The sequence below is a fragment of the Enterobacter sp. HMSC16D10 genome (assembly GCF_001807145.1).
Classification (GTDB): Bacteria; Pseudomonadota; Gammaproteobacteria; order Enterobacterales; family Enterobacteriaceae; genus Enterobacter; species Enterobacter roggenkampii.
The window spans coordinates 1-56,274 of the sequence record NZ_KV787817.1 but is presented as its reverse complement, the minus strand read 5'-3'; the positions used below and the strand labels follow the sequence as shown (position 1 = coordinate 56,274).

The window sequence follows — 56,274 nt, the reverse complement described above, 5'->3', positions numbered from 1 at the left end:
TGTCCAGAATGGATTTCACCGGCTCGGCGTACTGCTGAGCGGTCACGAAGGCCGCCAGCCGCTCACGCGCGTAGGGGAACAAAACATCATGGACAAAACGAATATCGCTGGTGGTCCCTTCAATATCCGTCACAATCGCGCGAATCATACTCTCTCCAGTTGTCGTAAACGCATTTCGCATTCAAATAAGAACTCTAATCCTTCCAGATGACGCCGGGCTTCGGCCACGTCGCGTCCCCAGCAGGTTAAGCCATGACCGCGCAGAAGAAAACCATAATTAAGCGGCCGTTCCTGGGCGTAATGAGCGATGCGTGAGGCGAGGGCGTCGATATCCTGGTCGTTATCAAAGACCGGGATTGCCACCGTATCCAGATGCGTGGTTTGTCCGGTGAGGGATTTTTGCATCTCAAAGCCGCTGATGTTGAGCTCGGCCTCTTTGACCAGACGCGACAGCACCGTGGCGTTAACCGTGTGAACGTGCAGCACGGCGTTGGCTTCCGGGAACAGGCGATAAATCAGCGTGTGCAGACCGGTCTCCGCCGACGGTTTACGACCGGACGGCGCGCGGTTGGTGGCGATCTCCACCTGCAGAAAGTCATCGGTTGTGAGGCTACCTTTGTCTTTGCCGGATTCGCTGAGCCAGCAGAGATGTTCGTCCTGACGCACCGACATGTTACCGCCGGTAGCGGGCGCCCAGCCTTTGGCACCGATCCAGCGGCAGGCGTCGACCAGATGCGTGAGTTGCAGGTTGTCTGTCATTTTCCTTTTACCCTCTCGGCCAGGAATATTCATATGGTTTATACCCGTCATACTTCAAGTTGCAGGTGCGTTGGCTGCACTCACTCACCCCAGTCACGTACTTATGTACGCTCCCGGGGATTCGTTCCCTTGCCGCCTTCCTGCAACTCGAATTATTTAGGGTATAGACGTCTAAGCGTCTTGATTGCCAAAGACTAACATCGTGTTATAGTGGCAGCAACATAAGTATTACAAGCAGGCACAACACAATGAGCATTAACGCCTTGATTCCGCAAAGTAAACTTCCCAACCTCGGTACCACCATCTTTACGCAGATGAGCGCCCTGGCGCAGCAGCACAACGCCATTAACCTTTCTCAGGGGTTCCCGGATTTCGACGGCCCGGCTTATCTGCAGGCGCGTCTGGCGTATCACGTGGCGCAGGGGGCGAATCAGTATGCGCCGATGACGGGCGTGCAGGCGCTGCGGGAAGCGATTGCCGACAAAACGGCGGAGCTGTATGGCCATAAGCCCGATGCGAACAGTGATATCACGGTGACGGCAGGGGCGACCGAAGCGCTGTACGCGGCCATCACCGCACTGGTGCGCGCGGGGGATGAAGTCATCTGCTTTGATCCGAGCTACGACAGCTATGCGCCTGCGGTTGAACTCTCCGGCGGCGTGGTGAAACGCGTGGCGCTCCAGCCGCCGCATTTTCGCCCTGACTGGCAGGCGTTTGCTGCGCTGCTGAGTGACAAAACCCGTCTGGTGATCCTGAATACGCCGCATAATCCGTCGGCGACGGTGTGGCAAAAAGCCGATTTTGCCGCGCTGTGGCAGGCTATCGCCGAACGGGAAATTTACGTCCTGAGCGATGAAGTCTACGAGCACATCTGCTTTGCTGAGGAAGGGCATGCCAGCGTGCTGGCCCATCCGCAGCTTCGCGAGCGTGCTATCGCCGTCTCTTCGTTTGGTAAGACCTACCATATGACCGGCTGGAAGGTAGGGTACTGCGTGGCCCCGGCGGCCATCAGCGCTGAGCTGCGCAAAGTGCATCAGTACCTGACGTTTGCCGTGAACACGCCGGCTCAGCTGGCGCTGGCGGATATGCTGCGCGCGGAACCCGCGCATTACCGCGAGCTGCCGCACTTCTATCGTGAACGTCGGGATCTGTTTGTGGCGGCGCTGAGCCAAAGCCGCCTGGAAATTTTGCCGTCTGAAGGAACCTATTTCCTGCTCGCCGACTACAGCGCGATTTCCGAACTGGACGACGTTAGCTTTTGCCAGTGGCTAACGAAAGAGGTCGGCGTGGCCGCCATTCCATTGTCGGTGTTCTGCGCCGATCCCTTCCCGCACAGGCTGATCCGCCTGTGCTTTGCGAAGCAGGAATCGACGCTGCTGGCGGCGGCGGAGCGTTTGAACACGCTCTGATTATTTCACCGTCCACGCTTCTGAGTAACGGCGGTCTGCAAACAGCTCCAGCAGACCGTTGATTTGCTTGAGGCGCAGCACCTCATCGCTGTCCATGCCCAGCTCTTTGCCTATTCGCTCATCATTCCAGCCGAGCTGTGCCAGTTCGCGCACGATATCTGACATGGCGTTGATTTGATGCCGACCCCGCGCCCGATTGTGGCGAATCGTGGCGGCCATACGGTCATGTTTATCCTTCCGGTGCTGGCGCAGGCAGGTGACGGGGAGATATCCCCTGAGCTGACGCTTCAACGCCGCCCGATTTTTGCCGATTTCGTGGCGATGAAAGCCATCCACAATTTCGTAGTGATGGGTTTCACTTTCCGTCACAACAATAGGTTGGGTGAATCCATCAAGTTCGAGCGACTTGCTGAGCAGCCGTTTTTCCGGAGGGGCAACGTTATTGGGGTTGTAGTCGTTAGCGATAATCGCGTCCTGTTTGATCCAGAGAACGCAGTCTATCGGTTGCTCGCGAAAAGGGCTGTTTTTATGGATCGCTTCACGAAAGGCATTGATGGCAGTAATCCGATCCTCCTCGCAAAGTGACTGAAGGTACGTTTCGATCTCGGTAATTATTCTTTGTCGCATAAAATGCCCCACTCCTTGCGCTTCGCCTTCACTCGTTCGCTGTAGCGCTGATAATGTTTAGGTTTATTCGGGCTGAACGACAGCGCCCTGCACCAGTAGTCATTATTAAGTAATACCTTACAAATACGGCGCCATGAGGGGATGTCCTTGGCGCCGATATCGCCGTCCTGCGTCTCGGGGATATCCGGCATGCCTCTCTTCTGATACCAGTGCAGATAGATCGCGATTTTATTGCGGTAATGCTCAGCCGTGTTTTGCGGCATGCTGTTCAGCAGGAGCATGGCGTAGTCGCGCCAGCCGAGGTGATCGGGTTTGAGGATTTTCCGGTGGCCATAAAAGTGGTTGTCCTGCCCGGCGTAGAAGCCGCCGCTGCGCACGCCGCTGACGCGCTCGCACATGGCGGCCCAGCGCTCGGGCTCGAGAACGTGATAGAGCCAGAGTCCCTGGCGCTGTTCCGGGCCGAAGGGTTCGCAGATGCGCATATAGCGCGGCGGGACGACCGCCTGAAACATGAGGTTGTAGAGCGGGTTATAGCTGCTTCCGGATTTTGCAAACCATGTCCAGATGTCTGCGGTTTTCCAGTCGTAAAGAGGATAGACGTACCACGCGTGCCCGCCGGGCGCGGTGGTTGTCCAGGGCTTATCGTCCGCGAAGCGATGCTTGCGGTTGTTGGCGATGGTCAAAAATCGGTTATAGGATTCATCGGCGCGAATGCCCACCAGCATGGCTGCCGGACGGTGCAGGGCAAACCAGTCGGAAAACGAGCGGACAAAGGCTTCAAAGGTCATTCCCGTCTGGTAAAAATCAAAATAATCCGCAGCGGTGATGGCGCCTTCCGGTGGCTGGCGCACCCAGCGCACGTCCGGCGCCCAGCATTGCCATTCAGGCTGATACTGTGAGAGGGAATTTTGCGTGGTCAGCGGAAGCGCCACCCAGTAAAAGTGCTCGATGACGTCCCGGTAGCCTTCGCGCAGCGCATTAACGTGCTCAATGGTGCAGGAGAACTGTGCTTCCCAGTCAATAAACAGCACGCTGATTTTTCGTTTTTGCGCCCGGGCCATTTGCGCGGTGAGATGCAGCATGACGGTGGAGTCTTTGCCGCCGGAGAAGGAGACGCAGATGCGGGAAAAGGTGGCGAACGTCCAGCCGATGCGCTCCTGCGCGGCCTCCAGCACGTTAAGCTGCAGGGGATATTTATACAGTGACATGTTCAATCTCTTCCTGAGTATGACTGTCGGGGGCTTTTATTTACGCTGATTAACCATGAATAGTAAAGATATTAAGGAGAAACCGGAATAATAAGATCTTCCATTATCGAATTTGTTGCCAAAATGTAATTAAAAAGCCCTCAGGAAATATCGAAAATTATTCTGCTTCGATTTTTTCAATGAACTGCGAAAACACGCTGCTGTTTAGCGCTGAGCGATTGTAAAGCATATAAACATCTAATTGCGGAGTCTCAAAAGGCAAGGAAATGCTCTTCAGGTTGAGATGGTCTTTATATCGTTCAAACAATATTGTTGGTACAAAGCCTATTAAATCACTCACGCCAATAATATTCATAATCGAAAGCAGTGAGTCACTGCGGAAACAGACATTGCGTTCCGGAAGGAGAATGTTTGACTGCAGCTGGAACTCTTTTATGCCATTCTCCTGACTGCGCATCAGCGTGAATTTTTCCTGGCTGAGTTCCTCGAGCGTTGCGCTATCGCCGAGGCGGGGGTGATCTTTGCTGCACGCCACCTGTATTGAAAACTTCATAAAGCGGGTACAGACGATAGAGCGACTGTTAACCGGAGCAAAGCTAAACACCAGATCGGCCTTGCGGTAGGCGAGCAAATCCTCGGCTGACTCAGGGGATAAGACCACATCATTATGTTCTATGTCGTAATTCCCTTCGGCAAGCAGAGAGCTTAGCAGGCCGCCGAAGCGCCCATGGGCCACAATCTGCGGGCAGTAGATGACAAAGCTCTTTTTGATCTGCGCGTTATTCAGGATATTAATGGTTTGCTCAATGCTATTAAGGTTTTCTTCCAGATGGTGATGCAAATTGATCCCCACTGTCGTCGGGGTAATGCCTTTACCCGAACGAATAAAAAGCGGGTCATTCAGTTGCGCGCGCAGGCGTTGCAGGGACTGGCTCACTGCTGAGGGCGTGATGTAGAGTGTTTCCGCTGCCTTGCTAATGCTAAGGTGCTGATAAATGCACTCAAAAATGACTAACAGATTAAGATCGAATTTTTTAAGGTCGTAAAGATTTGCCATAAATCATCCTGAGTGTGTTGTTGTCATCACATTACTGATAACTATAGTTCGAAGTTAATCATTTACAATCCTTGTGATTAACCTACTTAATTTGTTTTAAATACGAGCTTAATATATCACGAGGCTGGATTATTGAAATAGAACTTCAGCCGTTATTAAGATATTTTTATCTTTAAAACTTGCGGCGTTGTTCTCAAATAACCATTATTGGTTATACATTCGCTGTGACTCATTATTGTCACTTTCGTTCTGGCCACCAGGCAGACCACTTATTGCAACTCATTCTCATTATTAAGCCTCTCGTTGAGTCAGGCAGACGCGGAGGCTATTCGGTAAAACCTATCACAGCCATAGGGCGGAATGCCGGCGTGACGCATTGCCCAAACTGAAAACCGGTGCTGTAATCAAACCGCTGTTACGGCCTGAAATAAGGTATGTAGAGCGCAACGCAACGCCAGCCCAGGCTGGCACTGAAAGTTCCTGTGGAAAGTTCAGGTATCAGGGCCGCCCACCAGGGCGGCCTTTTTACGTTCAGGCTTTCCGTTAGTTCCGTTCACAAGGTTGTCTTGTTGGCGTTGTAAGGTTTGGCTGATTGATTTGATAAAGCATACGCATTAGCCCCGATGGATAAAGTTGGTTACCTTACATCTCAACGAAAACACGGAGGAAGTACAGATGTCTTTGATTAACACTAAAATTAAACCTTTCAAAAACCAGGCGTTCAAAAACGGTGAGTTCATCGAAGTAACCGAGAAAGATACCGAAGGTCGCTGGAGCGTCTTCTTCTTCTATCCGGCTGACTTCACCTTCGTTTGCCCGACCGAACTGGGCGACGTGGCTGACCATTACGACGAACTGCAGAAGCTGGGCGTAGACGTTTACTCTGTGTCTACCGATACCCACTTCACCCACAAAGCATGGCACAGCAGCTCTGAAACCATCGCCAAAATCAAATACGCGATGATCGGTGACCCGACTGGCGCCCTGACCCGTAACTTCGACAACATGCGTGAAGATGAAGGCCTGGCTGACCGTGCGACCTTCGTTGTTGACCCGCAGGGCATTATCCAGGCTATCGAAGTTACCGCTGAAGGTATCGGCCGTGATGCGTCTGACCTGCTGCGTAAAGTAAAAGCAGCGCAGTATGTCGCTTCTCACCCAGGCGAAGTGTGCCCGGCTAAATGGAAAGAAGGCGAAGCAACGCTGGCGCCATCTTTGGACCTGGTCGGCAAGATCTAAGTCTGTAAAGCCTGGCGGCGCTGCGCTTGCACAGGCCTACAGTATCGTAGGCCGGGTAAACGACGAGCCACCCGGCAATCAATGGGCGCACCCGCGCCCATTTCATTCCAGCACCATGATGCAAGTTGCATTCAGGCCGCCCGTAAAAGGCAGCTTGCATGATGACGTTTTAAGAGAGGGAAGAACCATGCTCGACACCACGATGAAAACCCAGCTCAAGGCCTACCTTGAGAAACTGACCAAACCCGTTGAGCTGATTGCCACGCTGGACGACAGCGCGAAATCGGCAGAGATCAAGGAACTGCTGGCAGAGATCGCTGAACTGTCACCAAAAGTGACCTTCAAAGAGGATAACTCGCTTAACGTCCGTAAGCCGTCTTTCCTGATCACTAATCCAGGCTCTGGGCTGGGGCCGCGTTTTGCCGGCTCACCGCTGGGGCATGAATTTACCTCGCTGGTGCTGGCGCTGCTGTGGACCGGCGGTCATCCGTCGAAAGAGGCGCAGGCGCTGCTGGAGCAGATCCGCGACATTGACGGTGATTTTGAGTTTGAAACCTATTACTCGCTCTCCTGCCACAACTGTCCTGACGTGGTGCAGGCGCTGAACCTGATGTCGGTCCTCAACCCGCGCATCAAACACACGGCAATTGATGGCGGTACCTTCCAGAATGAAATCACCGATCGCAACGTGATGGGCGTTCCGGCGGTGTATCTGAACGGTCAGGAATTCGGCCAGGGCCGTATGACGCTGACGGAAATCGTCGCCAAAGTGGATACCGGTGCCGAAAAACGTGCCGCAGAAGCGCTGAACAAACGCGATGCTTACGACGTGCTGATTGTCGGTTCCGGCCCTGCGGGTGCGGCGGCGGCAGTCTACTCCGCACGTAAAGGGATCCGTACCGGTCTGATGGGCGAACGTTTTGGTGGCCAGGTACTGGATACCGTGGACATTGAAAACTATATCTCCGTGCCGAAAACCGAAGGCCAGAAGCTGGCCGGCGCGCTGAAGGCGCACGTCAGCGATTACGACGTGGATGTGATCGACAGCCAGAGCGCCAGCAGGCTGGTACCTGCTGCGGTTGAGGGTGGTTTACACCAGATTGAAACCGCCTCCGGCGCGGTGCTGAAAGCGCGCAGCATCATCATTGCCACCGGCGCGAAATGGCGCAACATGAACGTGCCGGGCGAAGATCAGTACCGTACCAAAGGCGTGACCTACTGCCCGCACTGCGACGGCCCGCTGTTTAAAGGTAAGCGCGTGGCGGTGATCGGCGGCGGAAACTCCGGCGTGGAAGCGGCGATCGATCTGGCGGGGATTGTTGAACATGTAACCCTGCTGGAGTTCGCGCCAGACATGAAGGCCGACCAGGTTCTGCAGGATAAAGTGCGCAGCCTGAAAAACGTCGACATCGTGCTGAACGCGCAGACCACGGAAGTGAAGGGCGACGGCAGCAAGGTCACCGGTCTGGAATACCGCGACCGCGTGAGCGGCGACGTGCACAGCGTGCAGCTTTCAGGGATCTTCGTGCAGATTGGTCTGCTGCCAAACACCACCTGGCTGGAAGGGGCGATTGAGCGCAACCGCATGGGCGAAATCATCATCGATGCCAAGTGTGAAACCAGCGTGAAAGGCGTATTTGCCGCGGGCGACTGTACCACCGTACCGTACAAACAGATTATCATCGCCACCGGCGAAGGGGCGAAGGCGTCTCTGAGCGCGTTTGACTACCTGATTCGCACCAAAACCGCATAAGAAAAGAAAGTAAGGCTACACCTGCAATAGCGAGAGGCCACCGAAAGGTGGCCTCTTTTTTTTATCTGACGACCATCACCGGTATATGGGTGTGGCGGATGACGCTGGAGGCGTTAGAGCCCAGCAGATGTGTGGTAATGGACGGGTTACGCGAACCGATAACCACCACGTCTGCCTTCAGTTCGGTCGCCAGTTCATTTACCGCATCGCGTACGCTGCCGAATCTGACGTGCGTTTTGATCCGTGAAGGGTCGATGCTGAAGTGGCTGACCATGGTTTGCAGGCGATTTTCCGCCTCGTGCTGCAAATGTTCCTCGAAGCGACGCACATCGGCGGCAAAGCGGTGCAGGCTCAGGCTGGCGGAGCCTGGCAGCACGTGTAGCAGATGGATGACACCGTCCTGCTGCGCCAGAAACTCCGCGTGGCGTACGGCCTTGTCGCTCAGCTCCATTTCAAAAACATCAACCGGCATAATGATTCTCTGATACATACCCGTTTCTCCTTGTTTATAAACGCTGTACTCATTCAACCACAAAATAGTCATGGTTTCTGTAAGCGCTCCGTCAGTTTTCTTATCTTGCCAGGATAAATCTCAAAAGACCCGTATTCACAGGCAGACCTTCAGGGGTAGCTACCCTTATACACTTCCCCGGAACCTTTCGGAGGTCGCATGAAAGCACTTACGTATCACGGTCCACACCATGTTCGCGTCGAGAATGTCCCCGACCCCATCATCGAACAGCCCGACGATATTATTCTGCGCGTCACGGCCACGGCTATCTGCGGCTCCGATTTGCATCTCTACCGCGGAAAGATCCCGAAGGTGCAGCACGGCGATATTTTTGGCCATGAGTTTATGGGGGAAATCGTCGAGTGCGGCGCAGAGGTGAAGAATTTGCAAAAGGGCGATCGCGTGGTGATCCCCTTTGTTATCGCCTGCGGGGACTGTTTCTTCTGTCGCCTCCAGCAGTATGCGGCCTGTGAGAATACCAACGCCGGGCAGGGTGCCGCACTGAACAAAAAGCAAATTCCCGCGCCTGCGGCGCTGTTTGGCTATAGCCACCTCTACGGCGGCGTGCCGGGCGGGCAGGCGGAATACGTTCGCGTGCCGAAGGGTAACGTCGGGCCGTTTAAAGTCCCGCAGCTTCTTTCTGATGATAAAGCGCTGTTCCTGTCCGACATTTTGCCCACGGCCTGGCAGGCGGCAAAAAATGCGCAGATTGAAAAAGGCTCAAGCGTAGCCGTTTTTGGCGCCGGGCCGGTGGGGCTACTGACCATTGCCTGTGCGCGGCTGCTGGGGGCTGAGCAGATTTTTGTTATCGATCACCATCCCTACCGGTTGCGATTTGCCGAGGCGCGCTATGGCGCTATCCCCATCAACTTTGATGATGACAACGACGCGGCGGAAAAAATCATCGAGCAGACCGCGGGCCAGCGCGGCGTTGACGCCGTGATTGATGCGGTCGGGTTTGAAGCGAAAGGCAGCACCACGGAAACGATCCTCAGCAATCTTAAAATCGAAGGCAGCAGCGGCAAAGCGTTGCGTCAGTGCATTGCTGCCGTGCGTCGCGGCGGGGTGGTCAGCGTACCCGGCGTATACGCAGGGTTTATCCATGGCTTCCTGTTTGGCGATGCCTTTGATAAGGGGCTGACGTTTAAGATGGGCCAGACGCACGTCCATGCCTGGCTGGGTGAACTGTTACCGCTGATCGAAAAAGGGCTGCTTACGCCGGAAGAGATCGTGACCCATTATCTCCCCCTTGCGGATGCGGAACGCGCCTATAAGATTTTCGAAAAACGGGAGGAGGAGTGCCGGAAGGTGATTCTGGTCCCGGGCGCAGAGACCCCCGAAGCCGCAGAGCAGACCGTTAAAGGGCTGGTGAATGCCTTCCCGGGCGGGGTTGCCTGAGAATGTTCGCTTACCAGTGGCGTTCAAGATAGAGCACGGCCGTGACGATAATCGCCACAAAAATCAGAAAGATAAGTGTGATCACGCCTATCTCACTCATGACCGTCCCCGCGGCACCAAAACAGGTTAAGCGTGGATTAAGGCCATTTTGCGCGGTATAGGAAAATTGGGTGAATTTGCGGAAAGAGGATGCGGCTGCATCCTCTGTGCAAAGCGGGTAGGCGCTTATTCAGAAGAGATTAACGCAGGTAATCGCCCGCGGCTTCTGGCTGGTAGAGCAGCTCCAGCACTTCCAGATGGGTTGACGCCCCACCCGGTAATTCCCAGTGGATCGTATCCCCCGTACGCAGCCCCAGCAGTGCGGCACCTACAGGGGCCAGAACAGAAAGCTGTGTGCTGCTGTCGGTCATCTGAGCCGGGTAAACCAGCGTACGGGTCAACTCTTCACCGGTGGTCAGGTTGCGGAATTTCACCTGGCTATTCATGGTGACCACGTCATGTGGCATTGTCTCAGGCGTGCACATCTGTGCCCGGTCGAGCTCCTCATTCAGGGCGTCGGCCACGGGGAGCGAGGCGAACTCCGCTTTTTCCAGCAGCCTGTCGATACGTTCTGCGTCGAGCTCATTGATGATAATGGTAGGTCTGGACATTTTTTACTCCATGTCGTTAATGCTGCGTCTTACGCAGAAACTGATCCAAAAGAAAACCCTCGCCGTCTGGCAGCGAGGGTTTAACTCTCCCGATGATACTGGCTGAGCGCGCAAGTTTGAAGTGATGAAAGTCACATTCATGGGCCATATGAATTTTCGCTGAAATTTATTCAGTCTTCATTCCTGACGGAATACGTTACGCTGAGTGTCCTGAACCCGGGCGTTGCCCACCAACGAGAGAGAATTATGTACTTCTATCAACCGTCTCAGGGGCACGGCCTGCCGCATGACCCGCTGAACGCCATTATTGGTCCACGTCCGATAGGCTGGATCTCCTCTTGCGACAAGGCCGGTCAGCTGAACCTTGCACCGTACAGTTTCTTCAACTGCTTTAACTACCGCCCGCCGATCATCGGCTTTTCCAGCAACGGCTGGAAGGACAGCGTGCGTAATATTACGGAAACCGGGGAGTTTGTCTGGAACCTGGCAACGCGCGATCTCGCACATGCGATGAATCAAACCTCCGCGATGCTTCCCCACGATCGGGATGAATTTAGCTTTGCCGGACTCACGCCAGCGGCCAGCCAGCTGGTTAACGCCCCCCGCGTTGCAGAAAGCCCGGTGAATTTTGAATGTCGACTGTCCCAGTGCATTCAGCTTACCGGAGCCGACGGTACGCCGGTGGACACGTGGCTGGTGCTGGGGGAAGTGGTCGGTATCCATATTGCCGAAACGCTGCTGGAAGAGGGGATATACCAGACGGCGAAAGCGCAGCCCATCCTGCGTGCGGGTGGGCCGACGGCATACTATGGCATCAGCGATGAAAACCGGTTTGATATGGTACGCCCGGGCGCGGATCAGTAACCGGCTTTATCAATCACGAATTGTTTACCGCAGTTACCCGGATGTGGCTGCGGGGCAAATGAGGCCGCAGAAAGCGGGTTGTTAATGGCGTCAGCCTTCAGCGAAATCTGCATCTCGGTCAGATAAGCCGGATTGCCGTTGCAGGTCAGCTTGAACGCTTTAACGTTCTCCTTGCCCCAACTTTTGGCTACGGCACTGTCAAAGTCGCTGCGACTGACTGGTTTTCCGTAGTTATTGGCAAGGAATTTACCGACCGCACTGTTTTTAACTTCCTGATTCATCCGCACCATCGTGCCGAAATAGGCATCCGGATCGAAACCAAAGCAGACGCCATGTTTGGCGTATTCGTAGCGTTCCAGGCAGGAATTACCGCCCGCACCCGGCATCACGTCGTTGAGCTTTGCGGCAGCGGAAAGCGACAGTCCGGTTTCGGCGGCATCGCATTTGCGGCTGGCCTTCACTTCCGGCATGTTCGGAATGGGGCGCGTGGCGCAGCCAAAACGCATCCAGCGACGTTCATCCACCCCGCGTGCGGCAATGGATTTCGGCAGGCCGGGCCATAGCCCGTGAACGGTCAGAAAATCAGCTTTATTTTCGCGCTCTTTTTGCAGGCGACATTCGTCAGGTTCATTGCGGTTGCGCTCGACCATGCTCTGGCAAAACCCGGTTTGCCAGGACAGAGCCAGCACATAGCGATCGAAATCGCCATACTGGGTTGCCTTGAGCGGTTCTGCCTGCGTGGAGAAAACACAGAGGGCAAGCGCGATTGCCCCAGACGGGATAACGATATCCTTCCTGAACATATGATTTCCTGATCGAATGAGCGTGATTGATTTCTGGGGGTTATTAAAGCACAAAAAGCGCCCGCAGGCGCTTTCTGGATATCAGGAATTTAGCTTAGGCTGCGCCGGGCACCAGCACTTCCGTGGCGATAATCACGATAATCAGCCCAACCATAACGGGCACTGAGGTGCGTTTTACCACTTCAAATGGCGAGATTTTCGCCATCCCGGCAACGGCGACGACCACGCCCGATACCGGGGAAATGGTACGGCCCAGGTTTGACGCCTGCAGCATAGGAATGGAGAGATAGGCCGGGTTAATACCGGAGGAGTGGGCCAGTTTCGGGATCATCTCCACGAAAGCGTAGAAAGGCGCATTGCCGGAACCGGTGGTCATGGCCGCCAGCATGGTGAGTACCACCAGGACCAGCATCAGGATAATACTGGCCGAGCCGAACGAGGTGGCGATAGAGATCAGGCTCTGGATAAAGCCGATGGTGCTCAGACCCTGAGCAAAAACGCCCGCTGCCACCAGCAGCATCACCACGCCAGCGAAGGCATCCGCCATACCGCGATAGGCGACTTCCAGACCCGAGAACACCTTTTGCGTGTTGAAACCGCGCACAAACTCCAGCACGGCAGCCAGCAGCATGCAGATCACCAGAATGGTGATGATGTGCAGCTGCGGGCCCCATTTGCCGTCAAAAATCAGCACTCCGATAATCGGCGTGAAGGGCAGAATGGCATAAAACGCGGGTGCGGTGGTGGTGATCTCACTCACATCCATCATCTCGTGGCTGATGTTTTCTTTCTTGTCCAGATAGCGCTGCCAGAAGAAATGCGCGATTCCCATTCCCACAATGGCGACAATAGAGATTGGCAGCGTGGTTTTAAAGGCGAAGTCGATGAGCGACATCTCCGCAGCCTTTGCCGCCAGCACAACGTCGCCGGAGGTCGGGGAGAGAATAATGGCTGCCGGAGACGCGCAAATGGCTGCTGCCGCGCCGCGGCTGATACCGACGTTCACCATGACCGGGAACAGCGTGGCCATGAGCAGTACGCCAAGTCCGGTTGCCGACGACACGGCCAGCGACATCAGGCAGGCGAGGAAATAGGCGGCGACCATCAGCAGATAGGGTGAGTTGATGTATTGCAGCGGTTTTGAGGCAAGCTTAACGACTATGTCGTTGGCACCGATATGGGTCATGTAGGCGGCAAAACCGCACAGCATCATGATCATCATACCCAGGTCGCCGCCGCGGCTCATGAGTAATATCTTAATGTATTCAACAATATCAGTGGCGGTGTAACCCGTACTGGTTGCACTGGCAGGTAATACCTGATGTCCCATTATGGCGCTGATAATCAGCAGCGTTAAACCGCCAACAAATAATACGCCCGTGGCCGAATAGCCTTTAATGATGTAGCGTGCGACACCGACAATGACGACGACCCCAATAAGGAGTTCGAATAACGTAAGCATGATTTCCCCTGTATCTCTGCTGCAATGGAGCACAAAAAATCAATAAAAATAAGAAGGATGAAAATGTGCCGAATAAATGGCCTGTTCTTGCTGATTAAAATCAATAAACAGACGACTAGAGAGCAGAACAACCGTGTTTTTGCCATGGCTCTTACATTTACACCATGAGAGTCTTGACCGTCAGAAATAGCGCAATATGTCCTTACAATGATAACAGATTGTTAATATTTTGTGTAATTCAGCATGTTGCTGATATACAAGGCTAAACAGGTCAAAGGCTTACTCTGAATGTGCTTATTCAAACTTACGGTCCAGTTTATTGAGAATATTCCCGGAAAAAGGCCGAATAATTAGGAATAACGCTGATGTCGTTAAGCCTTGATTCAACTACTTTATGGTAAACTTTGCCTCGAATACTAAGAATGGTAATTGCATTGTGATCGTACGTAATACATTTTTCTCAATTTTATTGTTTATTTTTGGGCAGTTAACGTTTTCTTCTGTTGCACAGGCAGAGGACAACGCGACGGATAAAGGGTGGTTCTCAACCTTTACGGATAATCTCTCTCAGACCTGGACGGCGCCCGAACATTATGATCTCTATGTTCCGGCAATAACGTGGCATGCGCGTTTTGCTTACGACAAAGAGAAAACCGATAAATACAACGAGCGTCCGTGGGGCGCTGGTTTCGGTCAGTCGCGCTGGGATGATAAGGGAAACTGGCATGGCATCTATCTGATGGCCTTTAAAGACTCCTTTAATAAATGGGAGCCGATTGGGGGCTACGGCTGGGAGAAAACCTGGCGTCCGCTAGCCGACGAGAACTTCCATGTCGGGTTGGGCTATACCGCGGGGGTCACCGCGCGTGACAACTGGAACTACATTCCGATCCCGGTGCTGCTGCCGTTGGCCTCTATCGGTTACGGCCCCGCAACGTTCCAGATGACCTACATCCCGGGCACGTACAACAACGGTAACGTTTACTTCGCCTGGATGCGTTTTCAGTTTTAACTGAAAAAACTTTACCTGTTGGTGATAAAACGCGCAGCCGTTGATTCATAAACGATAAAAATCTGCCAGTGAAAATTAACGCGACTTTAGTCACTTTTTATCAAAGATCCGCTGGACAAAAGGTCTCACAATTGATGTACTGGTAACCGACACAGCATTTGTGTCGTTTTTTAATGTAAAGGTAATTTTGATGTCTAAGATTAAAGGTAACGTTAAGTGGTTTAATGAGTCCAAAGGATTCGGTTTCATTACTCCTGAAGATGGCAGCAAAGACGTGTTCGTACACTTCTCTGCAATCCAGTCTAATGGTTTCAAAACTCTGGCTGAAGGTCAGCGTGTAGAGTTCGAAATCACTAACGGTGCCAAAGGCCCTTCTGCTGCTAACGTAATCGCTCTGTAATCCAGACGCGTCAGCAAGAATTTCAAAACCCGCTCACTGAGCGGGTTTTTTTCGTTTTGAATCAGCCAAGCAGATACATTTTCAGGAAGCTGGCCACGATCAGCACGCTTAACAACACCATGCCTGCGCTCATCAGACTCTGTTTCATTCTGTCACCCTCGTTCAGTACTGCATCCAGAGTGACAGAGAAAAATTAAGCCAACATTAACGGTTCGGCTGTTAATGCGCGCTTGCGGAAGAAAATAGCCAAAATGCGATCCCCGTCATCGCAAAGGAGCCGAGCATATTGATCGCCATATTCATCAGCGCCCAGCCGATACGGCCTTCCTGAAAGAGAAAAACCGTTTCCGCAGAAAAGGTTGAGAAGGTGGTTAACCCGCCGCAGAATCCGGTGGTAATCAGGACTTTCCACATTGGGTCAATGTGTGTCATTCGGTTAAACCAGGCCAGCCCCATGCCAATGATAAAGGCACCTATCAGGTTTGCAGCCAGCGTCCCCATGGGAATCGCCTGATGCAGGGGGTTAAACCGCATACTGAGAAACCATCGCGCAACGCTACCCGTTCCCCCACCAATAAAAACGGCTAAAAGTAGTTGTAACACGCTAAATACCTGCTATTTGATGTGTAAGAGAAGCGAGTTTAACGCCGTTTATGATGAGGGGACAAATATGTATGTTGCGGTAGGGCAATTTGCGGTCACGCCTGACTGGCAGGCTAACGCGATAAAATGCGTCAATCTGATGATGCAGGCCCAACAGAAAGGCGCATCGCTGCTGGTGCTTCCTGAGGCGCTGCTGGCCAGGGATGATAATGACCCGGATTTATCCGTGAAGTCCGCGCAGCCGCTGGACGGTGAATTTTTACAGCAATTGCTCGCCCAGAGCGTGGGCAATACGATGACGACGATCTTAACAATCCATGTTCCCTCTACGCCGGGTCGGGCGGTGAATACGCTGGTGGCGATTCGCGGCGGAGCCATAGTCGCACGTTACGCCAAGCTCCATCTTTATGATGCCTTCAGCATTCAGGAATCACGGCGCGTCGACCCAGGAGACCGTGTTCCGCCGCTGCTGGAGATTGACGGATTAAAGATTGGGCTGATGACCTGCTATGACCTGCGTTTTCCGGAGCTGGCACTCCATCTGGCGCTACAGGGGGCGGACGTGCTGGTTCTGCCTGCCGCGTGGGTTAAAGGGCCGTTAAAAGAACATCACTGGGCAACGCTGCTGGCGGCACGCGCGCTGGATACCACCTGCTATGTCGTTGCTGCAGGAGAATGCGGAACGAAGAACATCGGGCAAAGCAGGGTGATCGATCCGCTGGGTGTGACGATTGCCGCCGCTGCGGAAGCCCCGCATTTGCTGGTGGCGGAGATAAACTTAGAGAGAATTGCGCTTGCGCGTCAGCAATTACCCGTTCTTCGCAATCGTCGGTTTGCGCCACCGCAATTATTGTGATGTTTTTTTCAACAATGCTTGATTCACCTTGTTACAGATTGCTATTGTGTGCACGCGCTAAATGACCGTTAATACAGTCAGGTTTTGGCGCTGAATGCAGCCTGTTTTAAGTAAAGAAGGTATCTATGGGTGAGATTAGTATTACCAAACTGCTGGTGGTTGCCGCACTGGTCGTCCTGCTGTTTGGTACCAAGAAGTTACGCACGCTGGGTGGTGACCTGGGGGCTGCCATCAAAGGCTTTAAGAAAGCAATGAACGACGATGATACAGCCGCGAAGAAAAGCGCTGAGGATGACGTCCCGGCAGACAAGCTTTCTCACAAAGAGTGACAGCAACGCCTGAGGGCTTGCGAAAAAAAAACCGGCTCATGAGGCCGGTTTTTTTGTATTACTGTAAATAAATATTACAGCATTATTTAACTTCTTCGCCTTTTGCCTGCATATCTGCATGGTAGGAGGAGCGAACAAACGGGCCGCATGCGGCGTGAGTAAAGCCCATCGCCAGCGCTTCGGCCTTCATTTCATCAAACTCGTCCGGGCTCACGTAGCGCTGTACCGGCAGGTGGTGACGGCTTGGCTGCAGATACTGGCCCAGAGTCAGCATGGTTACACCGTGGCGGCGAAGATCGCGCATCACCTCGATGATTTCATCGTTAGTTTCACCCAGACCTACCATCAGACCTGACTTGGTCGGAATATGCGGATGCGCTTCTTTGAAGCGTTCCAGCAGTTTCAGAGACCAGTTATAGTCAGCGCCCGGGCGGACCTGACGATAGAGACGCGGTACGTTTTCCAGGTTGTGGTTAAACACATCTGGCGGCGTCGCGGTCAGGATATCCAGCGCACGGTCCATACGGCCGCGGAAGTCTGGCACCAGCGTCTCGATTTTGATGTTTGGGCTTTTCTCGCGAATGGCCGTAATACAGTCAGCGAAGTGCTGCGCCCCGCCGTCGCGCAGATCGTCACGGTCAACGGACGTGATAACCACATAGCGCAGCGCCATGTCGGCGATGGTCTGCGCCAGCTTCTGGGGTTCGTTAGCATCAGGTGCGACCGGACGGCCATGAGCAACATCGCAGAACGGGCAGCGGCGGGTACAGATAGCACCCAGAATCATAAACGTCGCGGTACCGTGATTGAAACATTCAGCAAGGTTCGGACAAGAGGCTTCTTCACAAACGGAGTGAAGGCCATTCTTGCGCATCGCCGCTTTGATCCCCTGGATACGCGAAGAGTCGGCCGGAAGTTTGATTTTCATCCATTCCGGTTTTCTTAACAGCGCCTCGCGCTCTGTAGCCACGTTTTTAACCGGGATAAGGGCCATTTTATCGGCATCGCGGTATTTAACACCGCGTTCCATCACAATGGGTTTACTCATAGCGTGCGTGTTCCAGTTGCGAATATCGAAGGAAAGCGTTTCAATTCAAGGGAATGTTGTATTTATCAACTATTTTTGAACGAACGACAGGCAGTATATCATTGAAACGGTCGTTAAAGCAGCCTGCCAGATCGCCAATTTGTAAAATAGTTGTTGTTTTGTGCCTTTTGCCCTGCCTGTCGCAGGGGCTTATGCTGGCTCAACCTGTCAGAAGGCCTGACGGATAATGCGGATGACGTTTTCCAGAACCGGATCGCGCAAGCTCAGCTTGTTGTAATGCAGTGAAATTTCAATAGATTCCGCATTAAGCTGGCTGAGGGGGATACTGTCCAGCGGCCAGCATTTCCGGAGCAGGCTGTACAGGCGCGATGGCATGATGCACAGCATATCGCTGCTGCCTATCAGAGATGCGGTGGTGAACATATTGTAACTGCTGAAGCTGATCTGACGTTCCGGGAAAATTTCATCAATACGCTGACGAAGGCCATGGTTGGACTGCCCTTCGGTCATGAAAGACGAGTGGTCGTAGTTGCGCAGGTTTTCGATGGTCAGCGGCTCGCTGAGGGCAGGATGCTGCTGACGGCAAACCAGTACCAGGTTATCCGCATAGAGCACATTTTGCCCCAGCGCTCTGGCACTGAAGCTGCCGCTTTCAATAATCAGGTCCGTCTGGAACTGGGCAAGCTGAACGTCAGGTTCATGGAGAGGCACATTGCGAAGCAGGAGCTGCGGAGCATGCTCTTTTACAGCCTGGAAGATCGCTGGCATCACCAGCACACCCACAGAAGGAGAACAGCCGATGGTGATGGTTCTCTGCTTATCATAGCTCCCGGTTAAATCCAGTGCGCCCAGAATCGACTCCAGCCCCTGGCTGATGTACTCATGAAGATGCGTGGCGTAAGCCGTCGGCGTTACCCCCTGGCCCTTACGGATAAATAACGGGTCAGGAAATATAGCGCGTAGCTTTTGGATTGACTGGCTTATTGCTGATGGCGTGAGATTAAGAATTTTCGCAGCGTTAACGATACCCTTATGGACATATACTGCCTCAAAAATAGTCAGTAAATTGAGATCAATATTACGTAAAGTCCGAAAAATTTGCGGCTTGTCTTCGCCACCAGGTTCATTCAGTCGTTTGGCTGGTAAATTATTATACTCCACGCTTTCACTCGTATACATTCACAATATGAATGATAGTTGAATTTATTTATTATGCTTGTAGAGATTCGTAAAGTGTTGGTTTTGTTTCATTTGTTTATCAAAAGCAAACACTTGTGTGATAATTGCTCACGTTACTTATGCCGTGTTTGCCGTGCATGCTGGAGGCTAAATAATATGTAGCGGTAATATTCGGGCGCTTCGAAAATATAGAATCTATGGATTATTGTAAAGTGCAAAAACGGTAAATAGACAGTGGCCCGTCAAATTAGCGAGCCCTGTTGTACGATATATTAAGTAGGGATATATTCGTGCGGGGGATTGTTAAGTAGTGCTAACACGTTCTTCAAAAGCACGGGACGAATCGTGTCTGGCGTAGCGGTTTCTACCCACTGGCGCATTTGCGTCATTTCCATGCCGGCGTAGCCGCAGGGGTTTATGCGCTGGAAAGGCGCGAGATCCATATTAATATTCAAGGCCAGGCCATGGAATGAGCAGCCTTTACGAATACGCAGCCCCAGAGAGCAGATCTTCATTTCCCCAACGTAGACCCCAGGCGCATCGGCTCGCGGATGCGCGTCAATCCCGTATTCCGCCAGCGTATTGACGACTGTCTGTTCCAGTAAGGTAACCAGTTCACGCACGCCGAGCTTTCTGCGCTTCAGATTGAGCAGGACGTACATCACCTGCTGCCCGGGTCCATGGTACGTGACCTGACCGCCGCGATCGCTCTGGATAACCGGAATATCGCCCGTCATTAATAAATGTTCTGCTTTTCCCGCCTGACCCTGCGTAAAGACCGGCAGGTGTTCGACCAGCCAGATCTCATCGGGGGTAGTGTCATCGCGTGAATCGGTGAAGTCATGCATAGCCTGGGAGACAGGCTCGTAAGGTTGCAGCCCGAGGTGACGGACCAGAATTTTATCCTGATACAAAACTGCGTCTCCGAAGACGAGGGACAAAAGGTATGCGGGAGTATATCACAGCGGGGAGAAGGGTTACCCGGCAAACCGGGTAACCGCAAAGGGACTACAGCACCATACGAACGATTTCGATATTGCCGAGCTCTTCGTACAGCGTCTCAACCTGCTCAATGTGTGTCGCAGTGATGGTAATAGAAACCGAGTGGTAGTTGCCCTTGCTGCTTGGTTTTACTGACGGAGAGTAGTCACCCGGCGCATGGCGCTGTACCACTTCAACCACCTGATCAACCAGCTCAGGTTTCGCCAGACCCATTACTTTGTAGGTAAATGGGGTAGGGAATTCAAGCAGTTCGTTAAGTTTGGTTTTCATGTCAGCTCCGGCGTAACGTCAAAAAATAATAACTCCCACGTCAGGTGGGAGTTATCAGGATACTTAGTATATGGGGATCAAAATCACACTTTCAAGTGTTCGATTTTTAACCAAACCAGTGGTGGAACATCAATTTAATATAATCAATGATTTTGCCGAAGAAATTGCCTTCAGGAATTTCTTGCAGGACCACCAGCGGGCGCTGATCGATCGTTTTGCCATCCAGCTGGAAGTTGATTGTGCCCACGACCTGATTTTTCTGCAGCGGGGCGTGCAGCTCGGTGCTGTTCAGGACGTAGCTGGCTTTCAGATCCTTCATACGACCGCGCGGAATGGTCAGGTAGAGGTCTTTATCAACGCCGAGAGAAGCACGGTCGTTGTCGCCGAACCAGACGGGTTCAGACGCAAACTCTTTGCCTGCTTTCAGTGGATTCACGGTTTCGAAGAAACGGAAGCCCCAGGTCAGCAGCTTCTTGCTTTCTGTTTCACGGCCTTTAAAGGTGCGGCCACCCATCACGGCAGAGATCAGACGCATCTGGCCTTCAGTGGCGGAGGCGACCAGGTTGTAGCCCGCTTTGTCGGTGTGACCCGTTTTGATGCCGTCAACGTTCAGGCTGTTATCCCACAGCAGGCCGTTACGGTTGGTCTGACGGATACCGTTGAAGGTGAACTCTTTCTCTTTATAGATAGAGTACTCATTTGGGACATCGCGGATCAGCGCCTGACCAATCAACGCCATATCACGTGCCGAGCTGTACTGACCGTCTGCGTCCAGGCCGTGTACGGTCTGGAAATGGCTGTTTTTCAGACCCAGCGCGTTCACGTAGCTGTTCATCAGGCCTACGAAGGCATCCTGGCTACCGGCGGCGAAATCGGCCATCGCTACGCAGGCATCGTTACCCGACTGCAGGTTGATACCGCGAATCAGCTGGGAAACAGGAACCTGCATACCCGGTTTCAGGAACATCAGAGAGGAACCCTTAAAGACCGGGTTCCCGGTTGCCCACGCATCGTTACCGATGGTGACCAGATCCGTTTCTTTGAATTTACCTGCCTTCATCGCCTGGCCGATAACGTAGCTGGTCATCATTTTGGTCAGGCTGGCCGGGTCACGGCGGGCATCGGCATTCTGTTCTGCCAGCACTTTGCCAGAGTTGTAATCGATCAGGATGTAGGATTCCGCGTCGATTTGCGGAACGCCAGGGATCATGGTCTTGATATTCAGGTCATCGGCGTGAGCTGCAGAGAGCGCAGCCGCGCAAAGGGCCGTGGTCAGCGCCATGCGCTGCACAAAACGAGCAGAAAAAGTGGTCTTCATGGTCAGAACTACGACATCCGTGATGGAATTAAAAAAAGTGCCTTACTATAGCAAATGCTATTCAGGCAGGCATCCGACTTTAAGCATGAGTTTGTGAATGTGTTTTACACAAACTGACAATTCGGATACCGCCGGTTAATTATTTCGCAACAGCGATAAATGACTGAAGCTGAGCTTCATTCTGCAGACGTTGCTGCAGGGAAGCTGCCTGCGATTTGCTGCCAAACGGCCCCATCTGAATGCGCCAGACCGCACCGTTCTGCTCAACGCGTCCTGGTACGCCAAACTGCTGGCTCAGACGCTGCTGATACTGTTTAGCCCGGGCCTGATCGCTCACAGCACCGACCTGAACCACATAGCTGCCGCTGGCCGCTGTTGGAGCCGCCACCGCGGCACTTTGCGTGGCCGCGGGCGCCGTTACGGGAGCTTGCTGGGTCGCTGGTGCAGCAACGGGAGCGGGGGCTGGGGTAGGTTCACTGCCTTCCAGCACGCCCGAGGCTAAGGTCGTCGGTGCGCCAAGAAAGCCGCTACTCTTTACCGGTGCGCCCGTTGAATCGTCGCTTTGCAGCGTGTCATTGCTGATTGGGCGTATTTCTCCCCCCGGCTGAGCAGGCTCGGCCGGAGAAGAGACGCTGCCCATTCCCCCGTCAAGATTGGGGCGGTCGGGCAGGGCATAGGTCTGTTTCGCCACCGTCGTACACGCGGTACCTGGCCCGGAGAGGGAGCCATCCTGCGCCACGATAATTGGGTCAATACGGACTTTGGTGTTGTTCGAGGTATTCAGGCGATCGGCAGACGCGCGCGACAGGGAGATCACCCGGTCATTACCGTACGGGCCGCGGTCGTTGATACGCACGACGATCATGCGGCCGTTTGCCAGGTTGGTGATACGAGCATAGCTCGGGATCGGCAGCGTCGGATGTGCCGCCGTCAGCTGCATGGGGTCGAACGTCTCTCCGGAGGCCGTCAGGTTACTGCCAGGCTCGGCATCATAAATGGCGGCAAAGCCCGCCTGGCTGAAACGGGAAGGATCCTGAACAATTTTATAGCTTTTGCCGTCCCGCTCGTAATCCTGATTGGCACTGGCATTCAGCGGTTCATAAACGGGATCGGCACCGCTGATTTCTACGATCGGGCCATTACACACCGCAGGCTGCGGCGGCGCGACGGTTGCCTGTTGCTGACCATCATCACTAGTACAGGCCGCAAGTAAACTTGCCGCAATGCAGATCCCCAGCCACTGCTTACGCATTCCGATCCCCTTATTTTTATACGCTTTTTGACAACATTTTTCTGTGGGTATGGATCGACATCACGATACCAAACCCGGCCATCAACACGATCAGTGCCGAGCCTCCGTAACTCACCAGCGGCAGCGGTACGCCTACCACCGGCAGAATACCACTCACCATACCAATATTTACGAAGACATAAACGAATAAAATCAGCATCAACCCGCCAGCCATGACGCGACCAAAGGTCGTTTGCGCGCGTGCTGCAATCCACAATCCCCGCATGATCAGCAGAACGTATAGGGCCAGGAGTATTAAGATGCCCACCAGCCCCAGCTCTTCCGCCAGGACGGCAAAGATAAAGTCGGTGTGACGTTCCGGTAAAAATTCCAGCTGCGACTGCGTGCCGTGCAGCCAGCCTTTACCGCGCAGGCCGCCGGAGCCAATCGCAATCTTGGACTGAATAATATGATAGCCCGCGCCCAGCGGATCGGTTTCCGGATCGAGCAGCATCATGACGCGCTGGCGCTGGTAATCGTGCATCAGGAAGAACCAGAGAATAGGGATGAACGCCGCAATCAGCACTACCGCGATACCAATCAGGCGCCAGCTCAGGCCCGACAGGAACAGGACAAACAGGCCGGAGAGCGCGATGAGGATAGAGGTACCCAGGTCAGGCTGTGCCGCAACCAGCAGCGTTGGCAGGAAAATCAGCACCAGCGCGATAGCGGTATTCTTCAGCGACGGCGGACAGACGTCGCGGTTGATAAAGCGTGCCACCATCAGTGGAACGGCGATTTTGGCAATCTCCGAGGGCTGGAAGCGGACAATACCCAAATCCAGCCAGCGCTGCGCCCCTTTTGAAATGGCGCCAAACGCATCGACCGCAACCAGCAAAATAATACAGAAGATGTAGAGGTAGGGTGCCCAGCCTTCGTAGACGCGCGGCGGGATCTGCGCCATCACCACCATAATGATCAGGCCCATGGCGATCTGGCCGATTTTACGCTCCATCATCCCGATGTCCTGGCCGCTGGCGCTCCAGATAACCAGCGCGCTGTAAACCAGCAGAGCCAGCAGGATCAGCAGCATGGCTGGGTCGATGTGGATTTTGTCCCACAGCGATTTTTTATTTGGATTATCCGTCATGATTATTGGTCCTCCGCCGCAGCGGCGGCCGGGTTTTCAGCCGGCAGTTCGGTGTTGTTATCACCCAGCATAATGTGGTCAAGGATCTGGCGCATGATGGTCCCTACTGCAGGTCCGGCACCGCCGTTCTCCAGAATCATCGCCACCGCGACCTGCGGGTTGTCATATGGGGCAAACGCCGTCATCAGCTTGTGGTCACGCAGACGTTCGGCAATGCGGTGCGCGTTATAGGTTTCGTTGGCTTTCAGGCCAAAGACCTGCGCAGTACCGGACTTCGCCGCCACTTTGTACGGCGTACCGGCGAAATACTTGTGGGCGGTACCGTTGGGGCGGTTTGCCACGCCGTACATACCGTCTTTCGCGATTTCCCAGAAGCCGGAATGAATGTCACCCACCGGCGCTTCGTGCGGCTGGTTCCACGGCACTTTTTTGCCGTCTTCAACCGTACTCTGCAGCAGGTGAGGCACTTTCACCACGCCGTCATTGATGAGGATCATCATGGCTTTGTTCATCTGAAGCGGCGTTGCCGTCCAGTAACCCTGACCGATACCCACCGGAATGGTGTCGCCCTGATACCACGGTTTTTTAAAGCGCTTCAGCTTCCATTCGCGCGTCGGCATGTTGCCGGAGCGTTCTTCCGCCAGGTCAACGCCGGTGTAGTGTCCGTAGCCGAATTTGCTCATCCATTCTGACAGGCGGTCGATCCCCATGTCATACGCCACCTGATAGAAGAAGGTATCCGCAGACTCCTCCAGCGATTTGGTGACGTTCAGATGACCGTGGCCCCATTTTTTCCAGTCGCGATAGCGCTTTTCTGAACCGGGCAGCTGCCACCAGCCTGGGTCAAACAGGCTGGTATTGCGGTTGATGACGCCAGCGCTCAGTGCCGAGACCGCCACGTACGGTTTAACCGTGGATGCCGGCGGGTAAACCCCTTGCGTCGCGCGGTTCACCAGCGGCGTGTTGGGGTCATTCAGCAGACCGGAGTAGTCTTTACTGGAAATGCCGTCAACAAACAGGTTCGGGTCATAGCTTGGCATAGACACCATCGCCAGGATGCCGCCAGTGCGGGGATCGGTGACCACAACGGCTGCGCGGCTGCCCGCCAGCAGGGTTTCAATATACTGCTGTAGCTTAAGGTCGAGGGTCAGATAGACGTCATGCCCCGCCTGAGGCGGCACTTCTTTAAGCTGGCGAATCACGCGGCCGCGGTTGTTAACCTCAACCTCTTCATAGCCGGTTTGCCCGTGCAGGACATCTTCGTAGTAGCGTTCAATACCGAGCTTACCGATGTCGTGCGTTGCGGCGTAGTTCGCCAGCTTGCCGTCTTTATCGAGGCGGTCGACGTCTTTGTCGTTAATCTTGGAGACGTAGCCAATCACATGCGTCAGCGCGGAGCCGTAGGGGTAGTAGCGACGCTTGTACCCCTTTACTTCCACGCCGGGGAAACGGTACTGGTTTACCGCAAAGCGGGCCACCTGGACTTCCGTCAGGTTGGTTTTAACCGGGATGGAGGTGAAACGGTGAGAGCGGGCGCGCTCTTTTTTGAAGGCGGCGATATCGTCGTCGTTAAGGTCGACAACGCTTTTCAGCGCTTCCAGCGTATCCTGAACGTTATCGACTTTTTCCGGCATCATCTCGATTTGATAGATGGTGCGGTTTAACGCCAGCGGGGTGCCGTTGCGATCGTAAATAATGCCGCGGCTGGGCGCGATAGGCACCAGCTTGATACGGTTTTCGTTGGAACGCGTCTGGTAGTCGGTAAAACGGACAATTTGCAGATTATAAAGGTTGGCGATCAGCACGCCGGTAAGCAGCAAAATCCCGGTGAAGGCGACCAGCGCCCTGCGCACAAACAGCGCGGACTCAGCCGTATAGTCGCGAAAAGAATTCTGTAGTTTCATCCGCTGCTTAATCTACCCTGGTCAGTCATTACTCGCGGTGATAGGGGTGGTTGGTAGTAATGCTCCACGCGCGATACAGGCTTTCTGCCACCAGTACCCGAACGAGCGGGTGGGGAAGCGTCAGCGCGGAGAGGGACCAACTTTGTTCTGCTGCCGCTTTGCAGGCAGGGGATAACCCTTCGGGTCCGCCAATCAACAGACTGACGTCACGGCCATCCTGCTTCCAGCGCTCCAGTTCGTGCGCCAGCTGCGGCGTATCCCAGGGTTTTCCTGGAATATCGAGGGTGACGATGCGGTTTTTGCCAGCGGCAGCCAGCATCAGTTCGCCCTCTTTATCGAGAATACGTTTGATATCGGCGTTCTTGCCGCGCTTACCGGCGGGGATTTCCACCAGTTCGAACGGCATGTCTTTTGGAAAACGACGCAGATATTCAGTAAAACCGGTTTGTACCCAGTCCGGCATTTTGGTGCCGACGGCGACCAGCTGCAACTTCACGCATTAACCCCAGAGTTTTTCCAGCTCATACAGGCGACGGCTCTCTTCCTGCATGACGTGGACAATCACATCGCCGAGATCGACAACCACCCAGTCAGCCGTCGCTTCACCTTCAACGCCGAGCGGCAACAGCCCTGCAGCACGTGATTCCTGTACCACGTGATCGGCAATTGAAACAACATGACGTGTGGACGTACCGGTGCAGATGATCATGCAGTCGGTAATACTGGATTTACCCTTAACGTCGATAGCGATGATGTCCTGACCTTTCAGGTCATCAATTTTGTCAATAACAAAATCCTGGAGTGCTTTACCCTGCAAGTTTTCCCCCTGGGGTGAATGAGATTGTAAAACGTTGAATTCGTAGCCAGACAGTATACCTGAACTCATGCCTGTATCGGGACAAAAGTCTCCGGTCGGGCTTTTGAAGGCGGGTATCATCCCACCCTCTGCCTGAGATTGCATCGCCATTTTTGTAAAACAATTTCTGTAAAGCAATCATCGGCGGGAAAGTCTGGCAGCGGAGAATAACAGTATGGCTTACCCTGTCAAGGCAGGATAAACAATAAGCCGCTTTTTATGCCCTCCGGCTATTCATCTGCGCTTTTCTGATACAAACCATGCGTATGGATATAGGCCAGCACCGGTGCGGGGAGCAGATCGTCACACGCTAAACCCTGCTGTAAGCGCTCGCGAATGAGGGTCGCAGAGATATCGAACCACGGCGTTTCGGCCAGATAAATCTTCCCGGCAGGCTGAGCGTGAAGATCTTCAACATTGGCGGTGAGATGATCTTCCAGCCACTGCTGGTACTGCGCTTCGCGCATGGTCAGCGGATAGCCAGGACGGCGGCAGACGAGCAGGTGGCTGTTCTCCAGAATGGTTTCATATTTATGCCATGTGGGGAAGTTCAGCAGGGAGTCCTGTCCGATGATAAAAGCCAGCGGCTGGTCTGGACCTTGTTCTGCGCGCCACTCCTGAAGCGTCTGCGAGGTCCAGGAGGGCGTATCGCGACGCAGCTCACGCTCGTCAAGCCGGAAGAGCGGCTTATCTGCGATGGCCAGGGCAAGCATCTCTTTTCGCTGCTCGCTGGTCGCCTCAGGCTGTGGACGATGGGGCGGGACATTGTTCGGCATGATGGTGACGCGCTGAAGGCCGATCAGATTCGCCAGAATTTCAACCGGCTTCAGATGCCCGTAGTGTACCGGGTCGAAGGTGCCGCCATACAGGGCCTGTAAAGAGTGCATACTATCCATCAATAAAAACGTCTGCCAGCGCCTTGTGGCAGAGCAGCAGGGAAAGGCTTTCCAGCTCTGCCCAGACCGACTGGCCGTAATCTTGTTTTAACGTGAGTTCGGCGCGCATCAGAAGCTGTACCGCCTGGCGAAGCTGTTCATGACTCAGGCGGTTGATGGCCTCGGTGGTCAAAGCCCGGCGATTTTGCCACACCCGGTGTTTATCAAACAGCGAACGCAAAGGCGTATGGGCAGACTGACGCTTGAGCGTAATCAGCAGCAGCAGTTCGCGCTGCAGGGTTCGCAGCAGAATAACCGGTTCGCTGCCTTCGAGGCGCAGCTGCTGCAGAATATGCAGGGCGCGTTTACTTTTTGCCGACAGCAGCGCGTCCACCCAGTGGAACGGCGTGAAGTGCGCCGCGTCGTTAACGGCCTGCTCGACGCGCGGCAAGGTCAGCTTGCCGTCCGGCCAGAGCAGGGAGAGTCTGTCCAGCGCCTGCGCCAGGGCCAGCAGGTTACCTTCATAGCAGTAGCAGAGCAGCTGGTTCGCCGCATCATCCAGCTGAAGGTTGTGCTGCTTCGCTCTCGCGGCGACCCATTTAGGCAGATGCGCCTGCTCAGGCGTCTGACAGGTGACCAGCACCGCGTGGGGCGCGAGTTGGGTAAACCATGCCGCGTTTTCCTGCGCTTTGGTCAGCTTGTTGCCACGCACAATCAGGATCAGATCGCTGTGTAAGAGGCTGACCAGCGTAGCGAGCTGCTCGTTCATCGCCGCGTTAGGCCCGTTTTCCGGCAGCAGGATCTGAATCGTCTGGCGTGATGCGAACAGGCTCATCGCCTGACAGAGCGAGAAGAGGGCGTTCCAGTCGGTATTGTTATCCAGCTGGACGGTGTGGTGTTCATCAAAGCCCTGCGCGGCGGCGGCATGCCGCACGGCATCCAGGCTTTCCTGAAGTAATAACGGATCGTTTCCAAGAAGCAGATACGCCGCGCGCAGCCCTTCATTGAGCTGCGCGCGGAGTTGTTCAGGATACAGCCTGATCATCATTTACCCAGAGAGTTAGCAGCAGGAAGCGTGCCATCAACCGGTTTATCAACAATGTCAGATCCTTGTTTGGTTGACGCTGCAATACTTGGCAGTTTACGGATCAGCTGTTCCGCCGCCTTGTCATACATTTCGTTGATGATAATCTGCTGTTCGGCATCTTTTGCCAGCGCCGTCTGCGGGTTATCGAAGAACGAACGGTACACTTTCGTGCTGATCGGATAGATGTCTTTACCCGGGATCAGAACTGCCGCGTTGACCGTCAACACCATTTGATACTCTGCGGTACGGCCATCCTGGAAGATAGACGCAGTGTCTCTCGACAGACCACTTCCTGTCACACGCAGAGACGGTACATCCTGACGCAGCGTCTGTTTCTCAACAAGCTCAACGCCGTTCAGACGCAGCTGATTGCGAATTGCCCGGCTGAGTGGACCGTTCGGATCTCCGGAATCAAAGATCATGGTTTTCATCTGAGCAGGCACCGCCGTGGTATTGCGCAGGTGCCAGCCGCAGCCAGCGGTAACAAGCACCGCCAGAGATAAGAGTATTGTTGCCAGTTGTCGCACGTTTCCTCCCGCGCTTAGCCAACGACCAGATTCAGCAGTTTACCCGGTACGTAGATCACTTTACGTACGGTAACGCCCTCAAGATATTTAGCGACCAGTGGTTCCTGGCCCGCGCGCTCGCGAACCTGTTCTTCGGTTGCATCGACCGCCACGGTAATTTTACCGCGGACTTTACCGTTCACCTGGACCACGACCAGCGTGGTGTTTTCCACCATCGCGGCTTCGTCAGCCTGCGGCCACGGCGCGTTGTCGATATCGCCTTCGCCTTTCAGCTCCTGCCACAGGGTAAAGCTAACGTGCGGCGTGAACGGGTTCAGCATGCGAACGACGGCCAGCAGCGCTTCACGCATTAAGGCACGATCCTGCTCGCCGTCCTGCGGGGCTTTCGCCAGCTTGTTCATCAGTTCCATAATAGCCGCAATTGCGGTATTGAAGGTCTGACGACGACCAATATCATCGGTCACTTTTGCAATGGTTTTATGAACATCACGACGCAGCGCCTGCTGATCTTCAGTCAGGGCGGCAGCGTTCAGCGCCGGGGCATCGCCCAGTGAGGTGTGCTCGTAAACCAGCTTCCAGACGCGTTTCAGGAAGCGGTTTGCGCCTTCCACGCCAGACTCCTGCCACTCCAGCGTCATGTCTGCCGGAGAGGCAAACATCATGAACAGACGCACGGTATCCGCACCATAACGCTCAACCATCACCTGCGGGTCGATACCGTTGTTTTTCGACTTGGACATTTTGCTCATGCCGGTGTAGACCAGCTCGTGACCTTCAGCGTCTTTCGCCTTCACGATACGGCCCTTCTCGTCGCGCTCAACGATCGCGTCAACCGGAGATACCCAGTTACGCTCGCCGTTCGCCCCGACGTAATAGAAGGCATCCGCCAGCACCATGCCCTGGCACAGCAGCTGTTTTGCAGGTTCGTCAGAGTTCACCATGCCCGCATCGCGCATCAGCTTGTGGAAGAAGCGGAAGTAGAGCAGGTGCATGATGGCGTGTTCGATACCACCGATGTTAGATATCTACCGGCAGCCAGTAGTTCGCTGCTTTGGAATCCAGCATGCCGTCCTGATACTGAGGACAGGTGTAGCGAGCATAGTACCAGGATGACTCCATAAAGGTGTCAAAGGTGTCGGTTTCGCGCAGCGCGGGCTGACCGTTGACGGTGGTTTTTGCCCACTCAGGATCGGCTTTGATCGGGCTGGTGATACCGTCCATGACCACGTCTTCCGGCAGGATCACCGGCAGCTGATCTTCCGGCGTTGGCATCACGGTGCCATCTTCCAGCGTCACCATTGGAATTGGCGCACCCCAGTAACGCTGACGGGAAACGCCCCAGTCGCGCAAACGGAAGTTAACTTTACGCTCGCCCACGCCAAGGGAGGCCAGCTTGTCGGCGATAGCGTTGAAGCCCTCTTCGAAGCTCAGACCGTTAAACTCGCCGGAATTGAACAAGGTCCCTTTTTCGGTCAGCGCTTGTTCGGACAGGTCTGGTTCAGAACCGTCAGCCGTCAGAATAACAGGCTTGATGGTCAGGCCATATTTAGTGGCAAATTCATAGTCGCGCTGGTCGTGACCTGGAACAGCCATCACGGCGCCTGTGCCGTATTCCATCAGTACGAAGTTGGCGGCCCAGACAGGGATCGCTTCGCCCGTCAGTGGGTGAATGGCTTTAAAGCCGGTATCAACCCCTTTTTTCTCCATCGTTGCCATATCGGCTTCGGCCACTTTCGTGTTGCGGCACTCGTCGATGAAGGTAGCCAGTTCCGGATTGTTTTCTGCCGCTTTCTGCGCCAGCGGGTGACCTGCGGCCACGGCCAGGTAGGTCGCGCCCATGAAGGTGTCCGGACGGGTGGTGTAGACGGTCAGGGTCTGGTCGTAGTTCTCAACGTTGAAGGTAATTTCCACGCCTTCAGAACGGCCGATCCAGTTGCGCTGCATGGTCTTAACGGTATCTGGCCAGTGGTCCAGATTATCCAGATCGTTCAGCAGCTCATCAGCGTAAGCGGTGATTTTAATAAACCACTGCGGGATCTCTTTACGCTCTACTTTAGTATCACAGCGCCAGCAGCAGCCATCGATAACCTGTTCGTTCGCGAGAACGGTCTGGTCATTCGGGCACCAGTTAACGGCAGAGGTCTTCTTGTACACCAGGCCTTTTTTGTACAGCTCGGTGAAGAATTTCTGTTCCCAGCGGTAATATTCCGGGGTACAGGTTGCCAGCTCGCGGCTCCAGTCATAGCCAAAGCCCAGCATTTTGAGCTGGTTTTTCATGTACGCGATGTTGTCGTACGTCCACGGTGCCGGCGCCGTATTGTTTTTGACCGCCGCGCCTTCCGCAGGCAGACCGAACGCATCCCAACCGATGGGTTGCAGAACGTTTTTGCCCAGCATGCGCTGGTAGCGCGCAATCACATCACCGATGGTGTAGTTACGCACGTGGCCCATGTGTAGTCGACCAGAAGGATAGGGAAGCATCGACAGGCAGTAATACTTCTCTTTGCTCTCGTCTTCGGTTACTTCAAAGGTGCGCTTCTCGTCCCAGTGTTGCTGGACTTTTGATTCTATCTCTTCCGGGCGGTATTGCTCTTGCATGGCAGCCAGTGGTCCTGTGTTCAATACAGCTACAAATGTAGCCAATGGATGTGGTAATTCAGATCCGCATAGCATAGCCCAAACGCCCGCGTCAAAACAGCCTTTCGCACAAATGCGCTTTGCAGGAATTTACCGGGTCTGTGCTTCACCTGACAAAGCGGCGCTGAAATAAGGTCTATTATTAGAAATAGTTACTTACCCGGGAGGCAATATGATGAACAAGGTTGCTCAATTTTACCGCGAACTGGTGGCGACACTGACGGAACGGCTGCGTAACGGCGAGCGTGATATCGACGCGCTGGTGGAGCAGGCGCGTGCCCGCGTGTCGCAAACGGGTGAGTTAACGCGAACCGAAGTGGAAGAGGTGACCCGCGCCGTGCGTCGCGATCTGGAAGAGTTCGCGCGCAGCTACCAGGAGAGTCAGGAGGAGGTCACGGACAGCGTTTTCATGCGGGTGATTAAAGAGAGCCTGTGGCAGGAGCTGGCCGATATCACCGATAAAACGCAGCTGGAGTGGCGTGAAGTCTTTCAGGATTTAAACCACCACGGTGTGTACCACAGCGGTGAAGTGGTCGGGCTGGGAAATCTGGTGTGCGAGAATTGCCACCATCATATTGCGGTGTATACGCCGGAGGTCCTGTCGCTGTGTCCGAAATGCGGCCACGATCAGTTCCAGCGTCGGCCATTTGAGCCCTAGGTAAAAGCGCAGGTTTGCGCCCTCTCCCCGTGGGAGAGGGCCGGGGTGAGGGCATCAGGCCGCACTACGCACTATAGTAAGCCAGTCTCTCCGCCAGCAAATCCACAAACGCCTCACGGTCAATATCCACCATCACCGTGGTATTCGGTTTATTCCCCGTCAGCGAGTAGTAGTCCACCACCGTCATCCCCTGGGTGTATTTCCCCTGCGTTTCGACGCCAACCCACCTGTGGACTGTGGTAAACATCTCCGGTTTTAACAGCCAGGCAATGGTGCACGGATCGTGCAGCGGCGCGCCGTGGAATCCCCATTTCTCGGCTTTGTGATACTCCATAAAGAAGTCGAGCAGCTCAGCCACGGTTGTCGCGACCGGATTGCCAACGGAGCGGAAGCGCTCGATGTCGTCTGCCATAATCTGCGCGCGATGCGTCACATCCAGCCCTGCCATCACAACTGGCAGGCCCGACTGGAAGACGATTTCCGCTGCTTCCGGGTCGACAAAAATGTTGAACTCTGCGGAAGGCGTCCAGTTTCCCAGGCCCATAGCCCCGCCCATGATGACGATACGAGCGATTTTGCTGTGCAGTTCAGGATGGCTGTTCAGCAGCAGCGCGACGTTGGTTTGCGGTCCCGTTGCCACCAGGGTGACGGGTTCCGCGCTCTCGCGCAGCACCTTTGCCATCAGCTCCACGGCGGTGCAGCTTTGCGGCGTGAAGCCAGGTTCCGGCAGCGCCGGACCGTCCAGCCCGCTTTCGCCATGCACGTTATCCGCAATAATTAATTCACGCATCAGGGGCTTGAGGGCGCCGCCGGCGACAGGAATATCCGTGCGCTTGAGCAGCGTCAGCATGCGCAAAACGTTACGCAGGGTTTTATCCGGCGTCTGGTTGCCGGCAGAAGAGGTGACGGCTTTGACGTCAAGCTCGGGGGAGGCAAGTGCAAGGACGAGCGCGATCGCGTCATCATGACCCGGGTCGCAATCGAAAATTATAGGTTGTGCCATAGCGTTCTCCATTCATAGCGTTATTTTGTGACAAGGTTAACGCTGCAATGGGGCACCGACGAGAAGAAGTGAGCGAAAGCGTGAGGCAGTGCGCAATCCGCAGATTGCGCACTGAGAAGGTTAGTGCAGGATTTTCGCGAGGAAATCTTTCGCACGTTCCGATTTCGGGTTGGCGAAGAACTCCTCTTTCGGGGAATCTTCAACAATTTTCCCTTCGTCCATGAAGATCACGCGGTTGGCCACCTTGCGGGCGAAGCCCATTTCATGGGTCACCACCATCATGGTCATCCCTTCGTGCGCCAGCTCGACCATCACGTCCAGCACTTCGTTGATCATCTCCGGATCGAGCGCCGACGTGGGCTCGTCAAACAGCATCGCCACGGGATCCATGCACAGCGCACGGGCGATCGCCACACGCTGCTGCTGGCCGCCGGAAAGCTGTGCCGGGAACTTATCGGCATGCGCAGAGAGGCCAACGCGTTCCAGGAGCTTCAGGCCTTTCTCGCGCGACGCTTTTTTATCACGCTTGAGCACTTTCACCTGGGCCAGCGTCAGGTTCTCAATAATGGAGAGGTGAGGGAACAGCTCAAAATGCTGGAACACCATACCAACGTGAGAGCGAAGCTGGGCAAGATTGGTTTTCTTGTCGTTGACTTTGGTGCCGTTGACGACGATCTCACCCTGCTGGACCGGCTCCAGTCCGTTAACGGTTTTGATCAGCGTCGATTTACCGGAACCGGACGGTCCGCACACCACTACCACGTCGCCTTTTTTCACTTCGGTGGAGCAGTCGGTCAGCACCTGAAAGTGCCCATACCATTTAGAAACATTTTTCAGGGAAATCATTGTACCGTCCTTTTCTTCAGCCAGCTGACCAACAGCGACGCGCTTAAACTAATCACAAAATAGACCGCTCCCGCAAAGAGCACCATCTCAACCTGCGTACCATCACGCTCACCGATGGTGGACGCGGTACGGAAGAAGTCTGCCAGGCTCAGCACGTAGACCAGGGACGTATCCTGGAACAGCACAATTCCCTGGGTCAGCAGGAGCGGAACCATGGCGCGAAACGCCTGCGGCAGAATAATGAGCTGCATGGACTGCCAGTGCGTCATCCCCAGCGCCAGCGCGGCGCTGGATTGCCCGCGGGAGATACTCTGAATGCCTGCACGGATAATCTCCGAGTAGTAAGCGGCCTCAAACATCGAGAACGCCACCATCGCCGAGATCAGACGGATGTCGGTTTTCGGCGACAGACCCAGCACGTTTTGCAGGAAGCCGGGCACGATCAGGTAAAACCACAGCAGCACCATTACCAGCGGGATGGAGCGGAACACGTTAACGTAGGCGGTCGCAAACCAGGCGAGCGGCTTAAAGCTCGACAGGCGCATAACGGCCAGCAGGGTGCCCCAGACGATACCGACGATAATGGCAATGACGGTGATTTTTAAGGTAATCATCAGTCCATCAAGCAGGTAAGGCATGGATGGAACGATAGAACTCCAGTCAAATTCGTACATTATTTGCCCCCCATGTTGCCCGGCAGGCGAATTTTGCGTTCAACCAGGTTCATCACCAGCATGATGAAAGCGTTAATCAGAACGTAGGCGAGCGTGATCGCGGTGAAGGATTCCCACGCGTGAGCGGAGTAATCCAGCAGCTTGCCCGCCTGCGCGGCCATATCGACCAGGCCGATGGTCGAGGCGATGGCCGAGTTTTTCACCAGGTTCATCATCTCGGAGGTCATCGGTGGAACGATGACGCGGTAGGCGTTAGGCAGCAGCACGTAGCGGTAGGTCTGTGGCAGGGTTAACCCCATCGCCAGACCCGCATTTTTTTGTCCGCGGGGTAATGACTGAATGGCGGCACGCACCTGCTCGCAAACGCGCGCAGCGGTAAACAGCCCCAGACACATCATGGAGGAGACAAAGAACTGCACATTCGGATCCAGTTCCGACTTGAACCACATGCCAATATTTTCCGGCAGTAGTTCCGGGATAACCAGATACCAGGTAAAGAATTGCACGATCAGCGGAACGTTACGGAACAGTTCCACGTACAGGGTGCCGAGTGTTGAAAGAAAACGGTTAGGGACGGTGCGCAGAATACCGAACAGAGAACCGACAAGAAACGCGATGATCCACGCCGTTATCGATAATGCCACGGTGACCTGAAAGCCGCTCCACAGCCAGCCAAGATAGGTGGTGTTGCCGAACGGGGCTTGTTGCAGGAATATGCCCCAGTTCCAGTCGATTGACATAATAAACTCCAGAAAAAAAAGGGTAGCAGCGCTACCCTCGAAGATTGGTGAGAAGCTCATTTTTCGCGCTGAGTGGGGAACGACCACTCAACGTATAGTCTGTCCATGCTTCCCGACAATCGAGAGGGCAGGAGATCCCGCCCCTGTTGTTCTAATTAGTTAAGAGCCTTGTCATTTGGAGATTTGAACAGCGCTTTCATGTCGTCTGACAGTTCAAAATTCATGTTCAGGTTTTTTGGTGGAATCGGGTTCTTGAACCATTTGTCGAACCATTTTTCCGCTTCGCCTGAGGTCTGCACCTGGGCGATGGTGTCATCGATCAGCTTTTTGAACTGCGGATCGTCTTTACGCAGCATACAGCCGTAGGCTTCTTTGGACTGCGCGGTACCGACGATATCCCAGTTGTCTGGTTTCTTCGCTTTCGCACGCTCGCCTGCCAGCAGGGCGTCGTCCATCATAAACGCGACGGCACGACCGCTTTCCAGGGTACGGAAGGAGTCGCCATGGTCTTTCGCGCTGATGATGCGCATATCCATTTTCTTCTCGTCGTTCAGCTTGTGCAGCAGCACTTCAGACGTGGTCCCGGAGGTGACAACGACCGCTTTCCCTTTCAGGTCAGCGAAGTCTTTGATCTCACCGCCTTTCTTCGTCAGCAGGCGGGTGCCCACAACAAAGATGGTGTCGGAGAAGGCAGCCTGCTTCTGACGCTCGAGGTTGTTGGTGGTGGAGCCACACTCGAAGTCAAAGGTGCCGTTTTGCAGCAGCGGAATACGGTTCTGTGAAGTGATGGGGATCAGCTTCACCTGCAGGTCAGGTTTGTTCAGCTTTTTCTTCACAGCTTCAACGATGGCGTTGGAGTAATCCTGTGAATAGCCCACGACTTTTTGCGTGTTGTCGTAGTAAGAGAACGGGACAGAAGATTCACGGTGGCCGACCACGATAACGCCGTTTTTGGCAATCTTGTCGAGAGTGCTGCCTGCTGCCGGAGCGTCTTCAGCGTGAACCACGCCTGCGGACATCCCCATAACCAGCATTGCTGTGGCCAGTTTACGTAATTGCATACCCAACTCCTTTTTTATCAGCGCCAGCGACGCATTGATACCCATTGTGATGTTGTTATATCTCGCGCAATGCGAGTGCAGTGTTATGCAAGCTTGTTAACATTTAGTCTGGCTTAATGTAAAGATTTTGCTGCGTTATTGTTTATTTTTGCGAAGCACGCCGCACCATTCAGAGGCAAATATCTCCCGTTGCACCGTTTCGGTGCTACCGATGATCTACGCTGGTGCGACAAAGTTGCACAGTAAGCCAAACTGCGTTTACCTGAATAAACAAAGCAATAGACGTGCCAGAATTGAAGTCTGGAGAGAATTGTCGGGTGGCGCTAACGCTTACCCGACCTACAAAAGCGAAACAGTAGGCCGGGTAAGCGTTAGCGCCACCCGGCAGGAAGAGGAGGGATTATCGACGACGCTGGCGCAGGCTCATCAGCACCGCGCCAAAGCCGAACAGCGCGGTCAGGATCCACAGCGGCCAGTTGCCGGTGCGGGCGTACGGCGTCAGCCCGGTGGTAGGAGTGACGCTGGTGGTCAGCACTTCACGGGTGAACTGTGGGATCATGGCCTGGATTTCACCCTGCGGACCAATCACGGCGGTGATGCCGTTGTTGGTGCTGCGCAGCAGCGGACGGGCCAGCTCCAGGGAGCGCATGCGTGCCATCTGGAAGTGCTGCCACGGGCCGATTGATTTACCAAACCAGGCATCGTTAGAGATGGTCAGCAGATAGTCCGTATCCGGGCGGAAGTTGTCGCGCACCTGCTCGCCGAGAATGATTTCGTAGCAGATGGCCGCCGTCAGGGCTGCGCCGTGCGCATGCAGCTGAGGCTGAACGTACGGTCCGCGGCTGAAGGAGGACATCGGCAGATCGAAGAACGGGGCCAGCGGGCGAAGAATTGACTCCAGCGGCACAAATTCACCAAACGGCACCAGGTGGTTCTTGTTGTACCGGTCAGTGGAGTGGTAGCTGTATTCGCTGTCTTTGCCGAGCGTAATGATGGTGTTGTAGGTGTCGTAGCGGTTCTGCTGATTCAGACGCGCATCGACAATCCCGGTGATCAGCGTACTGCCACGCGAGAGCAGCAGGTCGTTCATCATGTTGAGGAACGGCTGCTGGTTGATCTCCAGATCGGGAATAGCAGACTCCGGCCAGATAATCAGCTGCGATTTACCCATCACCTCTTCGGTGGCGTTGGCGTAGATCTTCAGCGTATTCAGCAGTTCTTTCTCGTCCCACTTCATCGACTGCGGGATATTCCCCTGCACCATGGAGACCTGCATGGCGCGCGCGGGCTCCGGCGTGAACCACTGGATATAGCGCAGCGGGAAGGGCAGGGCGAACAGCACCAGCGCCACAGCCAGCGGTTTCCAGCATCGTGAAACCAGCGCTAATACCAGCAGGCCGCTAACGACCATCAGCAGGAAGTTAATGGCCTCAACGCCCATGACTGGCGCCAGGCCTTTCAGCGGGCCGTCAATCTGACTGTAGCCGAACTGCAGCCACGGGAAGCCGGTCAGCACCCAGCCGCGCAGGAATTCGGTGATCTGCCAGACCACCGGCGCGGCAATGGCGACGCGCAGCCAGGTGGTTTTGGGCCACAGGCGAGAAAGGATGCCGGCGAACAGACCGGTATAGAGCGAGAGATACGCGGCGAGCAGTACCACCAGGAAGACGTTTACCGGGCCCGGCATACCGCCAAACTGGGCGATGCTGACGTAGACCCAGTTAATCCCTGAGCCAAACAGCCCCAGTCCCCAGAAGTAGCCAATAGCGGCAGCCTGCACCGGACGACGGTTCAGGGTCAAACCCTGAAGCCCCATCAGGGAGAGAACGGCCGCAGGCCAGATATCGTAAGGAGAAAAAGCCAGCGTACCGCTGGCTCCGAGTAACAGCGCCAGCAGCAAACGGACGCGCTGGCGTTCAAGCAATGGGGCAAATGCCATTTACATTAATCTTCCAGTTTTGGCACCGGTGAGTCGTCCGGCGTTCTGACGTGAACCTGTATAATACGTCGGCTGTCGGCCATGGCTACTTTGAACTGGTAACCGTCGATGTCAACGGTCTCTCCGCGCGCCGGGAGGTGGCCAAAGGCCTGCATCACCAGCCCGCCAATGGTATCGACCTCTTCATCGCTGAAGTGGGTCCCGAAGGCGTCGTTGAAGTCCTCAATGGAGGCCAGCGCCCGCACGGTCCAGGTGTGGCGGCTGAGCTGACGGAAGTCGATATCCTCTTCTTCGTCATACTCATCTTCGATTTCGCCCACGATCAGCTCAAGGATATCCTCGATCGTGACCAGACCGGAGACGCCACCAAATTCATCAATAACAATCGCCATGTGGTAACGCTGAGAGCGAAACTCTTTCAGCATCCGATCCACACGTTTACTTTCCGGCACAACCACGGCCTGGCGTAACACTTTTTCCATGCTGAAGGCTTCGGCATCGCTGCGCATAAACGGCAGCAGATCTTTCGCCATCAAAATCCCTTCGATGTGATCTTTGTCTTCGCTGATGACCGGGAAACGCGAGTGGGCGGATTCGATGATGACATCGAGACACTCGTCCAGCGTCTGGTTACGTTTCAGGGTGATCATCTGCGAGCGGGGAATCATGATATCGCGAACGCGCTGGTCGGCGATGTCCATAACCCCTTCGAGCATTTCGCGCGTATCTTCGTCGATAAGGTCGTTCTGCCCGGAATCACGAATCAGTTCCAGCAGTTCATCACGGTTTTTCGGTTCGCCGTGGAAAAGCTGGTTCAGAATGAGGGAGAAAAATCCCTTTTTACTGGTTGTCGTGTCGCTACTGTGTGAATTGTCGTCGCTCATGGCGTTTGTTAAGGGTTCTCTTGTTAGTTCAATGTTTACCGCCACGCGATGTCCTTTCGTGGCGGCAGGGGAGTCAGTCCGGTGACTGACTATTCTTTCTCGGCAATGTACGGATCCTCATAGCCCAGAGCAAGCATTATCTCTGTCTCGAGGGATTCCATCTCTTCCGCTTCGTCGTCTTCAATATGATCGTAGCCGAGCAGATGCAGGCTGCCGTGTACCACCATGTGCGCCCAGTGGGCTTCAAGGGGTTTCTGCTGCTCTTTGGCTTCCTGTTCAACCACCTGGCGGCAGATGATCAGATCGCCCAACAGCGGCATCTCGATGCCCGGCGGGGCTTCGAACGGGAAAGAGAGCACGTTGGTCGGCTTATCTTTCCCGCGATAGGTCAGGTTAAGCTCATGGCTTTCTGCTTCATCCACCAGGCGAATCGTGACTTCTGATTCTTCCTGAAACTGCGGGATAACGGCATCCAGCCATTTCTGAAACTGTGCCTCATCTGGCATGCCGGAATTGTCTTCACAGGCCATCTGTAAATCGAGGATCACCTGACTCATTTCTGTTCTTGCTCCTGCGCTTCGCGCTTACGTTCTGCGGCCAGTTCGGCCTTACGCTTCTGATCTGCCTCTTCCCAGGCTTCATAAGCGTTAACGATACGCGCGACCACCGGGTGGCGTACCACGTCTTCACTGTGGAAGAAGTTAAAGCTGATTTCATCAACCTCGGCCAGCACTTCGATGGCGTGGCGCAGGCCCGATTTGGTGCTGCGCGGCAGATCGATCTGCGTGACGTCGCCGGTAATCACCGCTTTCGAGTTAAAGCCAATACGCGTCAGGAACATTTTCATCTGTTCGATGGTGGTGTTCTGGCTCTCATCGAGAATGATGAACGCATCGTTCAGCGTACGGCCGCGCATGTAGGCGAGCGGGGCCACTTCGATCACGTTACGCTCAATGAGCTTCTCGACCTTCTCAAAGCCCAGCATTTCGAACAGCGCATCGTATAAAGGACGGAGATACGGGTCGACCTTCTGGCTCAGATCGCCAGGCAGGAAGCCCAGTTTTTCACCGGCTTCAACGGCAGGGCGGGTCAGCAGGATACGCCGGATTTCCTGACGCTCCAGCGCATCGACCGCCGCGGCAACGGCCAGATAGGTTTTACCCGTACCCGCCGGCCCCACGCCGAAGGTGATGTCGTGGTCGAGAATATTGGCGATATACTGCGCCTGGTTTGGCGTACGCGGCTTGATGACGCCACGCTTGGTCTTAATGTTGATTGCCTTGCCATAGTCCGGCACGCTCTCCGCGCTCTGCTCAAGCACGCGCGCCTCTTTAATGGCGAGGTGAATCTGCTCCGGTTCGATATCCTGAATTTCGCCGCGCATGGGGGAGGTGTCGACATACAGGCTACGCAGAATGTCCGCAGCGGCGTTGACGCAGATAGGGCGTCCGGTGAGTTTGAAATGATTATCGCGACGATTGATTTCGATACCCAGACGTCGCTCCAGTTGTTTGATGTTGTCATCAAACGGCCCGCACAGGCTCAGCAGGCGAGCATTGTCTGCTGGCTCAAGGCTAATTTCACGCGTATCTATGTTCAAACTGTTCCTCTTTGATTGATTAACTGACCCGCTGCCACACGGCGCAATAAAACGGTCATTACCGAAATTATTCACGCCACAGAATAAAGGCGCAAGCGTTGCGGAAGATATTGGGGGCGATGAGAGGAAATACAAGGCCTGCCAAAGCGGCAGGCCTGAAGGATTATGGCTGGTAAATCCCAACGCCAGAATCGTTTTCTTTGCGGGTACGCGAGATCACGGATTCCGGTGACTCTGCAATACGCAGGCCCATTTCGTCTTCGGTGCGGACCACTTTCGCGCGCAGCGAGTTGGTCAGCACTTCGACAATCTCGACGTCCACAAACTTACCGATCATATCCGGGGTGCCTTCAAAGTTCACCACGCGGTTATTTTCCGTACGACCAGAGAGTTCCATAATGCTCTTGCGGGAAGTGCCTTCCACCAGAATGCGCTGTACGGTACCGAGCATGCGGCGGCTCCAGGCGTTAGCCTGCTGGTTGATGCGCTCCTGCAGAATATACAGGCGCTGCTTTTTCTCTTCTTCCGGTACATCGTCAACCATATCGGCCGCCGGTGTTCCTGGACGCGCAGAGAAGATGAAGCTGTAGCTGACGTCAAAGTTCACTTCTCCGATGAGCTTCATGGTGCGCTCGAAGTCTTCTGCGGTTTCGCCGGGGAAGCCGACGATAAAGTCGGAGCTAATCTGGATATCCGGACGTGCTTCACGCAGCTTGCGGATGGTGGATTTGTACTCCAGCACCGTATGAGGGCGGCCCATCAGGTTCAGCACGCGGTCAGAGCCACACTGAATCGGCAGGTGCAGGAAGCTCACCAGCTCTGGCGTATCGCGATAAACGTCAATGATGTCATCGGTAAATTCCATTGGATGGCTGGTGGTAAAGCGAATGCGGTCGATGCCGTCAATCGCGGCCACCAGACGCAGCAGCTCAGCAAAGCTGCCGGTCGTGCCGTCGTAGTTCTCACCGCGCCAGGCGTTAACGTTCTGGCCCAGCAGGTTCACTTCGCGCACACCCTGCGCGGCAAGCTGCGCGATTTCAAACAGAATGTCATCTGCCGGGCGGCTGACCTCTTCACCACGGGTGTACGGCACCACGCAGTACGTGCAGTATTTGTTGCAGCCTTCCATGATGGAGACGAAGGCGGTCGGGCCATCGGCACGCGGCTCCGGCAGACGGTCAAATTTTTCGATTTCCGGGAAGCTGACGTCAACGACCGGGCTACGGTTGCCACGAACCTGATTGATCATCTCAGGCAGACGGTGCAGGGTCTGAGGGCCAAAGACAATGTCCACATACGGGGCTCTCTGGCGGATCAGCTTGCCTTCCTGCGACGCGACGCAGCCGCCCACGCCGATGATCAGGTCCGGATTTTTTCGTTTGAGAAGTTTCCAGCGGCCTAACACGTGAAAGACTTTTTCCTGCGCTTTTTCACGAATTGAACAGGTGTTCAGCAGCAGCACATCGGCTTCTTTCGCATTTTCAGTCAGCTGGTATCCGTGGGTGGTATCCAGCAGATCGGCCATCTTGGATGAATCGTATTCGTTCATCTGACAGCCCCAGGTTTTTATATGGAGTTTTTTAGTCATCGACTTGCTCAGCTCAGGATTGCAAGCCGCGTATTGTAATGCTTTGGTGGGGTTGTGACCAGTATGAAGGTTATGTGTCTCAGGACCGCAAAAATCCGGTAAACTTAAGGGATTCTCCAATAAGGAAAATTGACCATGACACTCCAACACACCGAAGTTGCCGTTGTCGGCGGCGGTATGGTCGGCGGCGCGCTGGCGCTGGGGCTGGCGCAGCAGGGATTTGAGGTAACGGTAATCGAACAGGCGGCTCCGCCAGCCTACGATCCCGCCAGCAAACCGGACGTGCGCATTTCTGCGATCAGCGCGGCATCCGTCGATCTGCTGCGCGGGCTGGGCGTCTGGGAGGCAGTGCAGGCGATGCGCGCGCACCCTTACAGCCGCCTCGAAACCTGGGAGTGGGAAAATGCCCACGTCGCGTTTGATGCCGCTGAGCTAAAGCTGCCGCGCCTGGGGTATATGGTGGAAAACAACGTGCTCCAGCGGGCGCTCTGGCAGGCGCTGGAGGCGCATCCGAAGGTGACGCTGCGCGTGCCTGCGTCGCTTAAGGCGCTACATCCTCACGGGAGCGGCTATCTACTGACGCTCGACAGCGGCGATGAGCTGGCCGTGAAGCTGGTCATCGGGGCGGACGGCGCTAACTCGCAGGTCAGACAGATGGCGGGGATCGGGGTTCATGCCTGGCAGTATGAACAGTCCTGTATGCTGATTACCGCCGAGTGCGAGAATGCGCCGGGCGAAAGCACCTGGCAGCACTTTACGCCGAACGGCCCGCATGCCTTTTTACCGCTGTTTGATAACTGGGCGTCGCTGGTGTGGTACGACAAACCGGCGCGCATTCGTCAGCTGCAGGGGATGAACATGGAACAGCTGCAGCGCGAGATCCTGCTGCACTTCCCGAGCCGTCTGGGGCACGTCACGCCGGTCGCCGCCGGGGCGTTCCCGCTCACGCGTCGTCATGCGTTGCAGTATGCCCGCGAAGGCTTAGCGCTGGTGGGGGATGCGGCACACACCATTCATCCGCTGGCCGGGCAGGGCGTGAACCTGGGGTATCGTGACGTCGATGCCCTGCTGGATGTGCTGGGCAGCGCCCGCGGACACGCGGAAAACTGGGCCAGCCATCAGGTGCTGAAGCGTTATCAGACGCGGCGTATGGCGGATAACTTCATCATGCAGTCGGGGATGGATCTGTTCTATGCGGGGTTCAGCAATGACGTAGCGCCAGTGCGTATTCTGCGTAATATAGGCCTGATGGCAGCGGAACGTGCCGGTGGCCTGAAGCGTCAGGCCCTTAAGTACGCTCTCGGACTCTAAACTTTTTTCCCTCTCCCCGTGGGAGAGGGCCAGGGTTAGGGCATCAGGCCGCACAATTCTGTACAAAAACAAAAAAGCCCGCAGAGCGGGCTATTTTGTTTTAAGTGGCTGGGGTGCAGGGATTCGAACCCCGGAATGCTGGTATCAGAAACCAGAGCCTTACCGCTTGGCGACACCCCAATTGCGTTAAACAAGCTGCCTAACGACTTTGTAAATTGGCTGGGGTACGAGGATTCGAACCTCGGAATGCCGGAATCAGAATCCGGTGCCTTACCGCTTGGCGATACCCCAACAATTTGTTTCATTACCGAAATCGATCGATAATCTCAATTTGGTGGCTACGACGGGATTCGAACCTGTGACCCCATCATTATGAGTGATGTGCTCTAACCAACTGAGCTACGTAGCCAGTACTGCAATCTTCGATGGCTGGGGTACCTGGATTCGAACCAGGGAATGCCGGTATCAAAAACCGGTGCCTTACCGCTTGGCGATACCCCATCCGTGCAACGCTTACCCGGGAATGGTGCGGGAGGCGAGACTTGAACTCGCACACCTTGCGGCGCCAGAACCTAAATCTGGTGCGTCTACCAATTTCGCCACTCCCGCAAAAAAAGATGGTGGCTACGACGGGATTCGAACCTGTGACCCCATCATTATGAGTGATGTGCTCTAACCAACTGAGCTACGTAGCCATCTTTTTTTCGCGTTACCTTATCGGCGTTGCGGGGCGCATTATGCGTATAGACCCTTGCAGCGTCAACACCTTTTTCAACGAAAATAGCCGGAATGTGACTGTTTGGTTAGGTTGCGAACAGCGTGACCGAATATTCGGCAATTATTGGTTATTAATCGGTTTTAGCTGTGCAAAATCAGGCCCCGCAGGGCCTGATGATGAAATGCGTGATTATTTGTAGGCTGACTGGTGAACGCCTACCGCACGTCCTGACGGATCGTTCATGGATTTGAACGATTCATCCCATTCTATCGCTTTGGCTGACGAGCAGGCGACGGATGGACCACCCGGCACACACTCTGCAGCGCTCGGTACCGGGAACAGTTCTTCAAAAATTTCACGGTAGAGGTACGCTTCTTTCGAGCCCGGCGTGTTGTACGGGAAGCGGAAGCTTGCGGTTTCCAGCTGTTGGTCAGAAACCTGTTTCGCCGCCACCTCTTTCAGGGTGTCGATCCAGCTGTAGCCTACGCCATCGGAGAACTGCTCTTTCTGACGCCATGCTACGCTCGCCGGCAGGTAGGATTCAAAACATTCACGCAGGATATGTTTTTCCATTTTACCGTTGCCGCACATTTTATCCTGCGGGTTGATGCGCATCGCCACGTCGAGGAATTTCTTATCCAGGAACGGTACACGCGCTTCGACACCCCATGCCGACATCGCTTTGTTGGCACGCGCGCAGTCAAACATATGCAGCGCCTGGAGTTTACGCACGGTCTCTTCGTGCAGCTCTTTGGCATTTGGCGCTTTGTGGAAGTACAGGTAGCCGCCAAACACTTCGTCAGAACCTTCACCGGAGAGCACCATTTTGATGCCCATCGCCTTGATCTTACGCGACATCAGGTACATCGGCGTGGAGGCGCGAATTGTCGTTACGTCATACGTTTCAATGTGATAGATCACATCGCGGATCGCATCCAGGCCTTCCTGCACGGTGAAGTGAATTTCATGGTGCACGGTGCCGAGGTGGTTTGCCACTTCCTGCGCGGCTTTCAGATCCGGCGCGCCTTCCAGGCCCACGGCAAAGGAGTGCAGCTGTGGCCACCAGGCTTCTGAGCGCTCCTGATCTTCCACGCGACGAGCCGCAAATTTCTTGGTGATCGCGGAGATCACGGAGGAGTCCAGACCGCCGGAGAGCAGCACGCCGTAAGGTACGTCTGACATCAGGTGGCTTTTCACGGAATCTTCCAGCGCCTGACGCAGCTCGGCTTTGTCCGTCACGTTGTCTTTTACCGCGTCGTAGTCGAACCAGTCGCGCTGGTAGTACGGACGGATCTCGCCGTCTTTACTCCACAGGTAACTGCCTGCCGGGAACTCTTTGATGGTGCGGCAGACCGGCACCAGGGCTTTCATTTCAGACGCAACGTAGAAGTTGCCGTGTTCATCGTGGCCCATGTACAGCGGGATAATACCGATGTGGTCGCGGCCAATCAGGTAGGCGTCTTTTTCGCTGTCGTACAGGGCGAAGGCAAACATACCCTGCAGGTCGTCCAGAAACTCGGGACCTTTCTCCTGATACAGCGCCAGGATCACTTCACAGTCGGACCCGGTCTGGAACGCGTAGCGGTCGCCGTACTCGGCGCGCAGCGCCTGGTGGTTATAGATCTCACCGTTGACAGCCAGCGCGTGCGTTTTTTTCTCGTTATACAGCGGCTGTGCACCGGCGTTGACGTCAACAATAGACAGACGTTCGTGAGCCAGAATTGCTTTGTCACTGGCGTAAACGCCGGACCAGTCCGGGCCGCGATGGCGCATCAGGCGGGACAGTTCGAGTGCCTTTTTACGCAGTTCGCCCGCGTCAGTTTTAATATCCAGTACGCCAAAAATTGAACACATAACCTTCTCCGTTAACCCTGTTGCTTTGTAATGTTGCTTGCTTATGAAAATGCCGCAAAGGGGCAGGGCGCGCAAGCGTTTTACGGGTGAAAACGGAAATAGTGCAATGGTGATTGCGGATCGGTGAAAAAAGCGTATGTCATGAGCGCTTTTGTTGACGAATGTTCAATGAAAGTGCTTTTTTGTTAGATAGGGTTCTGTTTTGCAGGCGCGAAAATAAAAAACCACGCCCTGAGGCGTGGTTTGGTATCAGATGATGTCAATTTCATCGACGGAGGGGTAAATCCAGCTTGGACGGAACGGCATTGAGTCAATGTCATCAAGCTGAGAGACCCCAGAGAGCACCAGAATCGTCTCCAGACCGGCCTGGAAACCGGCCAGAATATCGGTGCGCAGGTTGTCGCCGACAATCACGGTCTCTTCAGAGTGGGCCTGCATCTTGTTGAGCGCGGCGCGAATGATCCACGGGCTGGGCTTGCCGACATAGAACGGCTTGCGCCCGGAGATCTTCTCGATACCGGCACACAGCGCGCCGCAGGCCGGATAAAAACCGCGACCGTGGGTATCCGGGTTGGTCGCAATAAAGCGCGCGCCGTTAGCCACAAAGAAGGATGCCTTATGCATCATCTCCCAGTTGTAGGAACGCGTTTCACCCACAATCACAAAGTCCGGGTTGACGTCGGTGATGGTAAAGCCCGCTTTATACAGCTCATGGATCAGCGCGCCTTCACCGACCACATAGGCTTTTTTTCCTTCCTGACGCTTCAGAAAATCCGCCGTGGCCATCGCCGAGGTATAAAACACGCTGTCCGGGACGTCGACCCCCGCCGTGGCAAAGCGGTTTGCCAGATCCTGACCGGTCTGAGAAGGGTAGTTCGTGAGAAGAACCAGAGGCATTCCTTTGTCGATGATGCGGTGAAGAAACTCCGCAGCACCCGGCACGGCAACGTTGTCGTGCATCAGCACGCCGTCGATATCACAAATTACATTCTTAATGGTCATGGACAGTCCGACATTAAAAAAAAGAAGGCGTTACTATAAGGTCCGATCAACTTTCCAGCAAATGCTGCAGCAGAATTCCGTTGAGCATGGCGCGTTTGACCAGCGCGAACGCGCCAATCGCCGAACGATGGTCAAGCTTTGAACGAACCACCGGAAGATTCTGGCGGAATGCTTTCAGCGCCTGGGTGTTAATACAGCCTTCAATCGCGGGGAGCAGCACCTTTTCCGCCTCCACAATTTCACCGGCGATCACCACTTTTTGTGGGTTAAACAGGTTAATGGCGATGGCGATGGTTTTCCCCAGATGGCGACCCACCTGCTCGATCACTTCACAGGCCAGCGCGTCGCCTTTATTAGCAGCTTTGCAGATGGTGCCTATCTTGCAGTCATCCAGCGTCACGCGGCTTTGGTAACCCTGTTCAAGCAGATGGCGAACGCGCTGCTCGATGGCGGTGTTGGCGGCAATGGTTTCAAGGCAGCCAAAGTTGCCGCAGTGGCAGCGCTCCCCGAGCGGTTCAACCTGAATGTGGCCGATCTCACCGACGTTACCGTTGCGACCGATAAAAATTCGGCCGTTAGAGATAATGCCTGCGCCCGTACCGCGGTGAACGCGCACCAGGATAGAGTCTTCACAGTCCTGGCTCGCACCAAAGTAGTGCTCTGCCAGCGCCAGAGAGCGAATGTCATGGCCCACAAAGCAGGTCACTTTAAAGCGCTTTTCCAGCGCGTCGACCAGCCCCCAGTTTTCAACCTGAATGTGCGGCATATAGCGGATCACGCCGCTTTCCGGGTCGACCAGACCGGGCAGAATCACCGAGATGGCGATGAGTTCGCGGATCTTGCGCTGACAGCTTTCAATAAACTGCGCGATGGTATTCAGCAGCGCATGCTCCAGCGTCTCCTGGGTGCGTTCAGGAAGGGGATAGTGCTCTTCCGCAATGGCTTTACTGCTCAGATCGTACAGCGTGAGCGTGGTGTCATGACGGCCCAGACGGACGCCAATTGCCTGAAAATTGCGGGTTTCGGTAATAATGGAGATAGCGCGGCGGCCCCCGGTGGAGGCCTGCTGATCGACTTCTTTGATCAAACCGCGCTCAATGAGCTGGCGGGTAATTTTTGTCACGCTGGCGGGAGCAAGCTGGCTTTGTTCGGCTATCTGAATACGTGAGATTGGCCCGTGTTGGTCAATCAGGCGATATACCGCCGCGCTGTTAAGCTGTTTAACGAGATCGACATTACCGATTTGAGCTTGTCCGCCAGGTGTCATACTTTTACTTACTCAGTGACGACCTCGTTACCATTAACGATGGTCTTAATAATTTTATAATCGTGTGTGAATGCCGTCAGGTTTGCAACCATACCTGGTGCAATTCCGCCAAGCTGTTTATCCACGCCGATAGCGCGCGCAGGATAAAGGGTGGCCATGCGCAGGACTTCATCAAGCGCAATCCCGCAATGCTCAACCAGGTTACGCACCCCTTCAATCATGGTCAAAGAGGAACCGCTCAGCGTACCGTTTTCATCCACACACAGTCCATTGCGGTAGTATATTGTTTTACCGGCAAAAATGAACTGCTCAATATTTGCACCTGCCGGTGCGGTAGCGTCCGTTACCAGGCAGAGCTTGTCACCTTTCAGCCGCTTGGCGTTGCGAATGTTGGTGTAATCAACGTGTAAGCCGTCCGCGATAATACCGCAGTAAACGTCTGGCTCATCCAGAATCGCGCCGACCAGACCCGGTTCACGACCTGTGATGTATGGCATGGCGTTATAAAGGTGCGTCGCAAAGGTAATGCCCGCGCGGAAACCGGCTTTCGCTTCTTTCAGCGTGGCGTTTGAGTGGCCCGCTGAAACCACAATTCCGGCGGCGGCCAGCTTGTTGATGACGTCCGTGCCGGTCATTTCCGGTGCCAGCGTCACCTTGGTGATCACATCGGCGTTGGCACACATATAGTCAACCAGCTCCGCATCAGGTTTACGCACGTAGTCCGGGTTATGCGTTCCTTTCTTGACCATGTTCAGCCATGGCCCTTCCAGGTGCAGACCGAGCGCCTGATTCGGATGTTTGGCCAGGTATTCGCGCATCACGCGGATACCCTGCTTCATCAGGTCATCACTGCTGGTGATGAGCGTCGGCAGATAGCTGGTGCAGCCCGATTTCTCGTTGGCTTTCTGCATGATCTCCAGCGTTTCGACCGTTACCGCATCGGCGGTATCATTGAATTGCACACCGCCGCAGCCGTTGAGCTGTACGTCGATGAAACCGGGGGAGATTACTGCTCCATTGAGTGAGCGCTGTTCAATCTCCGGCGGCAGTTCTGCCAGCGGGCAAACACGTTCAATCAGGCCATTCGCGATAACAATCGCGTGGTCATCCAGAATTTCATGGCCGGTATAAATCCGACCGTGGGTTAAAGCGTACATAACGACCCCCGGTTAAAAAAAGCGGCCGCCTCTTGATAAAGAGGCGGTTATTCAATTACAGACCTTTGATGTTCTCGGCTTCTAACTCGTTGAAGTATTTCAGCGTTTTAACCTTCAGCTCCATCGTGGACGGTTCGTCGCAGACGATGACTGATTTAGGATGCAGCTGCAGACAGCTGATGGTCCACATATGGTTAACGTTGCCTTCAACAGCAGCCTGGAGCGCCTGCGCTTTCACGCCGCCCAGCACCAGAATCATCACTTCTTCAGCATCCAGCAGGGTGCCTACGCCTACGGTCAGGGCGTATTTTGGAACCTGGTTCACGTCACCGTCAAAGAAGCGGGAGTTTGCCACGCGCGTGTCATGAGTCAGCGTTTTAATACGGGTACGGGAAGCCAGAGAGGACGCCGGTTCGTTAAACGCGATATGACCATCATTACCTACACCACCCATGAACAGGTGGATTTTACCGTAGGAACGGATTTTTTCTTCATACTGACGGCATTCTGCGTCAATATCCGGCGCGTTTCCATTCAGCAGGTTAATATTTTCAGCTGGGATATCAACGTGATCAAAGAAATTGCGGTGCATAAAGCTATGGTAGCTTTCCGGGTGGTCTTTCGGTAAGCCAACATATTCATCCATATTGAAGGTCACAACATGTTTGAAGCTAACCTGGCCTGCTTTATGCATCTCAACCAGCGCCTTGTAAGCGGTCAGCGGTGTGCCGCCGGTCGGAAGGCCCAGAACGAAAGGACGATCGGCGGTCGGTTTGAACGCGTTAATGCGGTTTACGATATGGCGAGCGGCCCATTTACCAACTTGTTCTGCAGTTGCCAGGGGAATCAGTCTCATTGTTCACCTCAAAGTTTAAGTAGAAGAGTGGGCGGATGGCTTCGGAACCTGATACTAAAGCGTAACCTGGAAACTTTCAGGCCGGATCAATCCGTCTTGATTTTTTGAATGATAAAATAAGTTTTCACTGTTAGCCAGTGTAAGGGAGGGCTGAATACGATATTTGGTGACAAAAATCACAAAAAATAGGTGTTTAATTTGCGATACGAATTAATTTTTCACACACTCAGACTGCCAGTGAATTATCAACGGTATCTATCGTTCGTGACACAATAAAAACATAGTTTATGCGCGAGCCTGAAAAAGGGTCTCGTAGGGGGAATAGGATGAATATTTTAGGTTTTTTCCAGCGCCTCGGTAGGGCTTTGCAGCTCCCTATCGCCGTGCTACCGGTTGCAGCGCTGCTGCTGCGATTCGGGCAACCCGATCTTCTTAACGTACCGTTTATTGCTCAGGCTGGCGGTGCCATTTTTGACAACCTGGCGCTGATTTTCGCCATCGGTGTTGCCTCTAGCTGGTCAAAAGACAGCGCGGGTGCCGCAGCGCTGGCAGGGGCAGTCGGTTATTTCATCCTGACGAAAGCGATGGTAACCATTAACCCAGAAATCAACATGGGCGTGCTGGCAGGTATCATTACCGGTCTGGTCGGTGGTGCTGTGTACAACCGCTGGGCAAACATTAAGCTGCCAGACTTCCTGAGTTTCTTTGGCGGCAAACGTTTCGTGCCGATCGCGACCGGTTTCTTCTGTCTGGTTCTGGCCGCTATCTTTGGCTACGTCTGGCCACCGGTACAGCATGCGATCCATGCGGGTGGTGAGTGGATTGTTTCAGCGGGTGCACTTGGCTCAGGTATCTTTGGTTTTATCAACCGTCTGCTGATCCCAACCGGTCTGCATCAGGTGCTGAACACTATCGCATGGTTCCAGATTGGTGAGTTCACCAATGCTGCGGGCACCGTATTCCACGGCGACATCAACCGCTTCTACGCGGGTGACGGCACCGCAGGCATGTTCATGTCTGGCTTCTTCCCAATCATGATGTTTGGTCTGCCGGGCGCTGCGCTGGCAATGTACCTGGCTGCGCCAAAAGCGCGTCGCCCAATGGTTGGCGGCATGCTGCTGTCCGTTGCGATTACCGCGTTCCTGACCGGTGTAACCGAGCCGCTGGAATTCCTGTTCATGTTCCTGGCGCCGGTGCTGTACCTCATGCATGCGGTCCTGACCGGTATCAGCCTGTTTGTGGCGACCCTGCTGGGTATCCATGCTGGCTTCTCCTTCTCTGCAGGCGCGATCGACTACGTGTTGATGTACAACCTGCCGGCGGCAAGCAAGAACGTCTGGATGCTGGTGGTAATGGGTCTGGTCTTCTTCGTCATCTACTTCGTGCTGTTCACTGCGGTTATTCGTATGTTTAACCTCAAAACGCCGGGCCGCGAAGACACCAAAGACGAAGTGGTCACCAGCGAAGCCAACAGCAACACCGAAGAGGGTCTGACCCAGCTGGCGACCAGCTATATCGCTGCCGTTGGGGGGACTGACAACCTGAAAGCCATTGATGCCTGTATCACCCGTCTGCGTCTGACGGTGGGTGACTCGGCGCGCGTCAGCGACGCAATGTGTAAACGCCTTGGTGCATCGGGCGGGGTTAAACTGAACAAACAAACTATCCAGGTTATCGTGGGTGCCAAAGCGGAATCCATCGGTGACGAAATGAAGAAAGTGGTTGCCCGCGGTCCGGTTGCGGCAGCATCAGCCGACAGCGCACCTGCGTCGACGGCTGCCCCGGTAGCGAAGCCGCAGGCCGTGCCTAACGCCGTGACGGTGGCCGCGCTGGTCTCTCCGGTAACGGGTGACGTGGTTGACCTTGAGCAGGTACCTGATGAAGCGTTCGCCAGCAAAGCGGTCGGTGACGGTGTGGCGGTGAAACCAACGGATAAAACCGTGGTGTCTCCTGCTGCCGGTACCATCGTGAAAATCTTCAACACCAACCACGCGTTCTGCCTCGAAACCGAAAAGGGTGCGGAGATCGTTGTCCACATGGGTATCGATACCGTTGCGCTGAATGGTCAGGGCTTTACTCGCCTGGTGGAAGAGGGCGCTGAAGTGGTGGCCGGGCAGCCGATTCTGGAAATAGATCTGGACTTCCTGAATGCCAACGCGCGTTCCATGATAAGCCCGGTGGTTTGCAGCAACATTGACGACTTCAGCGGTCTGGTCATCCAGGCGAAAGGTCAGGTTGTTGCGGGTCAAACCCCGCTGTATGAGATTAAAGGCAAGTAATCGCTCCTGAGTAGAGTCATGCCTTAAGCGGCGGGGGATATCCTCCGCCGCTTTTTTTTGCAGCAAATGCCCCCATTATTTTCATCTGATACGTATTTTCCTTAACTAAGGGTTGTCACTACGTCCGGCTTATAAGATCATATGCCGTTATACGTTGTTTACGCTTTGAGGAATCCACGATGAGTGAGGCAGAAGCCCGCCCGAGTAACTTTATTCGTCAGATCATCGATGAAGATCTGGCCAGTGGTAAGCACACCACAATTCATACCCGTTTCCCGCCGGAGCCGAATGGCTACCTGCATATCGGGCATGCGAAGTCCATCTGCCTGAACTTTGGCATTGCGCAAGACTACCAGGGACAGTGCAACCTGCGTTTCGATGACACCAACCCAGTAAAAGAAGACATCGAATACGTTGAGTCCATCAAAAATGACGTGCAATGGTTGGGCTTCAACTGGTCTGGCGATATCTGCTACTCCTCTGACTATTTTGATCAGCTGTATGCCTACGCGGTAGAGCTCATCAACAAAGGTCTGGCGTATGTAGACGAACTGTCTGCAGATGAGATCCGTGAATACCGCGGTACGCTGACCGCACCGGGTAAAAACAGCCCGTTCCGCGATCGCAGCGTGGAAGAGAACCTGGCGCTGTTTGAAAAAATGCGTGCCGGTGGCTTCGAAGAGGGCAAAGCGTGCCTGCGTGCCAAAATCGATATGGCGTCTCCGTTCATCGTGATGCGCGATCCGGTGCTGTACCGCATTAAATTTGCGGAACACCACCAGACCGGCAACAAGTGGTGCATCTACCCGATGTACGACTTCACCCACTGCATTAGCGATGCGCTGGAAGGCATTACGCACTCCCTGTGTACGCTGGAGTTCCAGGACAACCGTCGTCTGTACGACTGGGTGCTGGATAACATCACCATTCCTGTGCATCCGCGTCAGTACGAGTTCTCTCGTCTGAATCTGGAATACACCGTGATGTCCAAGCGTAAGCTGAACCTGCTGGTCACCGACAAGCACGTTGAGGGCTGGGACGACCCGCGTATGCCAACCATCTCGGGTCTGCGCCGCCGTGGCTACACCGCTGCGTCAATCCGTGAGTTCTGCAAGCGTATCGGCGTGACCAAGCAGGACAACACCATTGAGATGGCGTCTCTGGAATCCTGCATTCGTGAAGACCTCAATGAAAATGCCCCGCGCGCGATGGCCGTTATCGACCCGGTGAAGCTGGTTATCGAAAACTATCCGCAGGGCGAGAGCGAGCTGGTCTCCATGCCTAACCATCCGAACAAACCGGAAATGGGAAGCCGCGACGTGCCGTTCAGCGGCGAGATCTGGATTGACCGCGCTGACTTCCGCGAAGAAGCCAACAAGCAGTACAAGCGTCTGGTGCTGGGTAAAGAAGTGCGTCTGCGTAATGCTTACGTCATCAAAGCCGAGCGCGTAGAAAAAGATGCGGAAGGGAATATCACCACCATCTTCTGTTCTTATGACGCTGAAACGCTGAGCAAAGATCCTGCTGACGGCCGTAAAGTGAAGGGCGTTATCCACTGGGTGAGCGCATCCCACGCGCTGCCGGTAGAAATTCGTCTGTACGATCGCCTGTTCAGCGTGCCTAACCCAGGTGCGGCGGAAGACTTCCTGGCGACCATTAACCCGGAATCTTTGGTGATCAAGCAGGGTTATGCGGAGCCTTCTCTGAAAGCGGCTGAAGCAGGCAAAGCGTTCCAGTTCGAACGTGAAGGTTACTTCTGCCTGGACAGCCGTCACAGCACGGCGGAAAAACCGGTATTTAACCGTACCGTGGGTCTGCGTGATACCTGGACGAAGATCGGCGAATAATATTGCTGCTCTGGTCAATGAGAAACAAACGCCGCATTATGCGGCGTTTTTTTATTTAACGATCAGAGTATTAAGCCAGGGGTTAAAGGGGCGTTATGAAAATAACAGGTCAATGAGGTGCTACTTATTTTTTAAAAAAAAGTTTGTGCCATTACGAAATTCAAAAGGGTTATAAAAAAGGAAACCGATCCCAAGCCTGGACACTGAAATAGCTGAGAATTTCCCGTCATTCCTCGCCTTCCTGTAAATGTTACAAAGCACTACCAATTATGTGCACTTCGTCATAATCCTGACTTTTGCCCGCTGAAAAGCATTGATAATTCGCGTCGCGAAAAATAACCTAAAGACGGTAGTTAATTCGAGGGTATTTAACACTACCCCTGACCATTTGGTCTTTGTTATTTACGCCGTTTCAGGCGTTTTAATTCGTCAAAGAGGAATAATCTATGCGTACGTTCAGTGGCAAACGTAGTGCGCTGGCGCTGGCTATTGCCGGTGTGACGGCAATGTCGGGCCTGGTGATTGCGCCAGAGGCAAAAGCAGCGGGTTTCATCGAAGATTCTACCCTCACGGGCGGTATTTATTACTGGCAGCGTGAGCGTGACCGTAAAGACGTCACTGAAGATAAATACAAAACCAACCTCTCGCACTCCACCTGGAACGCCAACCTGGACTTCCAGTCAGGCTACGCCGCGGATATGTTCGGTCTGGATATCGCCGCGTTCACCGCGATCGAAATGGCGGAAAACGGCGACAGCGGCCACCCGAACGAAATCGCCTTCTCCTCCAGCAACAAAGCCTATGATGAAGACTGGTCCGGGGATAAGAGCGGTATCAGCCTCTACAAAGCCGCAGCGAAATTTAAATACGGCCCGGTCTGGGCGCGTGGGGGCTATATTCAGCCAACCGGCCAGACGCTGTTAGCCCCACACTGTACTGACCCCAAAAAGTTGGACAGTTAAACAC

Annotated in this window: 52 protein-coding genes, 6 tRNA genes and 2 pseudogenes (1 of these 60 only partly in view); 14 read left to right on the top strand and 46 right to left on the bottom strand. The window is 54.4% G+C overall.

What is annotated here, in order from left to right:
- Both mtnC and HMPREF3143_RS00500 read right to left on the bottom strand, forming a co-directional pair.
- Positions 1–148 carry the beginning of an acireductone synthase gene (gene mtnC / locus HMPREF3143_RS00505; RefSeq protein ID WP_023334872.1) on the bottom strand. 542 nt of this gene lie to the left of the window's left edge, so the window shows 148 of its 690 coding nt (coding positions 1–148); the start codon lies at positions 146–148; its stop codon lies off the left edge, out of view.
- Positions 145–759: a methylthioribulose 1-phosphate dehydratase gene (locus HMPREF3143_RS00500; RefSeq protein WP_023618408.1), complete on the bottom strand. Its 615-nt coding sequence runs from the start codon at positions 757–759 to the stop codon at positions 145–147. The genes mtnC and HMPREF3143_RS00500 overlap by 4 nt, the downstream gene beginning before the upstream one ends.
- Positions 760–1,007: 248 nt before the next feature.
- Here HMPREF3143_RS00500 and HMPREF3143_RS00495 point away from each other — a divergent pair, with 248 nt between their 5' ends.
- Complete coding sequence (locus HMPREF3143_RS00495) at positions 1,008–2,168, top strand: pyridoxal phosphate-dependent aminotransferase (protein WP_048962802.1); 1,161 nt, start codon at positions 1,008–1,010, stop codon at positions 2,166–2,168.
- Here the strand turns inward: HMPREF3143_RS00495 and HMPREF3143_RS00490 are convergent, their stop codons facing one another.
- From HMPREF3143_RS00490 to HMPREF3143_RS00480, 3 genes are all read right to left on the bottom strand, one after another.
- Positions 2,169–2,795, bottom strand: coding sequence for an IbrB-like domain-containing protein (locus HMPREF3143_RS00490; protein ID WP_070531291.1), 627 nt, complete (start codon positions 2,793–2,795; stop codon positions 2,169–2,171).
- Complete coding sequence (locus HMPREF3143_RS00485; protein ID WP_070531288.1) at positions 2,780–4,003, bottom strand: phosphoadenosine phosphosulfate reductase; 1,224 nt, start codon at positions 4,001–4,003, stop codon at positions 2,780–2,782. The genes HMPREF3143_RS00490 and HMPREF3143_RS00485 overlap by 16 nt, the downstream gene beginning before the upstream one ends.
- Before the next feature lie 157 nt (positions 4,004–4,160).
- On the bottom strand, positions 4,161–5,060 hold the full coding sequence (locus tag HMPREF3143_RS00480; protein WP_046092231.1) for a DNA-binding transcriptional repressor CitR: 900 nt from the start codon (positions 5,058–5,060) through the stop codon (positions 4,161–4,163).
- A 675-nt stretch (positions 5,061–5,735) separates the two neighbouring features.
- Here HMPREF3143_RS00480 and ahpC point away from each other — a divergent pair.
- Together ahpC and ahpF are read left to right on the top strand one after the other, a co-directional pair.
- Positions 5,736–6,299 (top strand): alkyl hydroperoxide reductase subunit C, encoded by a 564-nt coding sequence (ahpC, locus tag HMPREF3143_RS00475; protein WP_008501015.1) that lies wholly within the window; start codon positions 5,736–5,738, stop codon positions 6,297–6,299.
- A 187-nt stretch (positions 6,300–6,486) separates the two neighbouring features.
- Positions 6,487–8,052 (top strand): alkyl hydroperoxide reductase subunit F, encoded by a 1,566-nt coding sequence (gene ahpF / locus HMPREF3143_RS00470; protein WP_070531285.1) that lies wholly within the window; start codon positions 6,487–6,489, stop codon positions 8,050–8,052.
- A 61-nt stretch (positions 8,053–8,113) separates the two neighbouring features.
- Here the strand turns inward: ahpF and uspG are convergent, their stop codons facing one another.
- Positions 8,114–8,542, bottom strand: coding sequence for a universal stress protein UspG (uspG, locus tag HMPREF3143_RS00465; protein ID WP_008501017.1), 429 nt, complete (start codon positions 8,540–8,542; stop codon positions 8,114–8,116).
- 180 nt (positions 8,543–8,722) lie between these two features.
- Between uspG and HMPREF3143_RS00460 the strand changes: the two genes are divergently transcribed.
- On the top strand, positions 8,723–9,961 hold the full coding sequence (locus tag HMPREF3143_RS00460; protein ID WP_008501018.1) for a zinc-dependent alcohol dehydrogenase: 1,239 nt from the start codon (positions 8,723–8,725) through the stop codon (positions 9,959–9,961).
- A gap of 10 nt (positions 9,962–9,971) precedes the next feature.
- On the opposite strand, the gene yldA is transcribed toward HMPREF3143_RS00460, so the two are convergent.
- Both yldA and rnk read right to left on the bottom strand, forming a co-directional pair.
- Positions 9,972–10,061: a small membrane protein YldA gene (gene yldA / locus HMPREF3143_RS26410; protein ID WP_008501020.1), complete on the bottom strand. Its 90-nt coding sequence runs from the start codon at positions 10,059–10,061 to the stop codon at positions 9,972–9,974.
- Positions 10,062–10,200: 139 nt separating this feature from the next.
- Positions 10,201–10,611, bottom strand: coding sequence for a nucleoside diphosphate kinase regulator (rnk, locus tag HMPREF3143_RS00455; RefSeq protein WP_008501021.1), 411 nt, complete (start codon positions 10,609–10,611; stop codon positions 10,201–10,203).
- Between the two features lie 246 nt (positions 10,612–10,857).
- Between rnk and HMPREF3143_RS00450 the strand changes: the two genes are divergently transcribed.
- A complete protein-coding gene (locus tag HMPREF3143_RS00450) occupies positions 10,858–11,475 on the top strand; it encodes a flavin reductase family protein (protein WP_063417924.1) in 618 nt (205 codons plus the stop codon).
- On the opposite strand, the gene rna is transcribed toward HMPREF3143_RS00450, so the two are convergent.
- Together rna and dcuC are read right to left on the bottom strand one after the other, a co-directional pair.
- Positions 11,469–12,278: a ribonuclease I gene (rna, locus tag HMPREF3143_RS00445; protein ID WP_070531283.1), complete on the bottom strand. Its 810-nt coding sequence runs from the start codon at positions 12,276–12,278 to the stop codon at positions 11,469–11,471. The genes HMPREF3143_RS00450 and rna overlap by 7 nt on opposite strands.
- A gap of 94 nt (positions 12,279–12,372) precedes the next feature.
- Positions 12,373–13,740, bottom strand: coding sequence for an anaerobic C4-dicarboxylate transporter DcuC (dcuC, locus tag HMPREF3143_RS00440; protein ID WP_070531281.1), 1,368 nt, complete (start codon positions 13,738–13,740; stop codon positions 12,373–12,375).
- Positions 13,741–14,134: 394 nt separating this feature from the next.
- On the opposite strand from dcuC, the gene pagP reads away from it, so the two are divergent.
- Together pagP and cspE are read left to right on the top strand one after the other, a co-directional pair.
- Entirely contained in the window at positions 14,135–14,752 is a 618-nt protein-coding gene (gene pagP, locus HMPREF3143_RS00435) for a lipid IV(A) palmitoyltransferase PagP (RefSeq protein ID WP_290127696.1), read from the top strand.
- Positions 14,753–14,942: 190 nt separating this feature from the next.
- Complete coding sequence (cspE, locus tag HMPREF3143_RS00430) at positions 14,943–15,152, top strand: transcription antiterminator/RNA stability regulator CspE (protein ID WP_002439184.1); 210 nt, start codon at positions 14,943–14,945, stop codon at positions 15,150–15,152.
- Between the two features lie 219 nt (positions 15,153–15,371).
- Here the strand turns inward: cspE and crcB are convergent, their stop codons facing one another.
- Complete coding sequence (crcB, locus tag HMPREF3143_RS00425) at positions 15,372–15,755, bottom strand: fluoride efflux transporter CrcB (protein ID WP_008501029.1); 384 nt, start codon at positions 15,753–15,755, stop codon at positions 15,372–15,374.
- Positions 15,756–15,822: 67 nt separating this feature from the next.
- Here crcB and HMPREF3143_RS00420 point away from each other — a divergent pair, with 67 nt between their 5' ends.
- Positions 15,823–16,611: a deaminated glutathione amidase gene (locus HMPREF3143_RS00420; protein ID WP_070531275.1), complete on the top strand. Its 789-nt coding sequence runs from the start codon at positions 15,823–15,825 to the stop codon at positions 16,609–16,611.
- Between the two features lie 125 nt (positions 16,612–16,736).
- Positions 16,737–16,940: a twin-arginine translocase subunit TatE gene (gene tatE / locus HMPREF3143_RS00415; protein WP_008501031.1), complete on the top strand. Its 204-nt coding sequence runs from the start codon at positions 16,737–16,739 to the stop codon at positions 16,938–16,940.
- An 82-nt stretch (positions 16,941–17,022) separates the two neighbouring features.
- Here the strand turns inward: tatE and lipA are convergent, their stop codons facing one another.
- The 14 genes and pseudogenes from lipA to leuS all read right to left on the bottom strand — a co-directional run bounded on the left by lipA (position 17,023) and on the right by leuS (position 31,985).
- Positions 17,023–17,988: a lipoyl synthase gene (gene lipA, locus HMPREF3143_RS00410; protein WP_008501032.1), complete on the bottom strand. Its 966-nt coding sequence runs from the start codon at positions 17,986–17,988 to the stop codon at positions 17,023–17,025.
- Positions 17,989–18,195: 207 nt separating this feature from the next.
- Positions 18,196–19,149, bottom strand: coding sequence for a YbeF family transcriptional regulator (locus tag HMPREF3143_RS00405; protein WP_021242582.1), 954 nt, complete (start codon positions 19,147–19,149; stop codon positions 18,196–18,198).
- Positions 19,150–19,439: 290 nt separating this feature from the next.
- Positions 19,440–20,081, bottom strand: coding sequence for a lipoyl(octanoyl) transferase LipB (gene lipB / locus HMPREF3143_RS00400; RefSeq protein ID WP_070531272.1), 642 nt, complete (start codon positions 20,079–20,081; stop codon positions 19,440–19,442).
- Between the two features lie 94 nt (positions 20,082–20,175).
- Positions 20,176–20,439, bottom strand: a complete 264-nt coding sequence (ybeD, locus tag HMPREF3143_RS00395; protein ID WP_003858718.1) for a DUF493 family protein YbeD — start codon at positions 20,437–20,439, stop codon at positions 20,176–20,178.
- Positions 20,440–20,545: 106 nt separating this feature from the next.
- Positions 20,546–21,757: a D-alanyl-D-alanine carboxypeptidase DacA gene (gene dacA, locus HMPREF3143_RS00390; RefSeq protein ID WP_008501035.1), complete on the bottom strand. Its 1,212-nt coding sequence runs from the start codon at positions 21,755–21,757 to the stop codon at positions 20,546–20,548.
- A gap of 139 nt (positions 21,758–21,896) precedes the next feature.
- Positions 21,897–23,009, bottom strand: coding sequence for an endolytic peptidoglycan transglycosylase RlpA (rlpA, locus tag HMPREF3143_RS00385; RefSeq protein ID WP_070531269.1), 1,113 nt, complete (start codon positions 23,007–23,009; stop codon positions 21,897–21,899).
- Between the two features lie 16 nt (positions 23,010–23,025).
- A complete protein-coding gene (gene mrdB / locus HMPREF3143_RS00380; RefSeq protein ID WP_008501037.1) occupies positions 23,026–24,138 on the bottom strand; it encodes a peptidoglycan glycosyltransferase MrdB in 1,113 nt (370 codons plus the stop codon).
- A 2-nt stretch (positions 24,139–24,140) separates the two neighbouring features.
- Positions 24,141–26,042 carry a peptidoglycan DD-transpeptidase MrdA gene (gene mrdA, locus HMPREF3143_RS00375; RefSeq protein WP_023293034.1) on the bottom strand — a complete coding sequence of 634 codons (1,902 nt, stop codon included), beginning with the start codon at positions 26,040–26,042 and terminating at the stop codon, positions 24,141–24,143.
- A gap of 28 nt (positions 26,043–26,070) precedes the next feature.
- Positions 26,071–26,538: a 23S rRNA (pseudouridine(1915)-N(3))-methyltransferase RlmH gene (rlmH, locus tag HMPREF3143_RS00370; RefSeq protein WP_003858701.1), complete on the bottom strand. Its 468-nt coding sequence runs from the start codon at positions 26,536–26,538 to the stop codon at positions 26,071–26,073.
- 3 nt (positions 26,539–26,541) lie between these two features.
- Entirely contained in the window at positions 26,542–26,859 is a 318-nt protein-coding gene (gene rsfS, locus HMPREF3143_RS00365) for a ribosome silencing factor (RefSeq protein ID WP_003858696.1), read from the bottom strand.
- A gap of 269 nt (positions 26,860–27,128) precedes the next feature.
- Positions 27,129–27,794, bottom strand: coding sequence for a nicotinate-nucleotide adenylyltransferase (gene nadD / locus HMPREF3143_RS00360; protein WP_032635581.1), 666 nt, complete (start codon positions 27,792–27,794; stop codon positions 27,129–27,131).
- Positions 27,787–28,818, bottom strand: a complete 1,032-nt coding sequence (holA, locus tag HMPREF3143_RS00355) for a DNA polymerase III subunit delta (protein ID WP_025912715.1) — start codon at positions 28,816–28,818, stop codon at positions 27,787–27,789. The genes nadD and holA overlap by 8 nt, the downstream gene beginning before the upstream one ends.
- Complete coding sequence (lptE, locus tag HMPREF3143_RS00350) at positions 28,818–29,387, bottom strand: LPS assembly lipoprotein LptE (protein WP_008501042.1); 570 nt, start codon at positions 29,385–29,387, stop codon at positions 28,818–28,820. The genes holA and lptE overlap by 1 nt, the downstream gene beginning before the upstream one ends.
- A gap of 14 nt (positions 29,388–29,401) precedes the next feature.
- Positions 29,402–31,985 (bottom strand): annotated as a pseudogene (gene leuS, locus HMPREF3143_RS00345) (leucine--tRNA ligase).
- Between the two features lie 214 nt (positions 31,986–32,199).
- On the opposite strand from leuS, the gene HMPREF3143_RS00340 reads away from it, so the two are divergent.
- Positions 32,200–32,682 (top strand): zinc ribbon-containing protein, encoded by a 483-nt coding sequence (locus HMPREF3143_RS00340; RefSeq protein WP_023617134.1) that lies wholly within the window; start codon positions 32,200–32,202, stop codon positions 32,680–32,682.
- 64 nt (positions 32,683–32,746) lie between these two features.
- On the opposite strand, the gene rihA is transcribed toward HMPREF3143_RS00340, so the two are convergent.
- The 10 genes from rihA to miaB all read right to left on the bottom strand — a co-directional run bounded on the left by rihA (position 32,747) and on the right by miaB (position 43,017).
- Positions 32,747–33,685 (bottom strand): pyrimidine-specific ribonucleoside hydrolase RihA, encoded by a 939-nt coding sequence (rihA, locus tag HMPREF3143_RS00335; protein ID WP_008501045.1) that lies wholly within the window; start codon positions 33,683–33,685, stop codon positions 32,747–32,749.
- Positions 33,686–33,805: 120 nt separating this feature from the next.
- Positions 33,806–34,531, bottom strand: coding sequence for an amino acid ABC transporter ATP-binding protein (locus HMPREF3143_RS00330; RefSeq protein ID WP_014883001.1), 726 nt, complete (start codon positions 34,529–34,531; stop codon positions 33,806–33,808).
- A complete protein-coding gene (gene gltK, locus HMPREF3143_RS00325; protein ID WP_008501047.1) occupies positions 34,528–35,205 on the bottom strand; it encodes a glutamate/aspartate ABC transporter permease GltK in 678 nt (225 codons plus the stop codon). The genes HMPREF3143_RS00330 and gltK overlap by 4 nt, the downstream gene beginning before the upstream one ends.
- Positions 35,205–35,945, bottom strand: a complete 741-nt coding sequence (gltJ, locus tag HMPREF3143_RS00320) for a glutamate/aspartate ABC transporter permease GltJ (RefSeq protein WP_008501048.1) — start codon at positions 35,943–35,945, stop codon at positions 35,205–35,207. The genes gltK and gltJ overlap by 1 nt, the downstream gene beginning before the upstream one ends.
- Positions 35,946–36,100: 155 nt before the next feature.
- Positions 36,101–37,006: an amino acid ABC transporter substrate-binding protein gene (locus HMPREF3143_RS00315; RefSeq protein WP_008501049.1), complete on the bottom strand. Its 906-nt coding sequence runs from the start codon at positions 37,004–37,006 to the stop codon at positions 36,101–36,103.
- Positions 37,007–37,406: 400 nt separating this feature from the next.
- A complete protein-coding gene (lnt, locus tag HMPREF3143_RS00310) occupies positions 37,407–38,945 on the bottom strand; it encodes an apolipoprotein N-acyltransferase (RefSeq protein ID WP_032674364.1) in 1,539 nt (512 codons plus the stop codon).
- 5 nt (positions 38,946–38,950) lie between these two features.
- The gene (gene corC / locus HMPREF3143_RS00305; protein WP_021242574.1) at positions 38,951–39,829 is read right to left on the bottom strand and encodes a CNNM family magnesium/cobalt transport protein CorC; all 879 of its coding nucleotides are present in this window, start codon (positions 39,827–39,829) and stop codon (positions 38,951–38,953) included.
- An 89-nt stretch (positions 39,830–39,918) separates the two neighbouring features.
- Positions 39,919–40,386: an rRNA maturation RNase YbeY gene (gene ybeY, locus HMPREF3143_RS00300; RefSeq protein ID WP_023293027.1), complete on the bottom strand. Its 468-nt coding sequence runs from the start codon at positions 40,384–40,386 to the stop codon at positions 39,919–39,921.
- Positions 40,383–41,429: a PhoH family protein gene (locus tag HMPREF3143_RS00295; RefSeq protein WP_008501053.1), complete on the bottom strand. Its 1,047-nt coding sequence runs from the start codon at positions 41,427–41,429 to the stop codon at positions 40,383–40,385. The genes ybeY and HMPREF3143_RS00295 overlap by 4 nt, the downstream gene beginning before the upstream one ends.
- 163 nt (positions 41,430–41,592) lie before the next feature.
- Positions 41,593–43,017: a tRNA (N6-isopentenyl adenosine(37)-C2)-methylthiotransferase MiaB gene (gene miaB, locus HMPREF3143_RS00290; RefSeq protein WP_021242573.1), complete on the bottom strand. Its 1,425-nt coding sequence runs from the start codon at positions 43,015–43,017 to the stop codon at positions 41,593–41,595.
- A gap of 135 nt (positions 43,018–43,152) precedes the next feature.
- Between miaB and ubiF the strand changes: the two genes are divergently transcribed.
- Positions 43,153–44,328, top strand: a complete 1,176-nt coding sequence (gene ubiF, locus HMPREF3143_RS00285; RefSeq protein ID WP_070531268.1) for a 3-demethoxyubiquinol 3-hydroxylase — start codon at positions 43,153–43,155, stop codon at positions 44,326–44,328.
- 105 nt (positions 44,329–44,433) lie between these two features.
- Here ubiF and HMPREF3143_RS00280 read toward each other — a convergent pair.
- The 11 genes from HMPREF3143_RS00280 to nagB all read right to left on the bottom strand — a co-directional run bounded on the left by HMPREF3143_RS00280 (position 44,434) and on the right by nagB (position 51,182).
- A tRNA-Gln gene (locus HMPREF3143_RS00280) sits at positions 44,434–44,508 on the bottom strand.
- Between the two features lie 36 nt (positions 44,509–44,544).
- A tRNA-Gln gene (locus tag HMPREF3143_RS00275) sits at positions 44,545–44,619 on the bottom strand.
- Positions 44,620–44,660: 41 nt separating this feature from the next.
- Positions 44,661–44,737 (bottom strand) — tRNA-Met (locus HMPREF3143_RS00270).
- Between the two features lie 17 nt (positions 44,738–44,754).
- A tRNA-Gln gene (locus tag HMPREF3143_RS00265) sits at positions 44,755–44,829 on the bottom strand.
- Between the two features lie 23 nt (positions 44,830–44,852).
- Positions 44,853–44,937: transfer RNA gene (locus HMPREF3143_RS00260), tRNA-Leu, on the bottom strand.
- Between the two features lie 9 nt (positions 44,938–44,946).
- A tRNA-Met gene (locus tag HMPREF3143_RS00255) sits at positions 44,947–45,023 on the bottom strand.
- 212 nt (positions 45,024–45,235) lie between these two features.
- A complete protein-coding gene (gene asnB, locus HMPREF3143_RS00250; RefSeq protein ID WP_021242994.1) occupies positions 45,236–46,900 on the bottom strand; it encodes an asparagine synthase B in 1,665 nt (554 codons plus the stop codon).
- 249 nt (positions 46,901–47,149) lie between these two features.
- Complete coding sequence (nagD, locus tag HMPREF3143_RS00245; protein WP_008501057.1) at positions 47,150–47,902, bottom strand: ribonucleotide monophosphatase NagD; 753 nt, start codon at positions 47,900–47,902, stop codon at positions 47,150–47,152.
- Between the two features lie 46 nt (positions 47,903–47,948).
- On the bottom strand, positions 47,949–49,169 hold the full coding sequence (locus HMPREF3143_RS00240) for a DNA-binding transcriptional regulator NagC (RefSeq protein ID WP_021242995.1): 1,221 nt from the start codon (positions 49,167–49,169) through the stop codon (positions 47,949–47,951).
- Positions 49,170–49,177: 8 nt separating this feature from the next.
- On the bottom strand, positions 49,178–50,326 hold the full coding sequence (gene nagA / locus HMPREF3143_RS00235; protein WP_070531265.1) for an N-acetylglucosamine-6-phosphate deacetylase: 1,149 nt from the start codon (positions 50,324–50,326) through the stop codon (positions 49,178–49,180).
- Between the two features lie 55 nt (positions 50,327–50,381).
- The gene (nagB, locus tag HMPREF3143_RS00230) at positions 50,382–51,182 is read right to left on the bottom strand and encodes a glucosamine-6-phosphate deaminase (RefSeq protein ID WP_008501061.1); all 801 of its coding nucleotides are present in this window, start codon (positions 51,180–51,182) and stop codon (positions 50,382–50,384) included.
- Between the two features lie 326 nt (positions 51,183–51,508).
- On the opposite strand from nagB, the gene nagE reads away from it, so the two are divergent.
- From nagE to chiP, 3 genes and pseudogenes are all read left to right on the top strand, one after another.
- On the top strand, positions 51,509–53,461 hold the full coding sequence (nagE, locus tag HMPREF3143_RS00225) for a PTS N-acetyl glucosamine transporter subunit IIABC (RefSeq protein WP_070531263.1): 1,953 nt from the start codon (positions 51,509–51,511) through the stop codon (positions 53,459–53,461).
- 179 nt (positions 53,462–53,640) lie between these two features.
- Positions 53,641–55,308: a glutamine--tRNA ligase gene (gene glnS / locus HMPREF3143_RS00220; RefSeq protein WP_021242997.1), complete on the top strand. Its 1,668-nt coding sequence runs from the start codon at positions 53,641–53,643 to the stop codon at positions 55,306–55,308.
- Between the two features lie 446 nt (positions 55,309–55,754).
- Positions 55,755–56,240: pseudogene (gene chiP, locus HMPREF3143_RS00215) on the top strand (chitoporin); the annotation flags it as partial.
- Between the last annotated feature and the right edge of the window lie 34 nt (positions 56,241–56,274).

Excerpts from the sequence above, each read along its gene's own strand:
- mrdA (WP_023293034.1), bottom strand. The coding sequence starts at position 26,042 with ATGAAACTACAGAATTCTTTTCGCGACTATACGGCTGAGTCCGCGCTG.
- dacA (WP_008501035.1), bottom strand. The coding sequence starts at position 21,757 with ATGAAGACCACTTTTTCTGCTCGTTTTGTGCAGCGCATGGCGCTGACC.
- nagA (WP_070531265.1), bottom strand. The coding sequence starts at position 50,326 with ATGTACGCTTTAACCCACGGTCGGATTTATACCGGCCATGAAATTCTG.
- rna (WP_070531283.1), bottom strand. The coding sequence starts at position 12,278 with ATGTTCAGGAAGGATATCGTTATCCCGTCTGGGGCAATCGCGCTTGCC.
- HMPREF3143_RS00490 (WP_070531291.1), bottom strand. The coding sequence starts at position 2,795 with ATGCGACAAAGAATAATTACCGAGATCGAAACGTACCTTCAGTCACTT.
- rlpA (WP_070531269.1), bottom strand. The coding sequence starts at position 23,009 with ATGCGTAAGCAGTGGCTGGGGATCTGCATTGCGGCAAGTTTACTTGCG.
- gltJ (WP_008501048.1), bottom strand. The coding sequence starts at position 35,945 with ATGTCAATCGACTGGAACTGGGGCATATTCCTGCAACAAGCCCCGTTC.
- pagP (WP_290127696.1), top strand. The coding sequence starts at position 14,135 with ATGGTAAACTTTGCCTCGAATACTAAGAATGGTAATTGCATTGTGATC.
- miaB (WP_021242573.1), bottom strand. The coding sequence starts at position 43,017 with ATGACTAAAAAACTCCATATAAAAACCTGGGGCTGTCAGATGAACGAA.
- corC (WP_021242574.1), bottom strand. The coding sequence starts at position 39,829 with ATGAGCGACGACAATTCACACAGTAGCGACACGACAACCAGTAAAAAG.
- HMPREF3143_RS00485 (WP_070531288.1), bottom strand. The coding sequence starts at position 4,003 with ATGTCACTGTATAAATATCCCCTGCAGCTTAACGTGCTGGAGGCCGCG.
- yldA (WP_008501020.1), bottom strand. The coding sequence starts at position 10,061 with ATGAGTGAGATAGGCGTGATCACACTTATCTTTCTGATTTTTGTGGCG.
- mrdB (WP_008501037.1), bottom strand. The coding sequence starts at position 24,138 with ATGACGGATAATCCAAATAAAAAATCGCTGTGGGACAAAATCCACATC.
- HMPREF3143_RS00240 (WP_021242995.1), bottom strand. The coding sequence starts at position 49,169 with ATGACACCTGGCGGACAAGCTCAAATCGGTAATGTCGATCTCGTTAAA.
- lnt (WP_032674364.1), bottom strand. The coding sequence starts at position 38,945 with ATGGCATTTGCCCCATTGCTTGAACGCCAGCGCGTCCGTTTGCTGCTG.
- dcuC (WP_070531281.1), bottom strand. The coding sequence starts at position 13,740 with ATGCTTACGTTATTCGAACTCCTTATTGGGGTCGTCGTCATTGTCGGT.
- nagD (WP_008501057.1), bottom strand. The coding sequence starts at position 47,902 with ATGACCATTAAGAATGTAATTTGTGATATCGACGGCGTGCTGATGCAC.
- HMPREF3143_RS00495 (WP_048962802.1), top strand. The coding sequence starts at position 1,008 with ATGAGCATTAACGCCTTGATTCCGCAAAGTAAACTTCCCAACCTCGGT.
- HMPREF3143_RS00480 (WP_046092231.1), bottom strand. The coding sequence starts at position 5,060 with ATGGCAAATCTTTACGACCTTAAAAAATTCGATCTTAATCTGTTAGTC.
- lipA (WP_008501032.1), bottom strand. The coding sequence starts at position 17,988 with ATGAGTAAACCCATTGTGATGGAACGCGGTGTTAAATACCGCGATGCC.
- nadD (WP_032635581.1), bottom strand. The coding sequence starts at position 27,794 with ATGGATAGTATGCACTCTTTACAGGCCCTGTATGGCGGCACCTTCGAC.
- rihA (WP_008501045.1), bottom strand. The coding sequence starts at position 33,685 with ATGGCACAACCTATAATTTTCGATTGCGACCCGGGTCATGATGACGCG.
- glnS (WP_021242997.1), top strand. The coding sequence starts at position 53,641 with ATGAGTGAGGCAGAAGCCCGCCCGAGTAACTTTATTCGTCAGATCATC.
- HMPREF3143_RS00315 (WP_008501049.1), bottom strand. The coding sequence starts at position 37,006 with ATGCAATTACGTAAACTGGCCACAGCAATGCTGGTTATGGGGATGTCC.
- nagE (WP_070531263.1), top strand. The coding sequence starts at position 51,509 with ATGAATATTTTAGGTTTTTTCCAGCGCCTCGGTAGGGCTTTGCAGCTC.
- gltK (WP_008501047.1), bottom strand. The coding sequence starts at position 35,205 with ATGTACGAATTTGACTGGAGTTCTATCGTTCCATCCATGCCTTACCTG.
- nagB (WP_008501061.1), bottom strand. The coding sequence starts at position 51,182 with ATGAGACTGATTCCCCTGGCAACTGCAGAACAAGTTGGTAAATGGGCC.
- HMPREF3143_RS00500 (WP_023618408.1), bottom strand. The coding sequence starts at position 759 with ATGACAGACAACCTGCAACTCACGCATCTGGTCGACGCCTGCCGCTGG.
- HMPREF3143_RS00460 (WP_008501018.1), top strand. The coding sequence starts at position 8,723 with ATGAAAGCACTTACGTATCACGGTCCACACCATGTTCGCGTCGAGAAT.
- ahpF (WP_070531285.1), top strand. The coding sequence starts at position 6,487 with ATGCTCGACACCACGATGAAAACCCAGCTCAAGGCCTACCTTGAGAAA.
- cspE (WP_002439184.1), top strand. The coding sequence starts at position 14,943 with ATGTCTAAGATTAAAGGTAACGTTAAGTGGTTTAATGAGTCCAAAGGA.
- holA (WP_025912715.1), bottom strand. The coding sequence starts at position 28,818 with ATGATCAGGCTGTATCCTGAACAACTCCGCGCGCAGCTCAATGAAGGG.
- ybeD (WP_003858718.1), bottom strand. The coding sequence starts at position 20,439 with ATGAAAACCAAACTTAACGAACTGCTTGAATTCCCTACCCCATTTACC.
- uspG (WP_008501017.1), bottom strand. The coding sequence starts at position 8,542 with ATGTATCAGAGAATCATTATGCCGGTTGATGTTTTTGAAATGGAGCTG.
- HMPREF3143_RS00450 (WP_063417924.1), top strand. The coding sequence starts at position 10,858 with ATGTACTTCTATCAACCGTCTCAGGGGCACGGCCTGCCGCATGACCCG.
- tatE (WP_008501031.1), top strand. The coding sequence starts at position 16,737 with ATGGGTGAGATTAGTATTACCAAACTGCTGGTGGTTGCCGCACTGGTC.
- HMPREF3143_RS00330 (WP_014883001.1), bottom strand. The coding sequence starts at position 34,531 with ATGATTTCCCTGAAAAATGTTTCTAAATGGTATGGGCACTTTCAGGTG.
- rnk (WP_008501021.1), bottom strand. The coding sequence starts at position 10,611 with ATGTCCAGACCTACCATTATCATCAATGAGCTCGACGCAGAACGTATC.
- asnB (WP_021242994.1), bottom strand. The coding sequence starts at position 46,900 with ATGTGTTCAATTTTTGGCGTACTGGATATTAAAACTGACGCGGGCGAA.
- ubiF (WP_070531268.1), top strand. The coding sequence starts at position 43,153 with ATGACACTCCAACACACCGAAGTTGCCGTTGTCGGCGGCGGTATGGTC.
- HMPREF3143_RS00420 (WP_070531275.1), top strand. The coding sequence starts at position 15,823 with ATGTATGTTGCGGTAGGGCAATTTGCGGTCACGCCTGACTGGCAGGCT.
- ahpC (WP_008501015.1), top strand. The coding sequence starts at position 5,736 with ATGTCTTTGATTAACACTAAAATTAAACCTTTCAAAAACCAGGCGTTC.
- HMPREF3143_RS00340 (WP_023617134.1), top strand. The coding sequence starts at position 32,200 with ATGAACAAGGTTGCTCAATTTTACCGCGAACTGGTGGCGACACTGACG.
- ybeY (WP_023293027.1), bottom strand. The coding sequence starts at position 40,386 with ATGAGTCAGGTGATCCTCGATTTACAGATGGCCTGTGAAGACAATTCC.